Annotated in this window: 55 protein-coding genes, 2 tRNA genes and 1 other RNA gene (1 of these 58 cut by a window edge); 30 read left to right on the top strand and 28 right to left on the bottom strand. The window is 67.7% G+C overall.

The genetic code is table 11. The features are described from left to right. The 4 genes from NDR87_RS34350 to NDR87_RS34335 form a co-directional block, all read left to right on the top strand. Positions 1-1064, top strand: partial view of an MFS transporter gene (locus tag NDR87_RS34350; protein ID WP_251918077.1) — the 3' portion only. It extends 373 nt beyond the left edge of the window; 1064 of the gene's 1437 nt are visible here — the last part of the coding sequence; its start codon lies off the left edge, out of view; the stop codon is at positions 1062-1064. Between the two features lie 19 nt (positions 1065-1083). Then, positions 1084-1938 carry a helix-turn-helix transcriptional regulator gene (locus tag NDR87_RS34345; RefSeq protein ID WP_251918076.1) on the top strand — a complete coding sequence of 285 codons (855 nt, stop codon included), beginning with the start codon at positions 1084-1086 and terminating at the stop codon, positions 1936-1938. Positions 1939-1981: 43 nt separating this feature from the next. After that, positions 1982-2746, top strand: a complete 765-nt coding sequence (locus tag NDR87_RS34340; RefSeq protein ID WP_251918075.1) for a glucose 1-dehydrogenase — start codon at positions 1982-1984, stop codon at positions 2744-2746. A 99-nt stretch (positions 2747-2845) separates the two neighbouring features. Continuing rightward, complete coding sequence (locus NDR87_RS34335; RefSeq protein ID WP_251918074.1) at positions 2846-3856, top strand: alpha/beta hydrolase; 1011 nt, start codon at positions 2846-2848, stop codon at positions 3854-3856. On the opposite strand, the gene NDR87_RS34330 is transcribed toward NDR87_RS34335, so the two are convergent. Next, positions 3857-4432 carry an HhH-GPD-type base excision DNA repair protein gene (locus tag NDR87_RS34330; RefSeq protein ID WP_251918089.1) on the bottom strand — a complete coding sequence of 192 codons (576 nt, stop codon included), beginning with the start codon at positions 4430-4432 and terminating at the stop codon, positions 3857-3859. Positions 4433-4539: 107 nt separating this feature from the next. Here NDR87_RS34330 and NDR87_RS34325 point away from each other — a divergent pair, with 107 nt between their 5' ends. Beyond that, the gene (locus NDR87_RS34325) at positions 4540-5361 is read left to right on the top strand and encodes a methyltransferase domain-containing protein (RefSeq protein ID WP_251918073.1); all 822 of its coding nucleotides are present in this window, start codon (positions 4540-4542) and stop codon (positions 5359-5361) included. A gap of 41 nt (positions 5362-5402) precedes the next feature. On the opposite strand, the gene NDR87_RS34320 is transcribed toward NDR87_RS34325, so the two are convergent. Both NDR87_RS34320 and ffs read right to left on the bottom strand, forming a co-directional pair. Continuing rightward, positions 5403-6689: an aminotransferase class I/II-fold pyridoxal phosphate-dependent enzyme gene (locus tag NDR87_RS34320; protein WP_251918072.1), complete on the bottom strand. Its 1287-nt coding sequence runs from the start codon at positions 6687-6689 to the stop codon at positions 5403-5405. A 128-nt stretch (positions 6690-6817) separates the two neighbouring features. Beyond that, positions 6818-6912: signal recognition particle sRNA small type (gene ffs / locus NDR87_RS34315), an RNA gene on the bottom strand. Between the two features lie 135 nt (positions 6913-7047). On the opposite strand from ffs, the gene NDR87_RS34310 reads away from it, so the two are divergent. The 3 genes from NDR87_RS34310 (at position 7048) to NDR87_RS34300 (ending at position 8738) form a co-directional block, all read left to right on the top strand. Beyond that, positions 7048-8025: a hypothetical protein gene (locus tag NDR87_RS34310; protein WP_251918071.1), complete on the top strand. Its 978-nt coding sequence runs from the start codon at positions 7048-7050 to the stop codon at positions 8023-8025. 54 nt (positions 8026-8079) lie between these two features. Further along, positions 8080-8164 (top strand) — tRNA-Ser (locus tag NDR87_RS34305). A 202-nt stretch (positions 8165-8366) separates the two neighbouring features. After that, a complete protein-coding gene (locus NDR87_RS34300) occupies positions 8367-8738 on the top strand; it encodes a hypothetical protein (protein ID WP_251918070.1) in 372 nt (123 codons plus the stop codon). Here the strand turns inward: NDR87_RS34300 and NDR87_RS34295 are convergent. From NDR87_RS34295 to NDR87_RS34275, 5 genes are all read right to left on the bottom strand, one after another. Next, on the bottom strand, positions 8735-9499 hold the full coding sequence (locus NDR87_RS34295) for a class I SAM-dependent methyltransferase (protein ID WP_251918069.1): 765 nt from the start codon (positions 9497-9499) through the stop codon (positions 8735-8737). The two genes, NDR87_RS34300 and NDR87_RS34295, sit on opposite strands and share 4 nt — an antisense overlap. Further along, on the bottom strand, positions 9496-10389 hold the full coding sequence (locus NDR87_RS34290; protein WP_251918068.1) for a hypothetical protein: 894 nt from the start codon (positions 10387-10389) through the stop codon (positions 9496-9498). Before NDR87_RS34290 ends, NDR87_RS34295 begins: the two co-directional genes overlap by 4 nt. A 1149-nt stretch (positions 10390-11538) precedes the next feature. Continuing rightward, a complete protein-coding gene (locus tag NDR87_RS34285) occupies positions 11539-12216 on the bottom strand; it encodes a TetR/AcrR family transcriptional regulator (RefSeq protein WP_251918067.1) in 678 nt (225 codons plus the stop codon). 96 nt (positions 12217-12312) lie between these two features. Next, on the bottom strand, positions 12313-12567 hold the full coding sequence (locus NDR87_RS34280) for a hypothetical protein (protein ID WP_251918066.1): 255 nt from the start codon (positions 12565-12567) through the stop codon (positions 12313-12315). 243 nt (positions 12568-12810) lie between these two features. Then, a complete protein-coding gene (locus NDR87_RS34275; protein ID WP_251918065.1) occupies positions 12811-13200 on the bottom strand; it encodes a VOC family protein in 390 nt (129 codons plus the stop codon). 84 nt (positions 13201-13284) lie between these two features. On the opposite strand from NDR87_RS34275, the gene NDR87_RS34270 reads away from it, so the two are divergent. The 3 genes from NDR87_RS34270 (at position 13285) to NDR87_RS34260 (ending at position 17675) form a co-directional block, all read left to right on the top strand. Continuing rightward, the gene (locus NDR87_RS34270; protein ID WP_251918064.1) at positions 13285-14313 is read left to right on the top strand and encodes a Gfo/Idh/MocA family protein; all 1029 of its coding nucleotides are present in this window, start codon (positions 13285-13287) and stop codon (positions 14311-14313) included. A 107-nt stretch (positions 14314-14420) separates the two neighbouring features. Continuing rightward, the gene (locus NDR87_RS34265) at positions 14421-15851 is read left to right on the top strand and encodes a lipase family protein (RefSeq protein ID WP_251918063.1); all 1431 of its coding nucleotides are present in this window, start codon (positions 14421-14423) and stop codon (positions 15849-15851) included. 447 nt (positions 15852-16298) lie between these two features. Further along, on the top strand, positions 16299-17675 hold the full coding sequence (locus NDR87_RS34260; protein ID WP_251918062.1) for a lipase family protein: 1377 nt from the start codon (positions 16299-16301) through the stop codon (positions 17673-17675). Between the two features lie 443 nt (positions 17676-18118). Here NDR87_RS34260 and NDR87_RS34255 read toward each other — a convergent pair whose 3' ends face one another. Both NDR87_RS34255 and NDR87_RS34250 read right to left on the bottom strand, forming a co-directional pair. After that, a complete protein-coding gene (locus NDR87_RS34255) occupies positions 18119-19630 on the bottom strand; it encodes a carboxylesterase/lipase family protein (protein WP_251918061.1) in 1512 nt (503 codons plus the stop codon). 20 nt (positions 19631-19650) lie between these two features. Next, complete coding sequence (locus NDR87_RS34250) at positions 19651-20256, bottom strand: DJ-1/PfpI family protein (protein WP_251918060.1); 606 nt, start codon at positions 20254-20256, stop codon at positions 19651-19653. A 137-nt stretch (positions 20257-20393) separates the two neighbouring features. Between NDR87_RS34250 and NDR87_RS34245 the strand changes: the two genes are divergently transcribed. Next, a complete protein-coding gene (locus NDR87_RS34245; protein WP_251918059.1) occupies positions 20394-21008 on the top strand; it encodes a TetR/AcrR family transcriptional regulator in 615 nt (204 codons plus the stop codon). A 130-nt stretch (positions 21009-21138) separates the two neighbouring features. Beyond that, positions 21139-21420, top strand: coding sequence for a hypothetical protein (locus NDR87_RS34240; RefSeq protein WP_251918058.1), 282 nt, complete (start codon positions 21139-21141; stop codon positions 21418-21420). Positions 21421-21435: 15 nt separating this feature from the next. Here NDR87_RS34240 and NDR87_RS34235 read toward each other — a convergent pair whose 3' ends face one another. Beyond that, complete coding sequence (locus tag NDR87_RS34235) at positions 21436-21873, bottom strand: helix-turn-helix domain-containing protein (protein WP_251918057.1); 438 nt, start codon at positions 21871-21873, stop codon at positions 21436-21438. A gap of 242 nt (positions 21874-22115) precedes the next feature. On the opposite strand from NDR87_RS34235, the gene NDR87_RS34230 reads away from it, so the two are divergent. From NDR87_RS34230 to NDR87_RS34205, 6 genes are read left to right on the top strand one after another with little or no spacing between them, the layout of a single operon-like run. After that, positions 22116-22409, top strand: a complete 294-nt coding sequence (locus NDR87_RS34230; protein ID WP_251918056.1) for a hypothetical protein — start codon at positions 22116-22118, stop codon at positions 22407-22409. Positions 22410-22459: 50 nt separating this feature from the next. Continuing rightward, positions 22460-22666 (top strand): hypothetical protein, encoded by a 207-nt coding sequence (locus tag NDR87_RS34225; protein WP_251918055.1) that lies wholly within the window; start codon positions 22460-22462, stop codon positions 22664-22666. A 20-nt stretch (positions 22667-22686) separates the two neighbouring features. After that, a complete protein-coding gene (locus tag NDR87_RS34220) occupies positions 22687-23091 on the top strand; it encodes a hypothetical protein (protein ID WP_251918054.1) in 405 nt (134 codons plus the stop codon). Between the two features lie 54 nt (positions 23092-23145). After that, positions 23146-23718, top strand: a complete 573-nt coding sequence (locus tag NDR87_RS34215) for an ImmA/IrrE family metallo-endopeptidase (RefSeq protein ID WP_251918053.1) — start codon at positions 23146-23148, stop codon at positions 23716-23718. Continuing rightward, positions 23711-24907: an MAB_1171c family putative transporter gene (locus NDR87_RS34210; protein ID WP_251918052.1), complete on the top strand. Its 1197-nt coding sequence runs from the start codon at positions 23711-23713 to the stop codon at positions 24905-24907. Before NDR87_RS34215 ends, NDR87_RS34210 begins: the two co-directional genes overlap by 8 nt. A gap of 3 nt (positions 24908-24910) precedes the next feature. Next, the gene (locus NDR87_RS34205; RefSeq protein ID WP_251918051.1) at positions 24911-25519 is read left to right on the top strand and encodes an isoprenylcysteine carboxylmethyltransferase family protein; all 609 of its coding nucleotides are present in this window, start codon (positions 24911-24913) and stop codon (positions 25517-25519) included. A gap of 41 nt (positions 25520-25560) precedes the next feature. Here NDR87_RS34205 and NDR87_RS34200 read toward each other — a convergent pair whose 3' ends face one another. Further along, the gene (locus tag NDR87_RS34200) at positions 25561-26544 is read right to left on the bottom strand and encodes an adenosine deaminase (RefSeq protein WP_251918050.1); all 984 of its coding nucleotides are present in this window, start codon (positions 26542-26544) and stop codon (positions 25561-25563) included. 54 nt (positions 26545-26598) lie between these two features. Further along, the gene (locus NDR87_RS34195) at positions 26599-28311 is read right to left on the bottom strand and encodes a WS/DGAT domain-containing protein (RefSeq protein ID WP_251918049.1); all 1713 of its coding nucleotides are present in this window, start codon (positions 28309-28311) and stop codon (positions 26599-26601) included. 170 nt (positions 28312-28481) lie between these two features. On the opposite strand from NDR87_RS34195, the gene NDR87_RS34190 reads away from it, so the two are divergent. Beyond that, positions 28482-30104 carry a cytochrome bc complex cytochrome b subunit gene (locus NDR87_RS34190; protein WP_286014369.1) on the top strand — a complete coding sequence of 541 codons (1623 nt, stop codon included), beginning with the start codon at positions 28482-28484 and terminating at the stop codon, positions 30102-30104. A gap of 71 nt (positions 30105-30175) precedes the next feature. Here NDR87_RS34190 and NDR87_RS37800 read toward each other — a convergent pair whose 3' ends face one another. Further along, positions 30176-30607: a DUF397 domain-containing protein gene (locus NDR87_RS37800; protein ID WP_308212184.1), complete on the bottom strand. Its 432-nt coding sequence runs from the start codon at positions 30605-30607 to the stop codon at positions 30176-30178. Between the two features lie 165 nt (positions 30608-30772). Here NDR87_RS37800 and NDR87_RS34180 point away from each other — a divergent pair, with 165 nt between their 5' ends. The 3 genes from NDR87_RS34180 to NDR87_RS34170 are packed head-to-tail and all read left to right on the top strand — an operon-like array spanning position 30773 to position 32982. After that, positions 30773-31243, top strand: coding sequence for a DUF309 domain-containing protein (locus NDR87_RS34180; RefSeq protein ID WP_251918047.1), 471 nt, complete (start codon positions 30773-30775; stop codon positions 31241-31243). Between the two features lie 54 nt (positions 31244-31297). After that, a complete protein-coding gene (gluQRS, locus tag NDR87_RS34175; RefSeq protein ID WP_251918087.1) occupies positions 31298-32209 on the top strand; it encodes a tRNA glutamyl-Q(34) synthetase GluQRS in 912 nt (303 codons plus the stop codon). 47 nt (positions 32210-32256) lie between these two features. After that, positions 32257-32982 carry an RDD family protein gene (locus tag NDR87_RS34170; RefSeq protein ID WP_251918046.1) on the top strand — a complete coding sequence of 242 codons (726 nt, stop codon included), beginning with the start codon at positions 32257-32259 and terminating at the stop codon, positions 32980-32982. A gap of 65 nt (positions 32983-33047) precedes the next feature. Here the strand turns inward: NDR87_RS34170 and NDR87_RS34165 are convergent, their stop codons facing one another. Further along, positions 33048-33566, bottom strand: coding sequence for a DUF4190 domain-containing protein (locus NDR87_RS34165; RefSeq protein ID WP_251918045.1), 519 nt, complete (start codon positions 33564-33566; stop codon positions 33048-33050). A 49-nt stretch (positions 33567-33615) separates the two neighbouring features. On the opposite strand from NDR87_RS34165, the gene NDR87_RS34160 reads away from it, so the two are divergent. Continuing rightward, on the top strand, positions 33616-34389 hold the full coding sequence (locus NDR87_RS34160) for a queuosine precursor transporter (RefSeq protein ID WP_372494384.1): 774 nt from the start codon (positions 33616-33618) through the stop codon (positions 34387-34389). Here NDR87_RS34160 and tgt read toward each other — a convergent pair. From tgt to NDR87_RS34135, 5 genes are all read right to left on the bottom strand, one after another. Beyond that, positions 34380-35624 carry a tRNA guanosine(34) transglycosylase Tgt gene (gene tgt, locus NDR87_RS34155; RefSeq protein ID WP_251918044.1) on the bottom strand — a complete coding sequence of 415 codons (1245 nt, stop codon included), beginning with the start codon at positions 35622-35624 and terminating at the stop codon, positions 34380-34382. The two genes, NDR87_RS34160 and tgt, sit on opposite strands and share 10 nt — an antisense overlap. A gap of 144 nt (positions 35625-35768) precedes the next feature. Continuing rightward, on the bottom strand, positions 35769-37715 hold the full coding sequence (locus tag NDR87_RS34150) for an ABC transporter ATP-binding protein (RefSeq protein WP_251918043.1): 1947 nt from the start codon (positions 37713-37715) through the stop codon (positions 35769-35771). Then, positions 37712-39448: an ABC transporter ATP-binding protein gene (locus tag NDR87_RS34145; protein WP_251918042.1), complete on the bottom strand. Its 1737-nt coding sequence runs from the start codon at positions 39446-39448 to the stop codon at positions 37712-37714. Before NDR87_RS34145 ends, NDR87_RS34150 begins: the two co-directional genes overlap by 4 nt. A 64-nt stretch (positions 39449-39512) precedes the next feature. Next, positions 39513-39986 (bottom strand): Rrf2 family transcriptional regulator, encoded by a 474-nt coding sequence (locus tag NDR87_RS34140; RefSeq protein WP_251918041.1) that lies wholly within the window; start codon positions 39984-39986, stop codon positions 39513-39515. Then, on the bottom strand, positions 39970-40587 hold the full coding sequence (locus NDR87_RS34135; protein ID WP_251918040.1) for a TetR/AcrR family transcriptional regulator: 618 nt from the start codon (positions 40585-40587) through the stop codon (positions 39970-39972). The genes NDR87_RS34140 and NDR87_RS34135 overlap by 17 nt, the downstream gene beginning before the upstream one ends. Positions 40588-40792: 205 nt before the next feature. On the opposite strand from NDR87_RS34135, the gene NDR87_RS34130 reads away from it, so the two are divergent. Beyond that, a complete protein-coding gene (locus NDR87_RS34130; protein WP_251918039.1) occupies positions 40793-43171 on the top strand; it encodes an MMPL family transporter in 2379 nt (792 codons plus the stop codon). Positions 43172-43299: 128 nt separating this feature from the next. Continuing rightward, on the top strand, positions 43300-45600 hold the full coding sequence (locus NDR87_RS34125; RefSeq protein WP_251918038.1) for an MMPL family transporter: 2301 nt from the start codon (positions 43300-43302) through the stop codon (positions 45598-45600). 60 nt (positions 45601-45660) lie between these two features. On the opposite strand, the gene NDR87_RS34120 is transcribed toward NDR87_RS34125, so the two are convergent. Continuing rightward, positions 45661-46596, bottom strand: coding sequence for an LLM class F420-dependent oxidoreductase (locus tag NDR87_RS34120; RefSeq protein ID WP_251918037.1), 936 nt, complete (start codon positions 46594-46596; stop codon positions 45661-45663). 42 nt (positions 46597-46638) lie between these two features. After that, positions 46639-48447, bottom strand: coding sequence for an FAD-dependent oxidoreductase (locus NDR87_RS34115; protein ID WP_251918036.1), 1809 nt, complete (start codon positions 48445-48447; stop codon positions 46639-46641). Positions 48448-48564: 117 nt separating this feature from the next. On the opposite strand from NDR87_RS34115, the gene NDR87_RS34110 reads away from it, so the two are divergent. Together NDR87_RS34110 and NDR87_RS34105 are read left to right on the top strand one after the other, a co-directional pair. Next, on the top strand, positions 48565-49233 hold the full coding sequence (locus NDR87_RS34110) for a TetR/AcrR family transcriptional regulator (protein WP_251918035.1): 669 nt from the start codon (positions 48565-48567) through the stop codon (positions 49231-49233). Between the two features lie 42 nt (positions 49234-49275). Further along, positions 49276-49464: a DUF6374 family protein gene (locus NDR87_RS34105; RefSeq protein ID WP_251918034.1), complete on the top strand. Its 189-nt coding sequence runs from the start codon at positions 49276-49278 to the stop codon at positions 49462-49464. A gap of 511 nt (positions 49465-49975) precedes the next feature. On the opposite strand, the gene NDR87_RS34100 is transcribed toward NDR87_RS34105, so the two are convergent. From NDR87_RS34100 to NDR87_RS34090, 3 genes are all read right to left on the bottom strand, one after another. Further along, positions 49976-50066, bottom strand: a tRNA-Ser gene (locus NDR87_RS34100). Positions 50067-50132: 66 nt separating this feature from the next. Beyond that, a complete protein-coding gene (locus NDR87_RS34095; protein WP_251918033.1) occupies positions 50133-50588 on the bottom strand; it encodes a nucleoside deaminase in 456 nt (151 codons plus the stop codon). 4 nt (positions 50589-50592) lie between these two features. Then, complete coding sequence (locus NDR87_RS34090) at positions 50593-51129, bottom strand: tRNA adenosine deaminase-associated protein (protein ID WP_251918032.1); 537 nt, start codon at positions 51127-51129, stop codon at positions 50593-50595. Positions 51130-51187: 58 nt separating this feature from the next. On the opposite strand from NDR87_RS34090, the gene NDR87_RS34085 reads away from it, so the two are divergent. Beyond that, positions 51188-52129: a prephenate dehydrogenase gene (locus NDR87_RS34085; RefSeq protein WP_251918031.1), complete on the top strand. Its 942-nt coding sequence runs from the start codon at positions 51188-51190 to the stop codon at positions 52127-52129. Positions 52130-52334: 205 nt separating this feature from the next. Further along, positions 52335-52919, top strand: coding sequence for a hypothetical protein (locus NDR87_RS34080; RefSeq protein ID WP_251918030.1), 585 nt, complete (start codon positions 52335-52337; stop codon positions 52917-52919). Here NDR87_RS34080 and NDR87_RS34075 read toward each other — a convergent pair. The 3 genes from NDR87_RS34075 to NDR87_RS34065 form a co-directional block, all read right to left on the bottom strand. Then, entirely contained in the window at positions 52892-53407 is a 516-nt protein-coding gene (locus tag NDR87_RS34075; RefSeq protein ID WP_251918085.1) for a putative glycolipid-binding domain-containing protein, read from the bottom strand. The two genes, NDR87_RS34080 and NDR87_RS34075, sit on opposite strands and share 28 nt — an antisense overlap. Before the next feature lie 185 nt (positions 53408-53592). After that, positions 53593-55485, bottom strand: coding sequence for an ABC transporter ATP-binding protein (locus NDR87_RS34070; RefSeq protein ID WP_251918029.1), 1893 nt, complete (start codon positions 55483-55485; stop codon positions 53593-53595). Then, a partial coding sequence (locus NDR87_RS34065) for an ABC transporter ATP-binding protein (protein WP_251941293.1) occupies positions 55439-56850 on the bottom strand: 1412 nt, incomplete at its 5' end. The genes NDR87_RS34070 and NDR87_RS34065, both read right to left, overlap by 47 nt.

The raw sequence follows: 56850 nt of genomic DNA, 5'->3' as shown, positions 1-56850 counted from the left end.
TGCTGTCGGGATTGGGCTTCGCGGTGATCCGGTCCACCTATCCGACGCGGCTGTGGACGCGGGCCTCGGGCCTGGTCTCGGGGGTATGGGGGTTGGGCGCGTTCGCCGGGCCCGCACTCGGCGGCGCGGTCGCGCAGTTCGGTCCGTGGCGGCTCGCCTTCCTCGCGCTGGCGGCGGTGACGGTGCCGATCGCGGTGGCCGTTCCGTACGCACTTCCGCGCGGGCAGCGCTCCCATGCGGCCCGCCGGATTCCCGTCGGCTCATTGGTTCTGCTCGGCACGGCCGCCGCCGCGGTGAGCGTGATCGGCATCCTGCCGCGCGGCGGCTGGACCGTGGCCGCCGCGCTCGGCGCACTGGGAGCCGTACTCGCGTTCCTCGCCACCGAGCGCCGCACGGACGACGGGGTGCTGCCCGCGGCGACCTTCGCCCGCGGCTCGGCGCTGAAGTGGCTCTATCTCACGATCTTCTTCATCGCGATCGGCATCAACGTCGAGATCTTCATTCCGATGTTCGGTCAGCGGCTGGCCGGATTGGCCCCGCTGGCAGCCGGTTTCGTGGGTGCGGCGATGTCGCTGGGCTGGACGGTCGGGCAGGTCGGCAGCGCCGGGGCGAGCCGGGCACGGACGATCGGGCGGTTGCGGGTGGCGGGTCCGGCGACGGTCGCGCTCGGCCTGATCCTCACCGCCGCGATCCAGCTCCAGGGTGCGGACGGGCCGATCATCGCGATGTGGGTGGTGACCCTGTTTCTGGCGGGGACCGGAATCGGGGCGGCGTTCCCGCATCTGACTGCGGCCGTGATGGGCAGCACCGCCGATCCGGCCCGAGGCCAGCAGGCCGCCGCCGCGATCGGCACGGTGCAGTCGATCGCCAGCACCTTCGGTGCCGCCTATGCGGGCGTCCTGGTGAATCTCGGTGCGCCGTCGACGGTGCACTCCGCCAGGTATCTGCTGCTGGGCATGGGTGTCGCCGCCGCGTTCGGGGTGCCGACCGCGCTGCTGGCCCGGCGGCGCGCGATTTGCGGCACGGGATCACCCGCGCCGCAACCGATTCCCGCCGCGGGCTGACCGATTGTTACCCTGGCATATGACCGGCAGATCCGTGGCGACCGCGAGTCGTCGTGCGCAACTACGCGATTTCCTGCGAACCAGGCGCGAGCGGCTGACGCCCGAGGAGGTCGGCCTGCCCGCGGTGGGGCGGCGGCGCACGCCCGGGCTGCGGCGGGAGGAGGTCGCACTGCTCGCCGGGGTCGGGGTCTCCTGGTACACCTGGCTCGAACAGGGACGCGATATCAACACCTCCGCCGAAGTGCTCGACGCCATCGGGCGGGCGCTGCGGCTCGACGATGCCGAGCGAGCCCATTTGTACGTCCTGGCCGGGTTGAATCCGCCCGCGCTGCACGCCTCCGGCGCGGTCACGCCGGAGCTGCGGCGGCTGGTCGATTCCTGGTCGCCGCGCCCGGCCATCCTGCGCGACCGGTACTGGAATTTGCTCGCCATCAACGACGGGACGCGGGCCGCGTTCGGCTACGACGACAACGACCGGAACTGCCTGATCGCGTTCTTCACCAATTCCCGCTATCGCGGCATGCACGACGCGTGGGCCGCGGCGGCGCCGGGCATCGTGGCCGCGTTCCGCGCCGATGCGGGCCGGGCGCCCGGCGATCCGGAGTTCGCCCGGTTGATCGTCGAACTAGCCTCGCTCAGTAGCGAATTCGCCGAGCTGTGGGCCCGCCACGAGGTCGGCGTGCCGGTGCAGACAGTGAAGGCGGTGCGCCATCCGGAGGCCGGTGAGCTGGTATTCGACACCACGGCCCTGGTGGTGGCCGATCATCCGGATTGGTATCTCGATCTCTACAACCCCCGGCCCGGCACCGGCACCGCCGAGCGGCTCGACGAGTTGGTGCGCGGTCCGAGACTGGTGGTGGCGCACCCAGGTTGATCCAACCCTGGTTGCCCCGCCGCGGGCTCGGCACGCTGAGCACATGGCACACAACGCTTTTCGATTCGACGACAAGGTCGCGCTGATCACCGGCGGTTCCAGCGGTATGGGCCTGGCCGCGGCGCGCCGACTGCTGGCGGCCGGGGCGGAGGTGGTGATCACCGGGCGGGACCAGGTCCGGCTGGACGCGGCCGCTGCGGAGCTGGGCCCGCGGGTGCTCGCCGTTCCCGGCGACGCGGCGGAGCTGGCCGATCTGGCGGCGCTCACCGCGGCCATCCGGGATCGGCACGGGCGTCTGGATGTGGTGTTCGCCAATGCCGGTATAGCGTCATTTCTCCCATTCGCCCATATTTCCGAGGAGGAATACGAGCGGGTGCTGCGCGGCAACGTGAAAAGTGTCTTCTTCACGATCCAGCAGAGCCTTCCGCTGCTGAGCGACGGGGCGGCAATCGTCATCAATGCCTCCTGGACACTGCATCGCGGCATGCCGGGCGGCGCGCTGTACGCGGCCACCAAGGCGGCGGTGCACAATCTTGCCCATACCCTCGCGGCGGAATTGGCGCCCAGGCGAATTCGGGTCAATTCGGTCAGTCCCGGATATATCGAGACGCCGATGTTCCACGACAATGTGTCCGACGAGGCGGCGGCCGCGGTGGTGGCCGAGGTGGCCGCGGGGCGAATCGGCACCGCCGAGGATGTCGCGGAGGCGGTCGCATTCCTGGCCTCCGATGCCGCGTCCTATATCAACGGGCAGGACCTGGTCATCGATGGTGGCCTGGTGGCGGCCATCGTGGCGGAGCGGATGTGAGGTGTTAAGCCCGGCCTAAACATTCTGATCAAGTGTGCTGATCTTTGGATACGCTCCCAGCCGTTGTTGTGGGATTTTCCCGGGGTGATGGAGGTTTCCATGCGTCGATTCGGTCGGCGGCGTTTCATTGCGGCCGTACTCTCGATTGCCGCGCTGTTCGCCGTCGGCTGGATCGGCGCACCGGTCGCACTCGCCGATGATTTCGCCCCGGGTGATGTTCCGCTGACCGGTTACGCACCGTTCGGACCGCACCGCACGGTCAGCACCGCGGCCGTTTATCCGTGCGCGGGTCTGTACGCCGCCTGGAATGCGCTCGGCCAGGTGTCGGGCAATCACTCCCCGATGACGTGCACCCGCGAATTCCCGGGCGGGCTGGATTCACCCATCGGCGTGGATTTCTACTACCCCGAGGACATCGCCTCGATGAGTCGCGTACCCACGATCATCTGGGTGCCCGGTTTCACCTCCGAACCCGGCAACTACGACTCCACGGCCCGGTTCTGGGCCAGCCACGGCTTCGTGGTGGCGATGCCGCACGACTTCGTCAATTCGCTGTTCGAACTTCCGCTCGCGGGTGCCGCGGCCCTGTCGCACGCGAACCACGATCCGGCCAATCCGCTGCACGGCAGGCTCGATCTGAGCCGCACGGTCATCGGCGGTCACTCCGGTGGCGGCGGGGCGGCGGTGAACGGCGCCAGCATCCCGCCGAACATCTATCAGCTGGTGGATCCGGAATTTCGGGTGGTCGGCGCGATGCCCACCGAACCCGGTCCGGTGGCGGCCGCCTTCCTGGTCAATGTCCCCACCCTCTATCTGGCGGGCTCCTTCGACCTGATCGTCCCGCACTTCCTGCCCCGGCTGGTCGAATACGAGGTCAACCTCAACGCCCCCGCCTACTTCATCTGCCTCAAGGGCGTCACGCATTTCACGCCGTTCGACGACGCCACACACAACGCCACCTCCGGCATCACCCTCGCGTGGCTGAACTACCTGGTCAACGGCGACAAGACCGCCGCGAGCTACTTCGTCGGCCCGGACTGGAAGCTGCGCAACGATCCGGGCGTCGACTACGCCCTGCGCAACGTTCGCGCCGAGCACTGGGGCGCCTGATCACCCCCGCTTCGCGGCGGCCTTGGCCTGCTTCTTGAATTCCCGTACCTGGGCGAGGGTTTCGGCGTCGCGGACGTCGGCGACCGAGCGGTGCGACCCCTGTTCACCGTAGGCTCCGGCGGCCTCGCGCCACCCCTTCGGCTTGACCCCGAGCTGTTTACCCAACAGCGCCAGAAAGATCCGGGCCTTCTGATCGCCGAATCCGGGCAGCGCCTTCAGTCGCTTCAGCACCTCCCTGCCGTCGGGATCCCCCTCGGTCCACAGGTTCTCGACCTTGCCGTCGTAGTTCTCCACGACATAGCGAGCCAGCTCCTGCACCCGCCGCGCCATCGACCGCCCGTACCGATGAATCGCGGGCGGCGTGGCCCCCAACTCCTCGAACTCCTCCGGATCGGCCTCGGCGATCCGCCGAATATCGAACCCACCCATCCGATCGGCAAGCTTCTGCGGCCCCCGGAACGCATGCTCCATCGGGAACTGCTGATCGAGCAACATTCCGGTCAACAGCGCGAAGTTGTCGCCGGACAGCAGCGCGTCGGCCTGCGGGTCCTGCGCGAGGCACAGTTTGCGGCTCACCATGGCTCCGATCATCTCAGAGGGGGTTCCGCCGCCGCGACAGCGGGCAGTGACAGATCTCACACAGCTACCCACCCGTAGATATTTCTCCCGCGTAGGGTGTGGCCATGCCCGAACCTATGGCAACACTTTCCGGCCTGCGTCCGGACCGTTTCGATCGGGACGGCCGGGACCAGCTCATCGATGTTCGCGATCTGCAGGCAGCGCTACCCGGCATTCGCCGCCTGCGGCACTGGGCCCACGAGGCCCTGGCGGTCCGGCCCGGGGAGAGCGCGGTGGATATCGGCTCCGGAACCGGGTCGGAGGTGCTGGCCTTCGCCGAGGCGGTCGGCCCGGAGGGGGCGGCGGTCGGGGTGGAACCGGATCCGAATCTGCTCACCGCCGCCGAGCGACGGGCGGGCGATGTGGGATCGCACGCGCGGTTCGTGCCCGGCGATGCCTACAACCTGCCGCTGGGCACCGACAGCGTCGATGTCGCGCTGTGCGAGCGGGTGTTCCAGCATCTGACCTCCCCGGCGCGGGCCACCGCGGAGATCGCGCGGGTGTTGCGGCCCGGCGGGCGCGTGGTGGTGATGGACAGCGACTGGGGCACCGCGATCGTGCATCCGGGCGAGCGGGACGCGGTGCGTGCGGTGATCGAGACGCTGATCGCCAACACCACCAATCCGTTCTCCGGCCGCCGCTTACCCGGACTGCTCACCCAGGCCGGTCTGGTGATCGACGAGATCGGCTCGCACGCGCTGGTGCAGGATCGCAGTGTGGGCGCGGGCGCGCTGGTGGGCCGCATCTCCGCCATGGCCGTGGCCCGCGGCGCCATCACCGAGCAGCAGCGGCGGGCGCTGCTGGAGGAATTGGACGCCGGGGCGCGGAGCGGGGATATCCACCTCTCGGTGACCATGTTCGCGGTGCTGGCCCACAAGCCGAGCTGACGAGGGTCCGGGACGGGTCACACCCGTCCCGGAACATCTCACTACTTGCCCAGATACTTCTCCGTGGCCGCCAGCAGTACGCAGGTGGCCAGGCCGTTCATCGCCTTCTCCAGATCGTCGAGCTTCGGGAAGCTCGGGGCGATGCGAATGTTCTTGTCCTCCGGGTCCTTTCCGTACGGGAAGGCCGAACCCGCCGGGGTGAGCGCGATTCCGGCGTCCTTGGCGAGGGCCACGACGCGGGCCGCCGTCCCCTCCAGCACGTCCAGGCTGATGAAGTAGCCGCCCTTGGGCTCGGTCCAGGACGCGACCTTGGAGGCGCCCAGCCGCTCCTCCAGAATGCGCAGCACCAGTTTGAATTTCGGTTCCAGGATCGCGCGATGCTTCTGCATATGCGCGCGCACGCCGTCGGCGTCCTTGAAGAACCGCAGGTGCCGCAGCTGATTGATCTTGTCCGGGCCGATGCTCCGCTTCGCGGCGTGGCTCAGATACCAGTCCAGGTTGGCCTTGGACGCGCCGAGGAAACTCACGCCGCCGCCCGCGAAGGTGATCTTCGAGGTGGACGCGAAGACGAAGGGGCGGTTGGGATTTCCGGCGGCCGCGGCCATGCCGAGGATGTCCAGCACCGGATCGGCGGTGTCGGTCAGCGGATGTACCGCGTAGGCGTTGTCCCAGAACAGCCGGAAGTCCGGCGCCGCCGTCGGCATCGAGACCAGTTCGCGGGCCACCTCTTCGGAGAAGGTGACACCGGTCGGGTTGGAGTAGTTGGGCACCGCCCACAGCCCCTTGATCGCCGGATCCGACGCGACCAGTTCGGCGATGCGCCGCACGTCCGGGCCGTCGTGGTCGATCGCGATCGGGATCATCTCCACACCCAGCGACTGGGTGATGGCGAAATGCCGGTCGTAGCCGGGCGCGGGGCACAGGAATTTGATCGGCTCGTCCACCCAGCGGCGCGGCGAATCGGCCGTGCCGTGCAGCATCGAGTAGACGATCACGTCGTGCATGAGCTCGAGGCTGGCGTTGTTGCCCGCCAGCAGGTTGTCGACCGGAATGCCGAGCAGCTCACCGAAGATCGCGCGCAGCTCCGGAAGTCCGTGCAGGCCACCGTAATTGCGGCAATCGGTGCCCGAGCCGTCGCGGAAGTCGCCCGCCCCGGGCAGGGTGAGCAACTCCGCGGACAGATCGAGCTGTTCGGGTGAGGGCTTACCGCGGGTCAGGTCCAGCGTGAGCTTCTCGGTCTTCAGAGTCGCGTAGTTCGCGGTCTGCGTCTCGTGTTCGGATACGAGTTCCGCATGGCTCATCAAACCGATCTGCGATTGCCGGGGCATCCTGAGCAGCCTTTCAAGCAGCGAGGTACAGGGGTTGCGGACCGTGGCTTCTGGCGGCGATCCAGCCGCCCACGTTACTCGTCGGGGATTCGAGATGGCATGGGAGTTTCGGATCCGGACCCGGAAATGAAAGGGGACCCCGCGCACCCGGCAGAGCCCGTTGACCCTTGCTGCCTTCCGGCCCTGGGGGAGTTCACAGGATGCGCGCCGCGCGGGATCCGAGGGCCAGTGTAGCGGCTGCCGCGAGGGCGCCGCCGCGGACCCCCATCCTGACCCCGCGACGTGCGCGATTCGAATCGTTACGATCTGTCCGACATTTCGAGGGGGCCTTCCGCGCCACAACCGGAGGAATTGAACAGTGACAGGTAGCAACCCGGGTCACCCGCAGGACGGGCAGGGCAACGAAACCGTGCAGTGGTGGTCCACACCACCGGCGAGCACCAGCCCGGGTGCGCCGATCACCGGTACGGAGCCGACGATCCTGGGCGGCCAGCACGGACCGGTCACCGGTTCGGATCCGACCGTGTTGGGCGCGGGCTTCGACAGCTATCGCGGCGTGCAGCAGCCGCCGCCGCACTACGCGCAGCCGGGCTATCCGCCGCAGCAGCCCTACCCCGGCGCGCCCTACCCACCGCAGCCCGGTTACCCCGGCCCGCAGTTCCCCCCGCCACCGCCGGGCCGGAGCAGCAGCGCCGGATGGATCATCGGCGGCGTGCTCGGCCTGGTGGTGATCGTCGGCGTGGTGGTCGGTGCGGTGGTGCTCACCCAGAAGAGCGACAGCGGTGGCGGCGGCGTCGCCGGTACCGACAAGAAGAAGGTCGACGGCAGCTACTCCATGGCCAACGTCACCAACGCGTGCTCGCTGGTCGACCCGACCGTGCTACGCAAGTGGGCCCCCAACCAGAAGGGCCAGCCCGAGCACACCGAGCGCGCCCCCGACGCCAACTACGGCGGCGGCTCCCTGGACTGCCGCGCCGCCTACGACGGCGCCGGCAAGTACGGCAGCCAGGGCTCCGACCTCAAGCTCGAGGTGAGCTTCCAGTCCCAGTACGGCACTCCGCAATTCAACAGCTGGAAGGAATACGACACCAAGACCACCGGCAGCGGCCGCGACTCCGGCCCCCTCCCCGGCCTCGGCGAACAGGCCTACTGGGCCACCTACGAACAGACCTACGGCAGCTTCGTCAACCTCGACTACACCTGCGCCGTCCTGGACTCCAACCTTTCCGCGAAGCTCAAACTCTCCGTGGAAACCCCCACCGCCACCAGCAAGGACGAGGTCGGCGCCATCTGCAAGGACCAGCTGAAAAAGGCCATCACCACCCTCCACAAGTAGCCCCTGACCAGCCCGGTTTCATCTCCCCCGCCCCCACCCGGTATATTGCTCGGCGGAGGATTCGCCTAGTGGCCTATGGCGCTCGCCTGGAACGCGGGTTGGGTTAACGCCCTCAGGGGTTCAAATCCCCTATCCTCCGCTGTGGCAAACGCCCCCGACCGAGCCTCATGGCTGGTCGGGGGCGTTTTTCGTGGCATCCCTTCGCGACTACCTCATGTCGAGCCCTCGGGGTGTGAAGGGCAGTGGGATCGGGCCGAGGCTTCGCTCACCGGTACGCAGGTCGGGGGCCAAGTAGGTGGGCGCGCCGCGGCGGTAGTCGAGGGTGCGCCGGGGTGTACGCGATGACCTTCGCCGTCGGTGACACCGACATCATGATCGTGCGCGACGACGGCACTGCGGAGTGGACCGATCAGTGCATCGGCCACGAATACGCCCACCTGCTGCTCGACCACGAGCCACGCGGCGTCATCAGTGCCGAGGGATTCGCCCGCCTGTTCGGCGACGACCTGTTCACCGATCCCGAGCACATCCGTGGCCTGCTCGGGGCGCACACCCGTGCCGACCTTTCGATTCCGATCGAGCGCGAAGCCGAGGCGTTCGCCGAACTGCTCGCCTTCAGTCCCACCTACGCGCCCGGTGACCGCAGCACCCTCGCCAGAATGCGCTACGGACTCACCCCACCCGCTCGTCCCGCGCGCCCGCCAAGGCGTTAGGCGGGACGGCGACCCACCACGGTCATGATCACCTGTGGGATGTCGTAGGTCTCGGGGTCGGCGCACAGCGCCGCGAACTGATCGAGAGCAACGCGATCGAGACCGGCAGCGACCAGTTCCTCGGCCACCCGAGCGATGAGTGGTTGCCAGCGGTCCACACCCGTGCCGCCCCCCAACCGGCCCGCGGCAGCGCGCACCTCGACCACCCGCGCACCGGCCGCCTGCATCACAGCGGGTACTCGCCTGGCCCACGTCAGATCGAATCCGGTTGCCTCACAATAGCGTTCGTAAGCTCCCAGAACCTCCGCGGCCACCGGATACCGGCTGCAGGATCCCAGCGAGAACGGCTCGGTGACAACGAAATACCCGCCCGGGCGAATCCACTGCAGCGCACGGGCGCACACACGGTCACGGTCGGCCAGATGCGCCAGCACGAACCGGGCGTGCACCAGATCGAAGGAGTCCGGCTCGGGGGTGTAGTCGGCGATGTCGGCGGCCACAATAGTGCAGTTGCCCGGCACCGGCTCGGACGCCAGCAGCGCGATGTCCTTGTCCAGCGCCGTCACCCGCCCCTCGGGATAAGTGTCGGCGACCCAGCGGGCAATCGATCCGTTGCCCGCACCGATATCGAGAACCGTTGGGGCGGGCGGCAGTTCCAGCGCGGTGATCACCGCCCGCGACGGGGCGTCGGCGGCACCGCTGATCACGCGCAATCGGTCGGCGTCGTCGATCCCGCCCGCGCTCAACTTCGAATTCGTCATTGCCCTCTCTTCTCACCGGCCCTGCTGATCGCGTGATCAGCCTCGGCCACACGGACCCGATAGGCGGCCTTGGCAGGCGACAGATACCAGCCCCGCAGCGACTGCGCCCAGAACTCCTCCCGCTCGGCCCGAGACCATCCCCGCTCCGCCAAACCCCGCCAGGCACTCCGGAAATCGGCCACCGCGCGACCGTAGAACACCAGCCACGCGCCCACCGGCCACCACACTGCCCCGGTCAGAGCCATCACCGTGAGCGGATACCACCCGCTGTTCGCCACCACCGTCAGCACCGGGAAGCGGCGCTCGGTCAGCAGGACCACCACCAGGGTCAGCCAGTACGTGCCCGACGCGGTGTAACCCACCACATACCACCACACCCCGATCCTCGCCCAGCGCGACTGCGGCGCCACCATACCCAGATCACGGAACACCGCCACCAGAACCACCGCATGCGCCAGCAGATGCCAACAGATCAACAGCCACCAATAGATCGACGTCGCCGGCACGTCCAGCGACGTGACACACCCGGCCGGGGATGGCACGAACATCACCGCCATCCACCACACCCCGGCCGCCACGGCGACCGTCACCCACCCCGCGCTCACGGCCGCACGCCACCCGCGCGGAGCCACGATCGCGACGATCATCAATCCGGAAGTGATGACGTTCCACACGTTCAAGAAGATGTTGCACGGCCGATCCGAGCCCAGTAGCTCAGCGGCACGAACCGCGACCGGCGGCAGAAACAAGGTGGCGACCAGGGCGTAGGCGCCCGTGGCAAACAGGACCTCCCGATGCGGTTCGCCACGGCGCAGCACCAACTGAGCCACGATCCCCACCCACAACAGAATCGTGGACACCACCGTCGCCGCCACGATCGCCGACTGCATCAACCGCACCTTTCACTGCCCGAGAAACATCCCCGCCCACTCGACCACCATCCGAACACGGCCCTCGCCGAGCTCGCAACGCGAGCCTGACCGGCCCCACCTACCAACCCGCTTCGCCGACCCGCCAAAGTGCCGCTGGCGAACTACTACATGGCCTGGACCCTGGCCACGCCCACCTACATCGAGGCGGTCGGCGACGTCGACCGCGCAATGATCGCCCTAGTCGCCGACGAGCACCGCCACATCGAAGACTCAGACGACGCCGAATCACCAGGCAGCCATGACCATGTCAAGTCCGCCCTGGCTGTTCCCGAAAGAACACGCGTCGCCCCGCCGTCGCATCACAACACGAACCACGCCGATCACTACCCACCCGAAGAGCACATAACTAGCGACCGCCCCTGTCCTCCGACGTCTCCCGCCGTATATCGCCGCGGCGCCGAATATCAAGACTTCTCATAACCGCGGTTGGGTAGAAGCTGAACCGTGACGACTTGTCGGCGTGTAACACGCCCGTGGAGCTAACGCTGGGCTGTAGCAGACAGCTCGAGGTGGAGCCCGAGCGCTGTCTCTCACCTAAACAACTGCGCTCGTCCGGCGGCCCAACTCCAACCGACCATCAGCGGATTGCCACAATCTCTTCGAACACAGGGAGACGCTCGCGCACCGCTGTACCGGACCGGGAACGCCGCCGTTACCCGGTCACGACGATGGGAAATGCGGGACAGCGACACCAGCGACGCCACGGCCGGGCCGCCCTGGTGTCGCCGCTGGCCGCGACGTCGATAGAACCGCCATTACGGGTCATCGGAGTCCTTCCTGGCCCACCTGCACCGTGGCGCACCGACTGTCGCGGAGAGCGGTTGTCGTGACGGGCACAGCACTGCTGTACGGGACCGCGATCGCCGTAGCTGCCGACGCCGGTGCGGAGCCGACCGGCGCGACGACACCGCTTGTCCACTCGTGCCCTTCGCCGTCCCAGCCACCGGTCAGTGCGTGGGTGATCACCGCCACCCGTGACGTCGAAGCCGCCCCGGTACTCGTGCCTGGACAGCACCAGATTCCACGACAAACGAGTCGCCATACCACCTCGACCGCGCCACGGTCTGAAGCGAACGTTTGCGCTGAGAAGACGTAGGTCGGGAGGGTCTAGAGCCCCGGGCGGCTGACCGCGGCGACGAACATCTGGGACAGCTGGTCGGCCATCCATTCCGTTGGGGCGGTGGCGAATTCGTTGAACACGGGTTCGGCGTCCACCCATTCCTGGATGGCGTAGGTGACCGCGCCGATCATGGTTATGGCTGTGAAATGGAATGGGCGGGAGGGGATCTCGTCTCGTTGGGCAGCTGATTCGGCCTGGGTTACCAGCAGCCATGCCAGGCGGCGGCGGCGTTCGCGCCGCCATATCTCGACTTGGTCGGTGGCCTGGACTACTTCGATGAAGCAGACCCGGGCGGTGCGCCGGTCGGGGCAGGTGGCCGAGAGGAAGGCGCGGAAGGCGCGCTGGGCTCGGGTGGCGAGGTCGTCTTCGGCCGATTCGATCAGGACCGCGCCCACCTGCTCGGCGGCCCGCGCGTCGAACTCGTCGACCGCTGCGATCAGCAGGCGGTCCAGGGCGCCGAATTCCTCATAGAACGAGCGGCGGGAAACCCGGGCGGCGGCGCAGAGGTCGGTGATCGACACGGCGTTGAAGCCACGAGTGCCGAAGAGTTCGACCGCGGCGTCGAGCATTCTGCGTCGCCGTTCGGCGGTGCGCTGGTCGTGGCTGCGACCCTGATACGTGCGCCCCCGCGCGGCATCGTGTGCCGAACCCGCCACCTCGCTCACCGACTCGGGCCTCCTCCGCCTCGGGGGTAATCTCGCGCGGGAAACGCTATCGTGCCGAACGGCGCGAAGACCCTCGGGTGGTGGGTGCGGCGCGGATCAGACCCCCGGTGGCGCCTGTGCGGGCGCGCACGGCACCGGGTGGCTCGCCCCGGGGTCCAGTGCGTTCAGGACCAGGGCCGCCACGGTGGGGTCGACCGAGACCGAGAGGTGTCCGGACAGATTGATCGGGCAGATGTCCTCTAGCACAATGTTTTCCGCATTGCTCGCCGCTCGGATTCCGCTCGTGTACGGCTGCACCTGGGTATCGGCGGTGGTGACGATGTTGATGTAGTCCACGGTCGGTGCGTACACGCCGCTGGCCTGCAGCCGGGCGAGGAAATCGGAGTCCGACAGCAGATCGGCGCATGCCGCGCAGGCGGGCCGGACGGTGCGACCTTCTCGTCGCCGCCCCGAAATTGGATGTAGTCCGCCGCGACGAGAGTTCCTTCCGACCAACCGATCACGTCCACCCGATCCGCTCCAGTGCCACGATCAACGCTGTGATCACGGAAAGCGTTCTGCGCGTTCGGATTGCACTCATCGGAAGCCGCCCGTTCACCGGTAGGCGATGGGCTCGCCGATTTCGACGATGACGCCATTGGGGTCACGGACGGCGGCGACCTTCTGCCCCCATGGGCGAATTGTCGGGGGCAGCGCGTCCGTGGCCCCGGCCGCGAGGGCGGAATCGTAGACCGCGTCGACATCCTCGTGCTCCAACAGAACCCGGAAACCACCGGGCGAGGTGGGCCGGGCGTAGTTCTCGATCTTTCGCCAGTGCTCGATCGTCAATGCGCTCGCGGGTTGCTCCTCCGCCACCCCCGAACCCAGTACCACGAACGTTCCATCCGGATCAGCAAACACCTGGGACAGACCGAAGGCATTCGCATAGAAGGACGCCGTGGCGGCCACGTCGCTCACCATCAAAGTCACACCACCGAACCGCATCGTCGACCTCCTTCTCTGGACAACTTTTGGCTATCTGGTACCTTATCGTACCAATATCGCTCGACCGGCAACAGTTCGGAGTTGATGGTCTTGGTAGCAATCGGATGGAAAACCCCGGAGCCGCCCATCGGCGTAGGGATCGTCGGACTCAGTGCGTTCGGTGGGTGGGCCGCGGAGGCGCACGTCCCCGCCCTCGCCGAACTGGACGGATTCGAACTGCGCGGCCTCGTCGCGAGCGCCCTGCCCGCCGCCAAGGCCGCGAGCGCGAAATACGATGTGGCAGCGGCCTTTTGCGATGTCGACGAGCTTGTGCACCGCGAGGACATCGACCTGGTCGTGGTGGCGCTGCGGCCACCGGCGCAGCCGCGGGCGGTCTGGGCGGCGCTGGCCGCGGGCAAGATGGTGCTGTGTGAATGGCCGCTCGGTGGTGCGCCAGGCGAGGCCGCGAAATTCGCCGCGGCCGCGGCATTTCGCGGTAATCGCACCTTCCTCGGCCTGCAGGCGCGCTGCGCCCCCGCCCTCCGGCATCTGACCGACCTGGTCCGCGGCGGATTCGTCGGCAATGTGCTGTCCACCAGAATGATCGCCTACACCGGCGGGGGCGATGTCGACCTGCTGACCGGCCCCTTCCTGCACACGATCGACGCGGCGACCATGGTGCTCGGCGATTTCGTCCAGGTCGCCGCCGCCGAACACGATCACCTCGTCGTGCAGGGAGTACTCGAAAACGACATTCGCGCGACGCTGCACTTCCATCCCGGCCCGGTGCGCGGTGGCTGCCTGGTATGGGAAATCCACGGCACCGAGGGCGATCTCGTGCTCAGCGGGAACTCGGGACACCTCGGCCAGGCGCGCACCTATCTGCGGGGATGTCGAAACAGCCAGAACGTCTGGCGGCTGCTGCCGGTACCGTCGCGCTACGAATTGCCGCTGCGCGACGAGGCCCACCGCGGCCGGCTCGGCTCGGCCGTCACCGATCTGTATGCCCAGATCCTCATCGATATCGTCACCGACACCCGCACGGTGCCCGACTTCGCCCACGCCACGGCGTGCCACCACCTGCTCGAGCGGCTCGAGCGGTCGTGCGCGCGGCGACGATCCCGCTCTCGCTGAGCGCGTGCCGCAATTGCTCGAGAGTGTTCCACAACACAGCAGCGTGAGTTAATCTGGTACCCGTACGTACAAGATAGCTGTACGTATGCCCGTATAGAGGAGCGACCATGAGAACATCGGCAACGACGCCGAGTCGGTGGGTGGCGGGAATCGTCGGCTGCCTGCTCGTAACGGTGTCGGCGGGCATATTCGTCGGCCCGGCACAGGCGAGGACGGACGTCCCGATCCAACCGCTTCCGGTGGCGGTCCTGCCGCCGGAGCTCGACCCGTTCTACAAGGCGCCCGCGAGCGATATCGTGGCGGCTCCGCCCGGCGGAATTTTGAAGGCTCGCCAGATCACCGCGGCCTTTTTCAATGTGCTGCCGGAGAACATCGACGCATGGCAGGTCCTGTATCGGACCAACGACAGTCACGGTAACGCGATCGCGACGGTGACCACATTGATCAAACCGCGCGGCGAAGCGCCGCCGGACGGCCGGAAGCTGCTGTCGTATCAGATCGCCGAGGATTCCACCGCGATGTATTGCGCACCGTCCTACGGAATCCAGCAGGGCAGCATTCCGTGGTATTCGGATTTCGTCAACATGCTCGAAAGCAATCTCGCCATCGTCGCGGCCCTGTCCAAGGGGTACGCATTGTCGCTTCCGGACTATCAGGGACCGAATTCCGCCTACGGCGCCGCCCGCCTCGGCGGCCAGGCAACCCTAGACGCGATCCGCGCGGCAATCGATTTCGCACCGCTACAACTGACCGCGGGCGATCGGACCCGCGTCGGACTGCTGGGCTATTCCGGCGGCACCATCCCGACCGGATGGGCGGCCGAGCACGCGCAGACCTACGCGCCCGAACTGAACATCGTCGGCGTCGGCATCGGCGGCGTCGTGGAGGCCGATCTGAAGGCGGTGATCCGGCAGAACAACTCCCAGATCTCCGCCGGGTTGATCGGCGGGGCGTTCTTCGGATTCGCCGCCGAATACCCCGAGGTGCGGCACGTCCTGGACACCAAGACGGACTGGTTCACCCGATTCATGTTGACGACCAAGAGTTTTCTGTGCCATGCGCCCCTGGGGTCGGTCATCTTCCCCTTCTGGAACTACCTGGGCGGATACACCGGCACACAACCGGACGGAGTGCTCGAGGAACCGGCGATCACGCAGGCGATCGAGGAGAACCGTCTCGGCCAGCAGCGCCCCAGCATGCCGATGTACATCTACCACGCCCAGAACGACACCCTGATCCCGAACGCGGCCACCGACCGGCTGGTGGATTGGTATTGCCAGGACCCGGGCCAATCCATCACCTACACCCGTGAATTCCTGGCCGAACACATCGCCGGACTCCTGGCCTGGCTCCCGAAAGGCTACGACTTCGTCGTGGACCGCCTGGAGGGCAAGCCCTTGCCGACCGGCTGCAATATCACCAGCCCGTTCAGCGTCCTCTCCGACGCCGACCTGGCCGACATGATCGGCGAGAAATGGCCCACCATCGCCGGATTGCTCACCGGCCAGGCAATCGGCCAACTCCCCCACACGACCTAGGGAGTGCGCTCGATCGGAAAAGAGAATCACCGAACTCGCTTACAGGCAAGGAACACTCAGCACAGGAGGTAGCCATGGGCGGAACTCCGGAAGCCGCGATCGCCTGGGCGCTGATCATCGCCGGAATCGTCGCCATAGCCGTGCCGCTGGCGATCATCAGCGGCATCGGGAACCTGCTCGGAATTCCCAGCTGAAAATCCGATCCAGCCGGGCCACGACCGGCAGCAGCGCCACACCGGCCGGGGCCGACCGCGTGGGATGAGCCGACCGATCGAACCGGTCCATTAAGATCAGCGACGGCTTCACCGCACCTTCGGTGGCAATATTCCCACGCGGTTGCGGGACGGGAGCGGCCGGAATCGTCGAACGGGACCCCGCCGTCCGCCTCGCCTATCTGAATTCGAGGTGGCCATGAGATCGCTGGTTTCGAGGGTCACGAGTTGGACCATGGCAGTGGCCATTGCCGCGACCTGGTCCACGGTGCTGGCCGGGGCCGGTAGGGCGGAACCGACCCCGCTGCCGGTTCAGCCGGTGCTGCCGCCCGGGGTGCCGCCGGCCCAGCCACAGTTCGACCCCGCCTTCTACGACCCACCGGCCGACGTGATCGCGGCGAAGCAAGCCGGGGAGATCATCGCCGCCCGCGAGGTGCACCTGGGATTCGAAGCGGTCCTGCCCATCAACGTCGATGCCTGGCAGCTGTCGTTCCGATCGACCGATCATCTGGATCGCCCCATCGCGGCGGTGACGACGGTGATGAAACCGCGCGGCGGCGACGGCGGGCAACCGTGGAATCTGCTGTCCTATCAGTTCGCGACGGATACCAGCGGCCCTCGCTATTGTTCGCCGTCGTACGTACTTCAGCTGGGCGCGATACCCCCTCCGCTGATCGGCTCGCTCCTCGTGGGCACCGAGTTCCTCCTCCCGATCACGGCCGCCGGGGCCGGGTGGGTGGTGAACATGCCCGACTTCGACGGGCCGAATATGGCGTTCGGCGCGGGACCGCTCAACGGACGGATCACCCTGGACAGCATCCGCGCGGCGGAGAACTTCGTGCCGCTGGGATTGTCCGGCGTGGCTACGAAGGTGGCCCTGGCCGGCTACTCCGGCGGTGCGATCCCGTCCGGCCACGCCGCGGAACTGCATCCGTCCTACGCCCCCGAACTGGACATCGTCGGTGTCGTGGAGGGAGGCATCCCCGCCGACCTGCGGGCCATGGTGAAACTGGCCAACGGCAACCTGGCCTCCGGGCTGTTGCTCAGCGGGATATTGGGCGCCCGACGGGAATACGCCGAGTTGGCGGCCTATCTCGACCAGCACATGAGTCCCGCCCTGAAGACGCTGGACTCGGTGAAATCCGGTCTGTGCTATCTGTATTCGCTCCCGGTCCTGCCCTTCCTGCCCTACGAGCAGATGTTCGACATCGCGGACCCCTTCCACGGCCCGGTGCCCGATCGGGTCTTCGACGAGCTCCGGATGGGTCACGCTGTCCCCAGGGCTCCGATGTTCATGTTCAATGCCAACCCGGACTGGGTCGTCCCCATCGACTCCGTCAACCGGCTGGTGGACTACTACTGCAGCGATCCCGAGGCACGCGTGGTGTACACCCGTGACCACTTCAGCGAGCACATCACGGCCGAATACGTCGCCGTGGCACAGGAACTCGTCTGGCTGAAGGATCGCTTCGACGGTGTCCCGATGACCGCCGGATGCGAAATCCGCGACGAGGGCTCGATGCTGCTGGATCCGGCGAGCTGGCCCGCCTGGCTACAGAGTGCGGGCACCCTGCTCGCCGCCGCCACACAGCAGCCCATCGGCCAGCGCTGACCGAGTCATCGGCGCAAGGCCGGAGGCCGGGTCCGCACGCTCGTCCGCATACGTCGTTGGATATCGGTGACCGAACCGGCGGCATGGATGCCGGAGGGACGCCGGTATGGATCCTCGCGATCACGTCCGGGCGTCCGGGTCGGCCAAATCTCCTCGTCGATCCGCGCCCTTGGCTTCGGAAGCCCAAGTCCGGTCAGCCATTTCGCCAATGCCAGCAGGAGGGGAAAGGCGAGGGCAGTGAGTAGGTAGACCGCAAGTTCGGATGTCATCGGCAGGTCTGCTCCTGGATCTGTTCACGATCGACGGCAATCAGACAGCACGATCGCGGGCGGTGAGGCACCGCCCGCGCTCGGAACGGCAAGCAAGATCGTAGGGCCGAAATCGGTTATGCCGCAGCGATTGCGGACGTTGTTGGCCTGTAGTTTGCCTGAAATCCTTCCACGTCAGCCGTTCTCGCCGAGTGGCAGCGGTGCGCCGAGGGCATGGCGTTGCCACAGCGATTGCGATCGGGTTTCCGGATAGGTTCCGGTATGGGCGCCGTCGTTGTCGTAGAGCCGCACCTGCTGGTCGTGTTCGCGATAGACCGGCCAACCGGGATTTCCGGTGCGGGCGAAGGCCGTCCACGACGCCCGAATGTCCGCCGCCAGCGCCACCGCCCCCGCCTCGGGCGGATCGCGATGGATCGATCCCGCCGCGGCGAACGACCCGAAGACCAGGGGAAGGTCGGCGGAGTGGGCGGCCCCGACCGGCGTCCGGTCGTAGCGCAGCTCATAGAGGTGGGTGCGACCGCCAGCGGCCGAATGTGCCTGCGCCAGGTGCACCGTGGGCATTCTGAACAGGCGATCGCCGAGTACGAGCTCGTGCAGTTCCCGGTGATCGGCGTCCGGGAAGGCCGCTCGGTACTGCTCCGGGTCGCCGGGCCACAGATCCCGCAGCACCTGTTCGGTCAGCTCGGGGGTGACCGGAGGGGCGGTCGGCAGGGCGCCGAAGATTCGCCATTCGTCGCGGGTGTGACCGATCAGCAGATCGATCTCGCGGCCCACGCCGTCGGCGAGCGCCGCACGCGGGGCCCGCGGCAGTACGACACCATCGACCACCGGCCCGAACAGCAGCAGCCACGAGAAGTGCCGGGCCGACCCCCACCAATCGGCGGGCGGTGCGCCCTGGACGACCTGGGTGACCTCGACGAGTTGCCGCGGGGTGAGCCGCGCCAGAGCGTTGGTGGTCGGCTCGACACCGGCGGTCTCGGCGATGCGGGCGCAGACGGCATCGGCCAGCTCCGGGCCGAAGGGATATGCGCTCGGACTCTGCGCGATGGCCCTGGTGAACAGGCCCCGCGCGGCGGGCATCGTCATCAGCGCCAGCACCGAACCACCGCCGGAGGACTGGCCGAAGACGGTCACATTGTCCGGATCACCGCCGAAGGACGCGATATTGCGCTGGATCCACGCCAATGCGGCCGCCTGATCGAGCAGACCCCGGTTGTCGATCGCGTCCGCGATCCGAGCGAATCCCTCGAAGCCGAGGCGGTAGTTGACCGTGACGACCACGACACCGTGCCCGGCCAGCAGTGAACCGTCGTACAGCGGCAGACCCGACCATCCGATCTGGTTGGCGCCGCCGTGAATCCAGACCATCACCGGCAGACCGCCCGCCTCCGGGTCGGGAGTCCAGATATTGAGCGTCAACCACTGATCCGGATCCTCGAGGCCCTCGGTGGGTACCGGAGGAGATCCGGGCAGAGTCGGCTGCGGGGACGGCGGGCCGAACCGCACCGCCGGTCGAACTCCCGTCCAGGGCAGGGGGTGCTGCGGTGCGGCGAATCGCCATCGCCCCACGGGCGGCTGGGCGTAGGGGATTCCGCGGAAGACCGCGACGCCGTCGACGACGGTCCCACGGATCATCCCCTCGGTGGTCCGCCGCAGGGGGGTGACACGCATGGATTCGATCGACATTGATCAGTACCTCTGCGTTCTCACCGATCGAGCGCGGCGTCGGCGAACTCGGCCGGAGCGGGCTCGTGCTGAAGCATGTCGCACAGGACGCGCGCGTGATCGACACCGTGCAGCCGGGCGATGAGCCCCAACGCCATATCGATCCCGGTGCAGGCGGCCTGGGAGGTGACGAGGTTGCCGTCGACGACGTACCGCGAGCCGCGCACGACCGTGACGTCGCCGCGGGCCTCGAGCTCGTCCTCCATATCGCGATTGATACACACCCGACGGCCCCGCGCGGGCCCCGCCTCGGCCAGCAGCACGACCCCCGAACAGACGCTGGTCACCCACGTGGCCCGCGCCGAGACCGCGGCGATCCAGTCGGTCAGCACCCGATTGGACTGCTGCTCCATGGGGCCGGTGCCGCCGGGGATCAGCAGCACGTCCAGCGGCGGGTGGTCGGCGAAGGTGTGGTCGGGGATGATGCGCATCCCCTTGTGGCAGCGGACCGGATCCGGGTGTTCCGCGATGAGCACGACGGTGTCGGCGTTACCGCGTAGCAGGGAGGAGACGGTGAACACCTCCCAGGGTCCGGCCAGGTCGATCTCGTCGACGTTGTCGAAGATCAGCAATCCATATGTGGTCACGCAAATTCACTTTCATCTCCCCGCCCCTCCCGCGGAGTGGGCGGCGGCACTGTAGTTCCGCGCCGCCAATACTAGACGTAACATCTGTTACGTCAACCATTTGTTACGTGCAACTCGGCACAGTAGGATGCCCTCCGATGAGCGAGAACCAGGTCGACGGCCGCACCCTGCGCTACCAGCATCGGCGACCGGAATTGCTGCAGGCCGCGACTCGTTACGTCCTCGACCACGGCGTGGGCGATCTGACGCTGCGATCGCTGGCACCCGCCCTCGGCGTCAGTCATGTCACCGTCATGCGGCACTTCGGAACCGTGGAGGCGCTGCTCACCGAGATTCTGACCGCCATGCTCGCCGAGTTCCGCGCCTGGCTGCGGAGCCTGGACGCGAGCGAGACCGATTCCGGCGCCGAGCTACTGCGCGCGGTATGGCGGCATCTGTGCCGACCGGAAGCGCAGCGACAGTTCCTGCTCCTGTTCGAACTCGCCGCCGCCACAAGGCAAGCCACCGACCCACCGACGATCCCGCCGCAGGCCCTGGTGCACGACGGACTGGATGTGTTCGGCGAGGCGCTGGTTCACCACGGTTGGCCGCCCGACACCGCGGCGCAGGCCGCCACCCTCATCCTCGCCCAGATTCGCGGCCTGCAGATCGACCTCCTCATCACCGCGGACCGCCGACGCGTGGACCAGGCCTTCGAAATGCTGCTGACCATGCTCGTCGAGGCGGGCCTGGATCGAGCTCACGCCCGCTGATCCGGTTACCGCATCCGTCGCGACCGTGACAAGCCGGATGAATTGACGTATGGGCAACGCGCTCGGCGGCCAGCACTGTGGAGGCATGCGGGCTTCGAGGATTCTGGGTTGTGTCGCTTCGCTTTTCGCGGTGCCGGTAATCATGGCCGGGGTCGCCGGGGCCGAGGTGGAACCGCCGAGCGTGGATGTGGTCGCCGGGAAGAACTGGCTGGTCGTGAGCGTGAAACCGAACAGCTCCGATCGCCCGGAATGGTGCCGGGTGGATCCCTACGCCGGGACGCCGCAGACGGACAGCCTCGCGGTGGCCCCGTCCGGAAATCTCTTCGTCGACAATGTTCCGCCGGGCACCCACCAGGTGTGGGTCTGGTGCCCGAACGGCGGAACCACCAAGAAGGAAGTGCGCGTGGGCTGATCTCCGGCCGCGGATTCACGAACCTTCCGGCGGATCGATCGGCGGTAGGTTCTCCACCTCGCGCGCGCGGTCCACGATGGCGGCGATACCCGCGAGCGTCCGCGGGGCGAGACCGGAGGCGCGCAGCGCGAGATTGCGCACGCCCGCGTCCTTCATGGCCTGCAGCATGCTCAGCTGCGACTCGATCTCCTCGTCGGGGCCCGCATCGATGAGGTAGGACGCCGGGACGCCGAAGAACTGGGCGATCGCACGCAGATGTACGACGGTGGGATTCGACTTCAGCCCCGAGCGCAACTGCCACAGATACGCCGAACTGATCGATGTGCCGGTGGCCTGCGTAATCGCCTCGGCGGCAGCGGCATTGGACAGCGGCGGATCCGAAGGCTTGCGCATGACGTCGAACAGCCTGTTGATCTTCGCCGCCAACTCCGTCGGTGCCTCGGCGGTCGTCATGCCGTCGTCCACGATCCTCCGTCCCGAGTGAACCGTCCTCCCGATAGTACACAGTACAACGATTGACATGTACTGACGTAGATGCGAAAGTATCGGCCATATACGGAGGTATGCGGGCCGAACGGCGATATGTACTGGCGTCGAGGGGAAGTCAGCACATACCGATCGGTGACAAGCGCTTCGATCGATGATGCTCGGGCGCCCGCGCGCCCCCGCACCGGCTACACCAGGGGGCGGAGGATATGGCGAGGATCGGCGCGATCGGATATCTGCGGCGCGACATAGCGGGCCCGCGGCAACACTGGGACGAGATCCAAATGCGCAGCCTGGCAAAGCGATTGGGCTACGACCTGCGCAAGACCATCGCTTTCGGAGCGCATACCGACAACCCGGCCGCCCGATTACGGTCGATCGCGAACTCGCTCGGGGTCGCCACCGTGATCGTGCCGAGCCTCGCACACTTCGACGGTGGCGAGGTCCCCGCCTCGCTGCGGGGAGCGACCGTTATCACGGTGTCCGACAACACCTCTCCCTGATCCGCGCACTGTCCGCAGCAGCACCACCATCGCCTTTCGCAGGAGAAACCATGGCCGTCAACCCGATTCCGGCCGTCGCGGGCCACACCGCCGATCATCGCTACAGCCTGCGCGACGTCGTCGCCGCCTACGGATGCGATGCCGTGCGCACGCGCATCACCGCCCTGCACGCGGCCGGCTGCCATCGCGCCGCGCGAGTTATCGAGCGAGAACTACATCAGCTCAACATCTCTCAGCCGCGACCTGGTCTATGCTGACCACGAGGTGAGGCACGGATATGGCCGACAGTACACAGGCCCCGGCGCTGAACGACCGGTTGCGGCGGTTGTTCGACGACATCCGCCCCGCGGGGCGGCACGGCCGCAGGTACACCGACGACCAGGTCGCCGCGGCGGTCCGGGCCGCGCATCCCGAGATCCGGATCAGCGGTGCCTACCTGTCCGCGCTGCGGACCGGCGGCGCGACCGACCCGACGCCGGAGGTCCTGACCGCGCTGGCGGAGTTCTTCGGCGTGCGGCCGGGCTATTTCGCCGATCCGGCGATCGCGGACGAGACCGATGCCGAGATCGCCCTGGCCCGGATCCTCGCCGAGATGGGTGTGCGGCAGATCGCGCTGCGGGCGGCCCGGCTGCGGCCGCAGCGCGAGCCGGGGCGCGCCGCCCAGGCGGACGAACGAGGATGAGAGCCGATGCTGGTGCTCAACGTATGGCACGCAAGACCTTCGAGGAATGACGGTATGGGCCGACGAACCCAGAGACGACGCGCTGCCCGGCTGGTGGAGGACTTCGTCGCCGATCTGCGCCTACCGGTTCCGGCCGAGCCCGAGCAGGTGATGTCGGCGGTCTGCGAAGTCCTCACCCAGCGGCTCGGGCATCCGGTCAAGCGGATGCCGGTGAAATTCCCCGCCTCCCAATCGGATGTGGTCTTCGGGCTGTGGGTGCACGCCGACGACGGTCATTACATCTTCTACGAGAAGGACACCAGCCCGTGGCATCAGCTGGTGATCTTCTGTCACGAGACCGGCCACCTGATCCACGAGCACGACCAGACCCCGCTACTGGACAGCGAGGGCGCCCGACTGCTGCTGCCCAGCCTGGATCCCAGTGCGGTACAGCGCATCATGGCCAAACGCTCGCGGCAGTGTCATGGGCCCGCCGAGATCCAGGCCGAGATGTTCGCGGCCCACCTGCTGACCCACGTCAGCCGCTGGCTACCCGAAAAGCATTGGAATGTCGCGGATTCGGCCGTCGACGCCGTCCATCGAATGGAGAACACGTTCGGGCTGCCGCAGGCGAGCGATCGTGGATAGTACGGCCGCCTTCTTCTACACCGCGGCCGTCGTGAGCGTATTCGCGCTGGCCTACAAGGTGAACCAGCTCCGGCGCGATCGCAGCCTGCAGCGGTGGACCGTGCTGGTGGCAATGTCGCTGTGGACCGCGGTATGCCTCTGCGTCCCGCCGCCGAGTGTGCGATTGATCAACCGCATCACCGGGATCCCCAATATCACCGGGCTGATCGTCTACATCCTGCTGATCTTCCTGGCAGGATCCATGCAGGCGGTCATCCTGGTGTGGCAGCGCGGGCCCGCGGAGATCGGGCCGAAGATCCGGGTGCGCGCGATCGGCTACGCGGCGATCGGCCTGCTGCTCATCGCGCTGTTCTTCGCCGGGAATCCCGTGGAGGAACGCCCGGTCGACTTCGACATCTACTACGCGAAGTCGCCGTGGCTGGCCGAACTCATTGTGATCTACAACGTCGTATTCGCCGTAGCCGCAGCCGATTTCGTGTACTGCGCGCTGAGCTCGGCGCGCGTCACCGACCGCCCGTGGCTGCGGCGGGGGCTGTATCTGGTCGCCGTCTCGGGTCTGCTCGGGGTGATCTCCACCGTCACCAGGATGTCCGCGGTGGTGGCCCGGTGGTTCGACGTCACCGACCTCGACCGCCTCGACACCGAGATCGGCCCCGCCATCGCCGCGCTCGGAATCGTGGTGGCCTGCGTGGGATACACCCTGCCCGCCGCGGGGGAACGGTGTACCGATCTGATCGCCCGCCTGCGCGAATACCACGCGCTGCGGCCGCTGTGGCGTGCGATCCGCACCGCCGCACCGGGATTGAGCTCGCCCATCGATGCGCCCTGGTGGGATCTGAAGCTGCGCACCACCCGTCGCCTGGCCGAGATCCGTGACGGTCAGCTCGCCCTGCGCGCCTACACCCACCCCACCGCCGAGGACCACGCGCGACGCCTCGCCGAACAGGCCGGGTTGGACGATATCGACCGTGCCGCGGTCGTCGAGGCGGCCGGGATCAAGGCCGCCGTCCAGGCGCGGCTCGGCAATCTGCCCGCGCGGCCCGCGCCACCGCGCTCGCCCTCGCGCGGCGGCAGCGACAGCGCCGGGGAGATCGCGTGGCTGACCCGCGTCAGCAATGCCTACGCGAATTCACCGATCGTCGCCGAAACGTTGCGCGCCCTGCGGGCGCCACAGGAATCCAGGAGGTAGCGCATGGTGACGACGGTGGTCGCCCTGGTGCTGTTCGTCGTGTGGCTGGTGGTGGCATTCGGGGTGCGCATCCTGATCGCCGTGCGCCGCACCGGCGAGACCGGCATCCGCCCGCCCGCCCGCTTCAGCACGCAGTGGTGGGGCGAACGCTGCTTCCATCTCGTGGCCGTCCTCGCCTTCGCCGGTACCGCCGCCGACCTCACCGGGTTCCTGCCGCGGATCGCCCCGCTGGACCATCCGGCCCTGCGCCTGATCGGCGCGATCATCGCCGTCTGCGGCATCGCCGCCACCCTCGCTTGTCAACTGGCCATGGGCAATTCATGGCGCATCGGCGTGGACGAACACGAGCGCACCCCCCTCGTCACCACCGGCATCTTCGCCGTCATCCGCAACCCGATCTTCGCCGCGGTCCTGCTCACCGCCCTCGGCCTGACCCTCATGGTGCCCAACCCCCTGTCCCTCACCGGACTCGTACTCCTCACCGCCACAGTCGAATTGCTCGTCCGCGCCGTCGAGGAGCCCTACCTCCGCCGCGCCCACGGAGCCGCCTACCTCCACTACGCCGCCCGCGTGGGCCGCTTCCTCCCCTATATCGGCCGCCTCCAGAGCTGACCGGGACCACCGCTGCCGGTGCGCCACAGCGTCTTTCGACCTCAGAAGGAGTAGGCGTCGACCTCGGCGAGGTAGCGGTCGCGGGTGGGGATGTCGAGGAAGGCGGCCTCGAAGGAGTTGCGGGCCAGGGTGCGGAGGTGAGTTGGGGTGAGGTTCAGGGCCTTTCGGACGCCCTGGAGGTTTTCCTCGACGTAGCCGCCGAAGTAGGCGGGGTCGTCGGAGTTGACCGTGGCGAGCAGGCCCAGGTCGAGCATGCGGCGCAGGGGGTGGTCGGTGAGCTGATCGATCACGCGGAGGCGGACGTTGGAGAAGGGGCAGACGGTGAGGGGGATGCGGTCGCGGACCAGGCGTTGGACCAGGATGGGGTCCTCCAGGACGCGGACGCCGTGGTCGATGCGTTCGACGCCCAGGATGTCCAGGGCCTCGGCGATATAGGAGGGCGGGCCCTCCTCCCCGGCGTGAGCCACGGCGCGCAGACCGAGTTCGCGGGCGCGGCGGTAGACCTCGGCGAATTTGGCGGGCGGGTGGCCGACCTCGGCGGAATCGAGTCCGACCGCGACGATCCGATCCAGATAGGGTTCGGCCTCGGCGAGGGTTTCCAGGGCGGATTCGGCCGACAGGTCGCGCAGGAAGCACAGGATCAGCGAGGTGGTGATGCCGTGGCGCGCCTCGCTGTCGCGCAGGGCGGCCCAGAGCCCGTCGATCACCGTCGCGAAGGGCACGCCGCGCGAGGTGTGCGCCTGCGGGTCGAAGAAGATCTCCGCATGCCGGACGCCCTCGGCCCGCGCCCGCCGCAGATACGCCTCGGCCAGCTCGGTGAAGTCGCGCTCGGTCCGCAACACATCGGTCAGCCGGTAGTACAGGTCCAGGAACGACTGCAGATCCTCGAACCGATAAGCGTGCCGCAGCTCCTCCACCGATGCGAACGGTAGCTCCGCCCCGTTGCGCTCGGCCAGCGCGAACGCCAGCTCGGGCTCCAGGGTCCCTTCGATGTGCAGATGCAGTTCGGCCTTCGGTACGGGCATCGGGGGATCCTATCGTCCGATGCCGGACCGGCTCCGGCCGATCTGGACGTCCGACTATTCGCGCAGTGCCGCCGCGGTCCGGGTGAGCGCGGCATCGAGCAGCGCGGCGTAATGCTCGACATCGGGCAGGACCGCCGGATCGGCATGCACCGAGACCGTCACCGTGTCGCCGAGGCCGTGCACGCCGTGCGTCAGGTGCATGACCGCCCCGAGCGCCGGAAATCCGGCGGTGAAGCGGACGCGGCCACCCGCGAGGGAGAGATCGGCCGGTCCCCGGTTCACGCTGGAGACAACCGTGTGGGCCGAGAGCGCGGCCGGGGCGTGGTCCAGCGGATAGGTCGCCACATCACGGCGCAGGATCGGGGCCGGGATGGTGGCGGTGACCCGGTCCTGCGCGGCCAGCAACGGATGCTCCGCGCGGCGGCGGCGCTCGGCGAGGGTGGCGGCGATGCGTTCGGCGCGGCGGCGGGGATCGGATTCGCCGACGTGCAGTTCGACCGCCAGATCGCGATAGTTGTTGCGGATCCGCCCCCGCGGCTGGCGATGGGCCATCGAAACCTGCGCCGCGATGCGCTCGCTCGGCTCACCGCGCGCTTCCAGATATCGCGGCAGGGCCGCACCGAGCGCGGTGAGCACCACCACCGTCACGGTGTGCCCCGGCACCCGCAGATCCGACCGGACCAGCATCCGCACCGCATGTGCCCGTGGCCGCGGCCCGCGGTTGAGCGGGGTCGGCGCCAACTCGGGCGCGATCGGGGGCAGCTCGCCACGGGCGGTGCGCGCGGCCAGCTCCCGCCGGGCGCGTTCGGCGGCGAGGCCGCTAGTTGCGGTGCGGCCGAGCAATATCGGCGCGGCCGCCAGCGAAAGCAATTCGGGCGCGAGGTCTTTCAGGGCACCGGTCACCGCCCACCCCGCGAGCGCGAGACTCGGCTTCGGCCGCCGGACCCGGCCGGGGCCGCCCGGCGTCGGGCGATCGCGAGGCGCGATGGAACCGCTCGGCTTCGGAAAACCTTCGGTCGAGACATAGCCGGGCGCTGCGGAAGAGCCGTCCGGAGAAACGGAACCGCTCGGCTTCGAAGAACCCTCGAACGAGACAGAGGCGGGCGCTGCGGAAGAGTCGTTCGGGGATCCGGAACCGGTTACGGCGGGGGGATCATCCGGCGAGGCAGAAGTGACCACCGCGACGGAACCGGGCGGCAAGACGGAACCGGGCATCGCGGAGGAGTCGCTCGGGGCGGCGGATGTGGGTGCTGCGGGAGAACCATCCGGCAAGAAGGCGGGGACCGCGCGGTCGCACCCGTCCGGGGACTGCGAGAAGAGGGCGCGGGCGATGGCGGCCGCCCGCTGCCCGTCGGCCAGCGCGTGTGACAGCTGTAAGACGGCGATCAGAGCGGGACCGTCGCCCGCCGGAGCGCCGCGCACGCCGCGAAACAAATGCAGCCGCCACGCATACTCTTCCGCGCGCAGGGGGCGGGCCACCAAGTCCCCAAGCGCCGCAACGGTATTCGCCCAATCGGTCCCGGCGCCCTCGTGCTCGACCACCTGATCGGCGACGAAATCACAAGGCGTCCACTCGGGATAGGCGAAGCGCCGCTCCCGCACGCGCAGCCGCAGATCGGCGATCTCGGCGCTGCGCCGGGCCACCAGCGCACGCAGGTCGGCCGTCGGCCGATCGGTCTCCTCGAAGCAGTAGAGCAGGAACAGATCGTTACCCGTCCGGCGGGACAGCCAGTATCTGGTCGCATCCTGCGGGGTCAACGCGGGCATCCGGCGATGCTATCCACACCTTTTGGCAACCACAAGGCAAACTTCGATCTTGTGGTGCGGCAACGACTTCCGCCGCACCGATGCCGCCGATTCCCTCGATCGACTCCGGCCGAAATGCTACATTCTGTAGTAGCAGATCTACCGATCACAACCCGGGTGGGGTGACTGCCATGGCAGCAAAAGACGGTGTTCTCGGCCGCCGGATGGCGGAGCAGGCCGATGCGATGGACTCGCGCTATCAAGCCGCGGCCTTCGTCAAGAGATCCATCAACAAGGTCTTCCCGACGCACTGGTCCTTCCTGCTCGGCGAGATCGCCCTGTTCAGCTTCGTCGTGCTGCTGCTGTCCGGGGTGTACCTGACACTGTTCTTCGACCCATCGATGTCCGAGGTCGTCTACAACGGCAGCTATCAACCGCTGCGCGGCGTCACCATGTCCCGGGCCTACGAGTCGGCGCTGGACATCACCTTCGAGGTGCGCGGCGGACTGTTCGTGCGACAGGTACATCATTGGGCCGCATTGCTTTTCGCCGCCGCGATGATCGTGCATCTGTGCCGGGTCTTCTTCACCGGCGCCTTCCGCCGCCCCCGCGAGGCGAACTGGGTGATCGGCTCGATCCTGCTGATCATCGCGATGTTCGAGGGCTTCTTCGGCTACTCGCTGCCCGACGATCTGCTCTCGGGCACCGGGTTGCGGGCGGCGTTCTCCGGGATCACGCTGGGCATGCCGGTGATCGGCACCTGGTTGCACTGGCTGATGTTCGACGGTGACTTCCCCGGCAACATCATCATTCCGCGCCTGTACATCGCGCACGTGCTGCTGTTCCCCGGCATCATGCTGGCCCTGATCGGCGCGCATATCGCACTGGTCTGGTACCAGAAGCACACCCAGTTCCCAGGCCCGGCGCGCACCGAGCGCAATGTGATCGGCGACCGGATCGTGCCGGTGTTCTCGATCGACCAGACCGCCTACTTCATGTTCACCCTGGGCGTGCTGGCGATCATGGGCGGCGTCCTGCAGATCAACCCGATCTGGAATCTGGGACCCTACAACCCCTCTCAGGTCTCGGCGGGTACCCAGCCCGACTTCTATCTGATGTGGACCGACGGCTGGCTGCGCCTGTTCCCGGCCTGGGAGGGCTACATCTTCGGGCACACCATTCCGGGCGCGGTCTCGGCCGCGATCATGATGCCCATCGTCTTCGGACTGCTGATCGGCTATCCGTGGATCGAAAAGCGGCTCACCAAGGACGACGCCCATCACAACCTGCTGCAGCGGCCGCGCGACGTCCCGGTGCGAACGGCGGTGGGCGCCATGGCCTTGACGTTCTACATCGTGCTGACGCTGGCCTGCGTGAACGACATCATCGCGTTCAAGTTCGATATCTCGCTCAATGCCACCACCTGGGCCTTCCGCATCGCCCTGCTGCTCGCGCCGCCGCTGGCCTACTTCGCGGCCTACCGGCTGTGCATCGCACTGCAGCGCAGCGACCGCCAGGTGCTCGAGCACGGTATCGAAACCGGCATCGTGCGCCGTTTGCCGCACGGTGAATACATCGAGGTCCACCAGCCGCTCGGTCCGGTCGATGCGGAGGGTCATCCGATTCCGCTCGAATACGCGGGTGCCGCGGTGCCGAAAAAGTTGAACCGGCTGGGCCTTTCGGGCAAGCCGGGCAGCGGCAGCTTCCTGCGGCCGGATCCGGCGGACCAGATGCGACAGCTGCGCGAGGTGGAACGCGATCAGGAACATCGGCAGTTGGCCGCGCTGCGCGAATATCAGGACGGCAAGCAGTAGCGTGGGTGAAATGCGGAGGCCCCGAGTCCACTTCGACCCGGGGCCCTTTTTGCCCAGTTACGGCCAACCTGTCAGGCCCGCCGGAACTCCCCCTCGCTCACGCCCGCGACGAAGGCGTCCCATTCGCCCGGCGTGAACGCCAACACCGGACCAGTGCCCTGGTCCTTGGTGTCACGCACTGCGACATTGCCGTCCACGAGAAACGCCACCTCTACGCAGTTTCCATCCGGACCGCTATGTCTGCTCTTACGCCACTGGGCACCGCTGTAATCAACCTTCACGGCACTAGCTCCTTTGCTGCGTCGAGAACGAAAATTCCTGGCATCGTTCGTACTGGCAACGGGATTCTGCAGTGCTCTCGAATCCCACCCTGCGCCTGAGGCTCCGGCGCACTGTGCATTCGCTGTGCACGTCCACTTAGTGCACCTTTGGGGGATTGCCCCCAATGTGCACCCTAGCAGGTTTCCGCAATGTGGCGCTGTTGTGTTTTCGTCTTCAATCATGCAAATCACAGGCGTACCGAATCGGACAATTGATTGCGGAAATATTGCTACTGGCAAGTATTAGACCGGCGGCAAAGCCGGAGTTTTGAAAATATGACGCGCGGTCGTACTACTGCGGCGGGCGGCCTATTTCGCGCCTGCGGAACGGGTGTGGATCATGGTTACGTGGTGGAACGCGATCGAGACGACATCGGACGTGCCCGGAATGCCCGACCCCGCGACCGCCTGGGCCGCCCCCTGCCGCCCGGCAGCGTCGGGGTCGAGCGAATCCCGGACGATTTGGACCTCCCGCCGGAGGAGACCGTGGCCTACGCGCAGCGGCTGCTCGACGACGGCCTGGCCTTCCACGCCCACGAGGTGCTCGAGGCGGCGTGGAAGAACGGACCGTTCGCCGAACGGATGCTGTGGCAGGGTCTGGCCCAGTTCGCGGTCGGCATCACCCACCTGCAACGCGGCAATCCGAAGGGCGCCCGCACCCTGCTCGAGCGGGCGGTCGGCCGGTTGCGCGCGGCGAGCCCGGCGCCGTACGGCATCGATACCCCAGGTCTGGTGGGGTTCGCCGAGGCGCTGTTGGCGGATCTGGCCGCCGACCGCGAGATCGACGAGGATCGGCTCCGGCCACGTCTACGGGGCTAGACACGCCGATCGGTAGCATGGGCGGATGTGCCCCCGAAAGTTGCCCAGCCGCTCATGACCGGTGCGGGCCGCTTCGCGCCCAGCCCCTCGGGCGATCTGCATCTGGGCAATCTGCGCACCGCCCTGCTGGCATGGCTGTTCGCCCGTTCGACCGGCCGCGCCTTCGTCATCCGGGTCGAGGACCTGGATCGGGTCCGCCCCGGCGCCGCCGAACGGCAGTTGGCCGACCTGGCCGCGATCGGCCTCGACTGGGACGGACCGATCACCTGGCAGTCCCGCCGTCTCGACCGGCACCACGCCGCGATCGCCCGGCTCACCGCGGCCGGGCTGACCTACGAATGTTATTGCACCCGAAGGGAGATCCAGCAGGCCGCGACCGCACCGCACGGCCCGATGGGCGCCTATCCCGGCACCTGCCGCGAGCTGTCCGGTGCCGAGCGGGCCGCCCGCCGCGCCGAAGGACGTCCCGCCGCGCTCCGACTGCGTTCGGACACAGCGGAATTCGAGATCGCCGATGAATTGCACGGTAATTACCGGGGCCTGGTGGACGATTTCGTACTGCGCCGCGGCGACGGCATCCCGGCCTACAACCTGGCGGTCGTCGTCGACGATGCCGAGCAGGGTATCGACCAGGTGGTACGCGGCGACGACCTGCTGCCATCGACCCCGCGCCAAGCGTATCTGGCTGCCCTGCTGGGATTTTCGGTGCCGCGCTATGCGCATGTGCCGCTGGTGCTCAATGCCGAGGGCAAGCGATTGGCCAAGCGCGACGGCGCGGTCACCCTCGCCGATCGGCTGTCTCTCGGCGAAACGCCCGAACAGGTCGTCGCACTGCTGGCCGACTCGCTCGGATATCGCGCGGACTCCCCCACCGCGCTGCTGCGCCAATTCCGCCCGGAATCGTTACCCAGGCAACCATGGACTTTCGATCCCCTCGGCGTGGTGCAATTCAGCGGAAATCCGTAACGTACGCAGTCGTCGCCGAACCTACGACCATTTCACGAGGACATTAGATGACCAGTGGTGGGTACGACCCCAACCAGTATCCGCAGGGCGGGCAGCCGTACGGCCAGCCGTACCCGCCGCCCGGCCAGCCCTACGGTCAGCAGCCGTACGGCCAGCAGCCGAATCCCGCTGGCGGACAATACGGTCAGCCCGGCGGTCAGTCCTACGGCCAACAGCCTTACGGCCAGCAGCAGCCCTATGGCCAGGACGCCTACGGGCAGCAGCAGCCGTTCGGTGGCCAGCAGCCGTACCCGGGCGGGCAGGATCCCTACGGCCAGCAACCGTACGGGCAGCAGCCGGGCTTTCCGCCGGGCGCCGTGCCCGGTGATCTGGGGATGCGCTTCCTGGCCAGGCTCATCGACGGCGTGCTCGTGGGCATCCCGGTCGCGATCATCTTCATGTTCCTCGGCCGCGGCATGGGCGTGCAGCTCCTGCAGGGCATCGTCATGTTCGGCGCGTACGTGGGCTACTTCGTGCTCATGGAGACCTCACAGGGCGCCACGATCGGCAAGAAGCTGCTGAAGCTGCGGGTGCTGGCTCCGGGTGGCGGTCAGCTGGATGCGGCCACCTCGCTCAAGCGCAACCTGTGGTCGCTGGCCGGGATCGTGCCGTGCCTGGGCGGACTGGTCGCGCTGGGTCTGGGCATCTACATCGCCGTGACCATCTCCCAGGATCCCAACGGCCAGGGGTGGCACGACAAGTTCGCGGGCGGCACCCAGGTCGTCAAGGGCTGACCGACCGACCGGAAGCAACAGGGGCGCACTCGGTGTCGAGTGCGCCCCTGTTTCGTGCGGCGAAATCAGCTGGTGCCGCTGAAGGCGATGACGAAGACGAACCACAGCACGCTCAGGACGAGGGCGATGCCGCTGATCCAGATTCCGGCCAGGGCCAGGCCGCGGCCCTCCTGGCCGGTCTGCTTGATCTGGTTGAGGGCGATCGGGCCGAGGATCAGGCCGACGACGAAACCCACTCCGCAGGTGAAGAATCCGACCAGGGCTGCGATCAGCGCGCCGATGGCCATGCCATTGGTGCCCTGGGCCTGGGGATAGCCGTACGGTTGGTAGCCGGGGGCGGGCGGGTAGCCGCCGTAACCGGGCTGGCCGTAGGGAGCACCCGGGGGCTGGGGATAACTCGGATACTGCTGCTGCGGCGGCGGAGTCATCGGCTGAGCCTGGTAGTGCGGGGCCGACGTCTGGCCGGACGACGGTTGCGGCGGTGCCGGCGGCGGGGGCGCCGAAGCGTGGCCGCCGGACTCCGACGACACGCCCTCGCCGCCGTACTGCTTCCACCATTCGTCGGAATCGCCGGGATTCGTCATTCTCACAGCCTATTCGACGGGTGTCCGCTGCCGGTATCCTCCAGAGCTCGTGAGTGACACCAAGCCATCTCCGGACGTCGAAGGGTCTGGACGCCCCGCGGCCGAACACGCAGCATTCGCACGCGCCGCGGGGGGACCGTTCACGCTGATCGTGACGTTGTTCACGGCCACCCTGATGATCTCCAACATCTGCGCCACCAAGGGCGTGCAGTTCTTCCGCGGCGAACAGCTGTCGCTGGGACCGATCGACATCCTGCCGATCACCACCGATGCCGCCTTCTTCCTCTTCCCGCTCGCCTACGTCATCGGCGATGTGCTGAGCGAGGTCTACGGCTTCCGCGCCGCCCGGCGCACGATCTACTACGGCTTCGGCATGCTGGCGCTGATGGTGGTCTGCTTCTGGATCGCGATCGAATTGCCCGCGGCCGAGTTCTATCCGAATCAGGACGCCTTCCGCACGGTCGTCGGCACCACGCCGCAGCTGGTCGCCGCCGGGCTCGCGGGCTATGTCATCGGTCAGTTCCTGAACTCGATGACGCTGGTGCTGATCAAGGAGCGCACCAAGGAGAAGCATCTGTGGGCGCGGCTGCTCGGCTCCACCGTGGCCGGCGAGTTCGGGGACACGCTGGTGTTCTGCTCGATCGCGGCGACGGCCATCGGGATCGATACCTGGGGCGCGTTCGTGAATTACGTGATCGTGGGCTTCGTATGGAAGACGCTGGTCGAGGTGTTCGTGCTGCCGATCAGCTATCGCGTCATCGGCTATCTGAAGAAGCGCGAAACCAGTTACGCGCCTTTGGAGAAGCCCGCGATCTACTCCTGACGCAACCGTCCGCGCCAGCGTCCGAAGAACTCCGCCTTGAACTCGTCGAAGCGGCCGTCATCGATGCTGGCGCGGATGTCGTCGACCAGCCGCACCGTGAAGCGTTCGTTGTGGATGGTGCACAGGGTCGAGGCCAGCATCTCCTTGGCCTTGAACAGGTGATGGATGTAGGCGCGGGTGTAGTGGGCGCAGGTGTAGCAGTCGCAGGTCTCGTCGATCGGGGTGAAGTCGCGGCGGAAGCGGCTGGTGTTGATGTTGAATCGGCCCTCGGCCACGTAGAGGGCGGCGTTGCGGGCCACCCGCGACGGGTTCACGCAGTCGAAGGTGTCCGCGCCGTTCTCCACCGCGACGAAGATGTCCTCCGGTTCGCTGATGCCCAGTAGGTGGCGCGGCTTGTCCTCGGGCAGTTCGTCACAGCACCAGCCGACGATGGTGCCCAGATTATGCTTCTCCAGCGCGCCGCCGATGCCGTAGCCGTCGAATCCCGTTCCGCCCGCGCCGCGCATGGCCTCGAGGTCGCGACATGCCTTGCGGCGCAGATCCTCGTACTGCGCGCCCTGGATCACGGCGAACAGCGCTTGATAGGGCCGATGGGCGCGCTCGGCGGTGAGCCGCTCGTGCGCATCGATGCAGCGCTGCGCCCACTCGTGTGTGCGTTGTAGCGACTTCTCCTGGTAGGCGCGGGTGTTCAGCAGCGTGGTCAGCTCGTCGAAGGCGAACATGACATCGGCGCCGAGCCGATGCTGGATGCTCATCGAGACCTCGGGGGTGAACCGGTGTTTGGAGCCGTCGAGATGGGAGCGGAAGGTGACGCCGTCGTCGTCGACCACCGCGAGGCGTTCCTTGCCCTTGGCGATCACATCGTCGCTCCGCACGCCGACGGCCTCCATGGCCAGCACCTTCTTGAACCCCACCCCCAGCGACATGACCTGGAAGCCGCCGCTGTCGGTGAAGGTCGGCCCCGCCCAGTTCATGAACTTGCCCAGCCCCCCGGCCTCGTCCACGATATCCGGCCCCGGCTGCAGATACAGGTGATAGGCATTGGCCAGCACCGCCTGCGCCCCCAGCTCCTTCATGGCCTCGGGCAGCACGGCCTTGACCGTGGCCTTGGTTCCGACGGGGGTGAAGGCGGGGGTCTGGATGTCGCCGTGTGGGGTGCGAATTACGCCGGTGCGCCCATGCCGTCCTTCGAGGCGGGAGTTGACGGTGAACGAGAACGACGCTGGATCAGGCACTCAGCAATATTGCCGCCCCGGCCCCGGCGCTGGCGCGCCGGGGCCGGGGAATCGAGAGGGCCGGGCCCGAACGGGGGCCTGAGCGGAGTCGGCCGTGCCCTCAGAGGGGACCCGGACGGGCATCGATCGGGCCCCCGACGGGATCTAGACGACGTCGACCGTGTCCTCGTCGACCAGGTCCTGATCCACGGCAGCGCCCGCGAATTGGGCGTTGTACAGCCGGTAGTAGGCGCCGTGGGCGGCGAGCAGTCGCTCGTGGGTGCCGGTTTCTACGATGCGGCCGGATTCCATGACGACGATCAGGTCGGCATCGCGGATGGTCGAGAGGCGGTGGGCGATCACGAAGCTGGTGCGGTCGCGACGTAGGGCGGCCATGGCCTGTTGGACCAGGAGTTCGGTACGGGTGTCGACGGAGCTGGTGGCCTCATCGAGGATGAGGATCGACGGTTTGGCGAGGAAGGCTCGGGCGATCGTGATGAGCTGTTTCTCGCCCGCGCTGACACCCGCGCCTTCTTCGTCGATCACGGTGTCGTAGCCGTGTGGCAGCGCGTGCACGAAGCGGTCGACGTAGGCGGCGCGCGCGGCGGCGAGGATCTCCTCCTCGCTGGCGTTCGGATCGCCGTAGGCGATGTTCTCGCGAATGGTCCCGCTGAACAGCCAGGTGTCCTGCAGCACCATGCCGATGTGGGAGCGCAGGCGGTCGCGGGTGATGTGGGTGATGTCGACACCGTCGATGCGGATCGAACCGGAATCGAGCTCGTAGAACCGTTCCAGCAGGTTCACCAGTGTGGTCTTGCCCGCGCCGGTCGGGCCGACGATGGCCACCACATGTCCGGGCTCGGCCACCAGCGACAGCTCCTCGAGCACCGGCTTGTCCGGCTCGTACCGGAACGACACCGTGTCGAACTCCACCCGCCCCCGCTCGAGCGACCGTGAATCCTCGACCTTCGGATCGGCCACCTGCTCGTCGGCGTCGAGGAGCTCGAAGATCCGCTCGGCCGACGCGACCCCGGACTGCAGCAGATTGACCATCTGCCCGATCTGGGTGAGCGGCTGAGTGAATTGGCGCGAGTACTGGATGAACGCCTGCACCTCGCCCAGCGACAGGCTGCCGGAGGCCACCCGCAGCCCGCCCACCACGGCGATCAGGACGAAGTTCAGGTTCCCCACGAACATGATCACCGGCATGATCAGCCCGGAGATGAACTGCGCCTTGAAACTGGACTCGTAGAGCCGTCCGTTGCGCCGGTCGAACTCCTGGCCCATCTCGCGGCTGCGGCCGAAGGCGGTGACCACCTCGTGTCCGGTGTAGGCCTCCTCCACCTGGGCGTTCACCAGACCGGTGTACTTCCACTGATCCACGAAATGCGGTTTGGAGCGCTTGGCGATCTGCGCGGTCAGGATCACCACCACCGGCACCGTGAGCAGTGCGATGACCGCCAGCAGCCACGAGATCCAGAACATCATGGCCAGAATGCCGATCACCGAGAGCACCGAGACCACCAGCTGACTCAGCGTCTGCTGCATGCTCTGCGCCACGTTGTCGACATCGTTGGTGACCCGCGACAGCACATCACCGCGTGGGGTCGAATCGAAGTAGCTCAACGGCAGGCGATGGATCTTCTCCTCGATCTCGCTGCGCAATCGCCGCATCGCCCGGTTGATGACCGAGACCAGCAGACGGGCCTGCAACCAGCCGAACAGCGCCGCGGCCAGATACAGCACCAGCACGATCAGCAACACCCGGCCCACGGCCGAGAAGTCCACTCCCACACCGGGAATCACATGCATCCCGCCGAGCATGTCGGCGAGCTCGTCCTGCCCCTGCGCTCGCAGCTGGGCGACCGCCTGCTCCTTGCTCAGCCCGGCGGGCAGCTGTTTGCCGACGACGCCGTCGAAGATGAGATTGGTGGCCCTGCCAAGGATCTGCGGCCCGAGCACGGTCAGCACCACCGACACGGTCGCGAGCGCGAAAATGGCAATGAGATAGGGCTTTTCCGGTGCGAGCCGACCCAGCAATCGCTGCAGCGAGGGCCCGAACGAACGGGCCTTGGTGCCCGGCGCCCCCGGGCCCGGCATACCGGGCCTCATCGGGCCGCCTCCTCGGGGCTGAACTGCGAGTGGACGATTTCGCGGTATTCGGCGCAGTCGCGCAGCAATTGGTCATGCGTACCCAGCCCGACCATCGCACCGTCCTCGAGCACCACGATCTGATCCGCGTCACGAATCGTCGAAATCCGTTGCGCCACCGTGATCACAGCCGCCTGCGCGGTCTCGGGCCGCAGCGCCTCGCGCACCCGGGCGTCGGTGGCGACGTCGAGCGCGGAGAAACAGTCGTCGAACAGGTAGATCTTGGGCCTGCGCACCAGCGCCCGCGCGATCGCGAGCCGTTGCCGCTGCCCGCCGGATACCGTCGTACCGCCCTGCGCCACTTCGGTTTCCAATCCGTTCGGCATATCGCGGACGAAGTCGTCGGCCTGCGCGATCGCCAGGCACCGCCACAACTGTTCGTCGGTGGCCTCCGGGTCGCCGTAGCGCAGATTGGAGGCGATCGTGCCGGAGAACAGATAGGCCTTCTGCGGCACCAGCCCGATCTGGGCCCGCAACAGCTCCGGATCCAGTTGGCGCACATCGGTTCCGCCCACGTAGACCGCGCCGTCGGTGACGTCGATGAGCCGCGGGATCAGATTGATCAGCGTGGTCTTGCCCGAACCGGTCGAGCCGACGATCGCGGTGGTGGTGCCGGGTTCGGCGCGGAATCGGATGCCGCGCAGCACCGGCTTCTCCGCACCCGGGAACCGGAACTCCGCGAAGGCCACGTCGACCACCCCGGGATCGGTGGTGAACGGCTGCGGCGCCGGCGGCGGTACGACCGAGGATTCGGTCTCGAGCACCGCGCCGATCCGCTCGGCCGACACCGCCGCGCGTGGGGCGAGCATGGCCAGGAACGAGGCCATCATGACGGCCATCAGGATCTGCATGATGTAGGACAGCAGCGCGGTCAGCGAGCCGATCTGCATCTGGCCGGCATCGATGGCATACCCGCCGAACCAGATCACCGCGATCGTGGTCAGATTGCTGATCAGCAGCACGGCCGGGAACATCAGCGCGGTCAATCGCCCGACGAACAGCGATGCCTCGGTGAGTTCGGCATTGGCGACGCCGAAGCGCCGGATCTCCTGCCGCTCCCGCACGAACGCCCGAACCACTCGAATGCCCGTGATCTGTTCGCGCAGCACCCGATTCACCGCATCGATGCGGTCCTGCACGCGCCGGAAGCCGGGCACCATCCGCGAGATGATCAGGGCCATGGTCAGCCCCAGCACCGGCACCGCGACCAGCAGGATCCAGGACAGCCCGGCGTCCTGACGCAGCGCCATGACGATGCCGCCGACGCACATGATCGGGGCCATCACCAGGATGGTCACGCTCATCACCACCAGCAGCTGCACCTGCTGCACATCGTTGGTGTTGCGGGTGATCAACGAGGGAGCGCCGAAGATGCCGACCTCGCGAGCGGAGAACGCGCCCACCCGGTGCAGCAGCGCCGCGCGGATGTCGCGGCCCGCGCCCATGGCCGCCTGCGCGCCGAAGTAGACCGATACCGACGAGGCGAGGATCTGCACCCCCGACACCAGCAGCATCCAGCCGCCGGTGGACCAGATGTAGCCGATATCACCCTTGGTGACGCCGTAATCGATGAGGTCGGCATTCAGGCTCGGCAGGTACAACATCGCGATGACCGAGATGAGCTGCAGCACAACCACGCCCGCCAGCTGGGTGCGGTAGGGGGCGAGGAAGCTCCGCAGCAATCTGATCAACATATGCGTGCAGGCTACCGCCAAAATGTGACGTGCGCCGCCAGAATTTCCGTCCGGGCGGTCGGTCTCAGGGGCCTTCCGGAACCGGCCGCCGCGACCAGGCGCCCGGATCGGTGACCAGATCCGCGACGAAATCCGGCAGCTTGTCCCAGGCGATATCGGCGATGGACACCTGCTCGAGCACCGCGCGAATGTTCACCCGCAGCGCGATCCACACCCGCTGCAGCGGCTCGGCCGCACCCGAGTAGGTCACGTCCTCCGGCCGCTCCCCGCGCACCGAGGCGAGCGGACCCTCCACCGCGCGGATCACATCGGCGATGCTGATCTCGGCGGCGGGCCGCGCCAGCCGGTAGCCGCCGTCGGGTCCGCGGCGGCTGGTCACCAGTCCGGCCCGGCGCAGTTCGGCCGCGGCCGATTCGAGGATCTTGGGTGGTATGCCCTGAGCGCTGGCGATGGCATCGGCCTTCACCGAATTCGGCTGGGCGCGAGCGATTTCCAGCAGTACCCGGACGGCGTAGTCGACCCTAGCCGAGATGTGCACGGCGGCCCCCGACCTCGTCGCCGGTGGCCAGCACACCGAGCGCGGCATCCAGCAACACCCGCTCGATCAACTCGTCACCGGCAACGGGCACCAGCTCCTTCGACCACAGCACCGTGCCCAGCACCTCCAGAGCCGCGCTGGCTCGCAGCAGGCCCTCGTCGGAAGCGTCCGGACCGGCCAGCCACGAGCACAGCCGCCGATGCATGTCGACCATGTCCGGGTAGCGGTTGCCGATGGCGTTGATGATCGCGACCATATCCCGCACGCACATCGCGCCCGCGGTGCGATGCCGCAGCAGCGTGCGGAGCTGGCGGGTGAGTACCTCGCGCACGGCATCCGATCCGTAGGGAATCTCCTCGGCCGCGTCCACGACCGCCTGCAGATCGTCGAAGATCGGTTCGATGATCGCCAGGAGCAGATCCAGCTTCGAGGCGTAGTGATAGTAGAGCGACGCTTTTGTGATTCCTACCGCATCCGCGACCTCGCGCAGGCTCGTCTGATCGAATCCTTTACTCGAAAAGAGTTTGACCGCGGCCTCGCGTATCGCATCCTTGGTACCCCCACCTGCGGCAACGGTTCCGGAAGCACTTCGGACGCTCATTCGACGATCCTCTCATCACCCTGTCACACAACAAACCACAGCCCAAGAGCAGAGGTTGTTCCTCCGCTTACCGCTCGGTAGTCTACCTACCGCACGGTAGGCAGAAAGCGTAATTGGAGGCGGACCGCGTGCAGGGCGGCCGCGAAGTGCTGTCTGCGACGCCCGAATTCAGCACACGACCCGGCAATCGCTAGGAGATCCCCGCGTGTCCGTATACCTCTATCGGTGGGGCAGATTCGCCTTCCGCCGGAAATGGCTGGTACTACCGATCTGGCTGCTCGCGTTCCTGGTACTGGGCGGCCTCGGCGTGAGCCTGAAGAAGCCGACCACCGACGACTTCAACATGCCGAACCTGCCGTCCCAGCGTGCGACCGACATCCTGGACAAGCAGTTCCCGGGCGCCTCGGCGGCCTTCAAATTCGACGCCGTGACCGGCACATACGTGATCGGCGCACCCGCCGGGCAGAAGCTCACCGATCCGGCCAACAGGGCCGCGGTCGAGGCCCTGGTGCACAAGCTCAACGGGCTCGAGATGGTCGATCAAAGCAAGAAGCCCCCGCAGCAGCCGGGCGGGGTGGTGGTGAATCCGATCGACGCGACCGCGGCGATGGGCTGTCTCACCGGCGATCGCAACGATCCGGCCTTCCCCTCGCGCTGCAGCCTCGCGCCACTGAACGTGCTGGGCAAGGGCTCGGCCGCGCCGGACACCGTGGCCTTCGTGCAGGTGCCGTTCAAGATCGCGAAGTTCACCGATGTCACCGCCGCGCAGCGGGACGAGGCGTACGACGTCGCCGACGACGCCCGCAACGCCGGACTCACGGTCGAGCTCAGCGGCACCATCGCGATGAAGCAGATGGCCTCGAGCGGTAAGGCCGAGATGATCGGCTACGCGGTCGCCTTCATCGTGATGATGGTCGCGTTCGGTGCGCTGATCGCCGCATTCGTGCCGATCCTCACCGGCGTGGTGGGCGTGGGCGCCGCCTCCGCGCTGATCATGATGGGCACCTCGGCCATCGAAATCCCCAGCTTCACCATGATCCTGGCGTCGATGATCGGCATCGCGCTGTCGATCGACTACGCGCTGTTCATCGTCTCGCGCTACAAACACGAACTGGCCGTACAGGATTCGCCGGAGGAGGCCGCGGGCATCGCCATCGGCACCGCCGGCTCGGCCGTGGTGTTCGCGGGCATGACCGTGATCATCGCGCTGTGCGGGCTGAGCATCGTGCGGATCAACTTCCTGACCTGGATGGGTCTGGGCGGCGCGATCGCGGCGGCCTTCGCCATCCTGGTGGCGCTGACGCTGCTGCCCGCGCTGATGGGCGCGTTCGGCAAGTACCTGTTCAAGCCGAAGCTGCCGCTGGTCGCCAAGCACGATCCCGAGGACGAGAACTCGGTCACCAACGGTATGCGGTTCGGCCGCCTGATCGGCCGCTTCCCCGCGGTGACGCTGATCCTGAGCATCCTGGTCCTCGGTGCGCTGGCCGCGCCCGCGGCGAAGCTGAGCCTGGGCCTGCCCGGCGACGACAGCCAGCCCAAGACCTCGACCGTCCGCAAGGCCTACGACCTGCGCACGGCCGGATTCGGCGAGGGCAGCAACGGCATTCTGACCGTCGTCGCGGATCTGAGCAATGTCGTTCCGGCGCAACGGCAGGCGGCGGTCGACGCGCTGCGCGAGAAGCTGGGTTCCTATGACGGCATGGACTACGTCACCGCGGCGAAGACCAACAGGTCCGACCCGCAGACCATGGCGAACGACTTCGAGCACAGCACCGGCGCACAGCTGATGGCCGTGCCGAAGTCGGGTCCGAACAACACCGCCACCCAGGACCTGGTCCAGCACGCGCGCGATGCCGAGGGTGAGTTCAAGTCCAAGTACGGCATGGAATACGGCATCACCGGCACCACGGCCATCTACGCCGATGTGTCGAACGCGCTGCTCAGCAAGATCGCCCCGTATATGGCGATCGTGGCGGCCGCCGCATTCGTCCTGCTGGTGCTGGTGTTCCGCTCGATTCTGGTGCCGCTGACCGCCGCGCTGGGCTTCCTGCTCTCCATGGCGGCCACCTTCGGCGCGACCGTGCTGATCTTCCAGCAGGGCAAGCTCGGCCTGATCGAGGATCCGCATCCGCTGGTCAGCTTCCTGCCGATCATGTTGATCGGCTTGGTCTTCGGCCTGGCCATGGACTATCAGGTGTTCCTGGTGACGCGCATGCGCGAGGAGTACATGCACGGCAAATCGCCCAAGGAGGCCGTGGTCAGCGGCTATCACCACGGCGCGCGCGTGGTCACCTCGGCGGCGATCATCATGATCTCGGTATTCGGCGGCTTCATTCTCGAGGACGATGTGACCGCGAAGTCGATGGGCTTCGCACTGGCGGCCGGTGTGCTGCTGGACGCGTTCGTGGTCCGGATGGTGCTGATTCCGTCGCTGCTGGTCCTGATGGGCAAGTGGTCGTGGTGGATTCCCAAGTGGCTGGATCGGATCCTGCCCGATATCGATGTCGAGGGCAGCAAGCTGCGCGAGTTGCAGCAACGCGCCCGCGACGAGGCCGAAAAGCGCGACCCGATCCCGGTCGGCTGAGGCCGAGGTCCTCCCTTCCCGGAACCCGGGAAGGGAGGACCAGCTTTGTCTTGATCTTGTAGCAACTAACCAGCAGACTCGGACGTGATGTTCTCCAGGCTCGATTCCGCGACCGCTAGGAGACGATCGTGTCCGTCTATCTGTACCGGTGGGGGAAGTTCGCGTTCCGGCGCAAATGGATCGTGCTGCCCGTCTGGGTGCTGCTGTTCCTGATCCTGGGCGGTCTCGGCGCACAGCTGAAGAAGCCGATGACCGACGACTTCACCATTCCCAACCTGCCGTCGGAGCGGGCGACCGAGATCCTGGACCGGCACTTCCCGGGCATGTCGCAGTCGCTACAGTTCGGCGCGGTCACCGGCACCTACGTCATCGCCGCCCCGGCCGGGCAGCAGCTGACCGATCCGGGCAATCACGCGGCCGTTCAGGGGCTGATCGGCAGGCTGAACCGGCTGGACATCGTGGACCATTCGAAACCGCTGGTCGATCCCGTCGCCGCGGCCGAGGAAATGGGATGCGTGAGCGGTGACCGCGCGGCGAGCGAGTTCACCTCCCGATGCAGCAGCGCGCCGTTGAACGTGCTGAACAAGACCGATCCGGATGCGGTTGCGGTGCTGAGCGTTCCGTTCACCATCAAGGAGATCACCGCCGTCACCGCCGCCGATCGCAAGGCCGCCTACGACGTCGCCGACGAGGCCCGCCGCGCCGGGCTGACCGTCGAGCTCAGCGGCAGCGTCGCCATGGAACAGACCCAGCCCAGCGGTAAGGCCGAGCTGATCGGCATGGCGGTCGCGCTGGTGGTGATGATCGTGGCCTTCGGCGCCATCGTGGCCGCGTTCGTGCCGATCGTCACCGCGCTGGTCGGCCTGGGCGCGGCGACCTCGGTGATCTTCCTGGGCACCTCGTTCCTGTCGGTGCCCAGCTTCACCACCTTCCTGGCCTCGATGATCGGTATCGCGCTGTCGATCGACTACGCGTTGTTCATCGTCTCGCGCTACAAACACGAACTGGCCGTGCGGGATTCACCCGAGGAGGCCGCGGGGACGGCGCTGGGGACCGCGGGCTCGGCCGTCGTGTTCGCCGGGGCGACGGTGATCATCGCGCTGGTCGGATTGGCCATCGTGAACATCCGCTTCCTCACCTTCATGGGGCTGGGCGGGGCGATCGCGGCGGCGTTCGCGGTGCTGACGGCGATCACGTTGATGCCCGCGCTGCTGGGCGCCTTCGGAAAGTGGCTGTTCAAGCCGAAGCTGCCGGTGATCGCGCAGCACGATCCCGAGGACGACACGTTCGTCACCAACGGTATGCGCGTCGCGCGGGTGATCGGACGCGCCCCGGCGCTGACGCTGATTCTGAGCATCGTGGTGCTCGGGCTGCTGGCCGCGCCCGCGCTGCATCTACAACTGGGCCTGCCCGGCGAGGACAGCCAGCCCAAGACCTCGACCATCCGCAAGGCCTACGATCTGCAGACTGCGGGCTTCGGCGAGGGCGCCAACGGCAAGCTGCAGGTCGTCGCGGAGCTCGGCAAGGTGGCGCCCGACCAGCGCCCGGCGGCGGTGAATGCTCTGCGGGACGAACTCGCCGGATATTCGGGCATGGACTATGTGACCGCACCCCAGTTCAGCCAGGACGGCGAGGGCGCGCTGCTGATGGCGGTCCCCACCACCGGGCCGAACGACCAGCAGACCAAGGATCTGGTGCGCGATGCCCGCGACGCCGAGGCCGGGCTGCGGGATCGGTACGGAATCAGTTACGGCATAACGGGTCTCACCGCGATCTACGCCGACGTCGATCACGCGCTGCTGAGCAAGATCGTGCCGTATCTGGCGATCGTCGCGGGCGCGGCGTTCCTGCTGTTGATCGCGGTGTTCCGGTCGGTGCTGGTGCCGTTGACCGCGGCGCTGGGCTTTCTGCTGTCCATGGCGGCGACCTTCGGCGCGACCGTGCTGATCTTCCAGGAGGGCAAGTTCGGGCTGATCGACGAACCGCGACCGATCGTGAGCTTCCTGCCGATCATGTTGATCGGCTTGGTATTCGGACTCGCGATGGACTATCAGGTGTTCCTGGTGACGCGCATGCGCGAGGAGTTCGTGCACGGCCGGCCCCCGACCGAGGCCATGATCCGGGGTTATCACCACGGCGCACGGGTGGTCACCTCCGCGGCGATCATCATGATCTCCGTCTTCGGGTCGTTTTTGCTGGAATCCGATGCGACGGCCAAGTCCATGGGCTTCGCCCTGGCCGCCGGTGTGCTGTTCGACGCCTTCCTGGTGCGCATGGTGCTCATACCCTCGCTGCTGGTGCTGATGGGCAGAGCGGCGTGGTGGATGCCGGGGTGGTTGAGCCGGATCGTGCCGGATATCGACGTGGAGGGGGCCCGGTTGCGGGAGCTGCGTTCCCAGCGCACTGCGGAGCCGCTCTGGGTCGGCTGATCCGTGAAAGCGACTGGCCCCGCGCCCGTTCCAGGCCGCGGGGCCACTCTTCTCCCGGGCTCAGTCCAGCTTCGGCGCGACCTCGGCGGCCACCAGCTCCAGGTGGTCGAGGTCCGCCAGATCGAGCACCTGCAGGTACATGCGGGTGATTCCCGTTGCCTCGCGGTACTTTCCGATCTTCTCGACCACCTCGCCCGGCGTACCCGCCAGCCCGTTCTGCTTCAACTCGTCGACCTCGCGGCCGATCGCGGCCGCGCGGCGGGCCACCTCGGCGTCGTCGCGGCCCACGCACAGCACCTGGGCGGCCGAACGGACGATCTCGTTCGGGTCGCGGCCGATCTCGCGCGCGGCGGCGGCCACCCGCTCGAATTGCGCTGCCGCCGTGCCGGAATCGACGAAGGGCAGGTTGAACTCCTGCGCGAAGCGGGCGGCCAGCGCGGGGGTGCGCTTCTTACCGCCACCGCCGATGATCACCGGCGGGCGCGGCCGCTGCGCGGGCTTGGGCAGTCCGGGCGCGTCGACCAGCTCGAAATGCTTACCGCGGTAGGAGAAGGTCGCACCCTCCGGCGTCTCCCACAGCCCGGTGATGATCTCCAACTGCTCGGCGTAGCGATCGAACCGCTCCTTCACCTCGTACAGCGGGATGCCGTACGCGGTGTGCTCGGCGTCGAACCAGCCCGAGCCGAAGCCGAAATCGACTCGGCCACCGGACATCTGGTCGACCTGCGCCACCGAGATGGCCAGCACCGACGGATGCCGGAAGGTGGCGGCGGTGACCAGCGTGCCCAGCCGAATCCGGGAGGTCTCGCGGGCCAGGCCCGCCAGCGTCACCCAGGCGTCGGTCGGACCGGGCAGTCCGGACACGTCACCCATCTTCAGGTAGTGGTCGGAGCGGAAGAACGCATCGAATCCCGCGTCCTCGGTCGTCTTCGCGACCCGCAGGAGGTCGTCGTAGGTTGCGCCTTGCTGGGGTTCGGTGAAGATCCGTAGTTCCACATCGACCACCGTAGTCCTGGGATGATTTCGTCCGGCGTCAGGTCACCCGATATCGAACAGGTTCGGCTGACCGGCCCGATACCGGGCGGCATCGGCCCGGCGCAGGGGTTCCAGGGCCGGGATGGTCGCGCGAGTGAACAGCTGCGCCCGCGGGGCCGCGGAGCCCGAGACGTCCAGGATCGCATTGGTCGCGCGGCGGGCCGCCTCGTTGGCGCCCTCCATGGTCGCCAGGTCGAAATCGGTCTGGACATAGTCGGCGGCCAGGAAAAGATTCGGGATCCGGGTGGTCGCCGTCGGCCGCTTCTCCCACGAGCCGATGGTGTTGACCAGCAGCGGCTCGTCGTTGTGATTCTCCGCACCCGACCAGGTGATACCCGGATCGAGCATCCAGTCGGCCACGATGCCCTCTGGCAGTCGCACACCGCCGTCGTCGTTGAGCGCGGCGGTCAGCTGCGCCCAGGTCTCCTGGTAGATCTCCGCGCGGGTGCAGTATCGGGCGGGCTTGCCGTAGAGGATGCCCGGGGTATCCCAGTCGGCGATGTCGATGGTCAGGCCGTCCACGACGCTGCCGTTGCCGTACCGGGCCGAATAGTCGCCCGGCCAGAACGCCTTCTGGGTGTAGGAGGTCAGCCGCCAGGGCGAGTCGAGGTAGATGTTGTAGCCGCGGCCGAGGTCGAGGCGTTGGGTGACGAACAGCTGTAAGCCGTTCATCCAGTCCACGAACAGCCCGTCCATCGCGGCCAGCGCGGGATCCGCCTGCCGCATCTGCGCCGACCACAGGCCGCGGGCGCGGTCGGTCGGCACCGCGCACACGTACCAGTCGGCCTCGATCCGCGCGACCCCGCCGCCCGGACGGCCGATGCGCACGCCGGAGACGCTGCCGCCGTCGAGGTCGAAGCCCTGGACCTCATGACCGGTGTGGAACCGCACGCCCAGTCCGCGCAGCAGGTCGATCCACGGATCCAGCCACACCTCGTTGGTCGGGCCGTTGAGAACCTCGTAGACCTTCGGCCCGCCGGTCGCCTCGGCCAGCAGCGCGATCAGGAACGCCTCGGCCATATTCCCGATCGAGCGCACACTGGCCACGGTCTCCTTCGCGGCCACCAGGGCACGGGTGAGCCCGGTCGCGGCCAGGCTGCGGTATTCCGCGGAACGCGTTGCGGCGCCGACGAAATCCCACCACGCGATGTGCTCCCACTGGCCGAAGCGGCGTTCCTCGCTGGAGGTCAGATACGCGACGAGGCGGCTCGCCAGGTACACGGCCTCAGGTATCGGCACGGCGCGATCCCGGGTGAACATCTCCACCAGCACCCGCTGCCAGCCCTGCGGGGTGAGCAGTTCCTTGGGGTCGAAGTAGAACCCGAACATGAGCGGGAAGCCGTCGGGCAGATTGTTCGCGCGCGGATAGCGCGGATCGCCGACCGAGAACGGCGCCAGGTTGTCGTAGACGCCATTGGCATTACCCCGGAACGGGATTCGGCGCATGGTGTCGTGTACATGGTGGTAGAACGAGGTGAAACCGCGGGCGCCGTGCTCGCCCGGCAGCGGGGCGCGACCGCCGGTGGCGGTGCCGGGCAGGCCGATGGTGCGGGACTTGCCGCCGAGTTCCTTGCGATCGAAAACCGTGACGTCGAAACCACGTTCGGCCAGTTCGTGTGCGGCCGTGAGACCGCCGATGCCCGCGCCCAGCACCGCGACCCGGTTTCGCGACGGGCCGTTGCGCCGTCGCTCCCCCGACAGCGGCGCGGCCTGGGCGGTTGCGCCGCTCGTCAATCCGAGCGCTCCCGCCGCGGCCGCCCCGCGCAATAGCGTGCGCCGCGAAACCGATTGTCCCCCGAGCTCTTTCGTCACCCCGACCGCCTCTTCCAAATCTGACGATTGCGATAGTCATATTTACCAGAGGTGAGGTCCGCGCGCGCGATAATGGCGGCGACGAGTACCGATCACCGAGATCGAAGGGAGAACCGGGTGCCCGAACCCGCCGACGGCCCACGCCGCCGACCCAGCCGCCGCTACGGCGGCATCGATGCCGAAGCGCGCATGGCGGCCCGCCGCGAGCAGCTGCTGCGCGCCGGTTTCGAGCTGTTCGGCACCCGGGGCGTGCTGTCCACGGGGGTCAAGGACATCTGCCGCGCGGCCGGGCTCACCGATCGGTACTTCTACGAATCCTTCGCGGGCACAAGGGAACTGTTCGTGACGGTGTTCGACGCGGTGGTGGCCGAATTGTTCGAGGCGGTCGCGGCGGCGGTCGCGGCGGAACCGGCCGCGGGCGACCGGAAGTTGCGTGCCGGAATCGGCACCTTTCTGGAGGCCCTGGCCGCCGACCGGCGGAAACTGCGCATCGTCTTCGCCGAACCGGCGAGCGCCCAGGCCGAGGGCCATATGCGGGAATCGTTGCGCCGCTTCGCCGCATTGGTCGCCGAGACCGCCCGCCGGGCCCGCCCCGACGCCGCGCCCGCCGCCACGGTCGAGGTCTACTCCCACGCCGTGGTCGGGATGCTGCAACAGGTGATCACCGAGAAACAGGAGGGTCATCTCACCCTGCCCATGACCGACCTCGTCGAGCACTGCACCGCCCTCGCCGCCGCGGGCCTGCGTGCGCTCTACGCGGGCGAGATGACCGAAAATCGCGACTAGTCAATACTCGAACTGATGTTCGAATTCCGGTAGGGTCGACGCATGCCTCTCGACCGCCACATCCAGTTCGCGCAACTGTGGCTGGAGCAGGTCCGCGACCGCCTCGCCTCCGCCGCAGCCACCAGCGACCCCCTGAACCCCGAACAACTCAACATCCTCTCCGGCAAGGTCGCCGAGGGCCTACGAATCTTCACCGAACTCACCGAACACCGAAACTCCGAAGTCGCCTGACCCGCCGCCCACGAGCCCCGATCACCGACGGCCACACCGCAGCCCGCGTACGAGTGGATCGGAGGCTCGATGTGGAGGACCGCCCCGCCCCTCACCCGTCGAACTGCCCCACACTTCCCGAGCGGGCGAGGGGCGGGAGCGGCGGCGACAAGATCGAAGTTAACAAGTCCGGAACGGTTCCCGATCAGACAAATCGGAAAGCACAACACACCGAAAACCGTTCCAGAAAAGGCGATTTCACGATGCTCCGACTCTCCCGCCCCTCGCCGCCGCCCTCCTGACCGCCACGGCCCTCCTGACCGCCGCCCCCGCCCAGGCCGGACCGCCCATGGACGGCGCCACCGGATCGGCCAGCGGCTCGGCGGAGATTCAGAAGCAGGCCATGTGCACTGTCCTGCGCGTGATCCACCTCAACCAGGGCCCGACGTTCTGCGAGTGAGTCCAAACCGCCGGGAAGGCGGTTCCGCGGCATAGAAAAAGCCCCTCACCTGGCAATTCAGGTGAGGGGCTTTGGCGGTGGCGGAGGGATTTGAACCCTCGGTGGGGGGTTACCCCACACACGCTTTCGAGGCGTGCTCCTTAGGCCGCTCGGACACGCCACCGCAGGTGACTTTACCGGAACGACCCGTGGATCTCGAAATCGGCTGGAAGGGGGGGCGGATGGGGAGTTATGGGCGGTGGGTGCGGAAGAAGGTGTCCAGGGTTGCGGCGCAGGCGGATTCGAGGACGCCGCCGCGGACCTGAGGGCGGTGGTTGAGACGTCGGTCACGGACTACGTCCCAGAGGGAGCCTACGGCGCCGGTCTTGGGCTCCCAGGCGCCGAAGACGAGGCGGTCGACGCGGGCGAGGACGAGGGCGCCCGCACACATCGTGCAGGGTTCCAGGGTTACCGCGAGGGTGGCGCCGGTCAGGCGCCAGCCGTCGCCGTGGACCTGGGCCGCGCGGCGCAGGGCCAGGATTTCGGCGTGGGCGGTGGGGTCGCCGGTGGCCTCGCGGGCGTTGGCGGCACGCGCCAGCTCACGACCGGAGGCGTCGAAGACGACCGCGCCCACGGGTACGTCGCGGGGGTCGGCGGCCGCGGCCGCCGACAGGGCCGCGCGGATCAGATCCTCGTCGGAGAGCACCGGGTCAGCGCGGAAGCTTGTCCAGGACCGCGGCGAGTTCGTTGGCGAAGCCGAGGCGCTGGGCGATCATGCCGAGCTGCTCGTCCGGGTAGAGGTCCGTCTCGGCCAGGATCACGCTGAGCACCGGTTCGGGCAGGCCGAGGTCGGCCAGCACGCCCAGATCACCCTCCTCCCAGGGTTCGATCTCGTCGAGTTCGTCAGGGTCGATGTCCGGGATCTCGACGTTCAGCGCATCGAGCACTTCGGCGGCGATGTCGTAGTCGATGGCGGCCGTGGCGTCCGAGAGCAGCAGGCGCGAACCCGTGGGGGCGGGCCGCAGCACGATGAAGAACTCGTCGTCGACATCGAGCAGACCGAACACCGCGCCGGTGCTGCGCAGCGCGCGCAGCTCGTTTTCGGCCGCGGACAGACTGGTCAGTGCTGCTGGGCTGAGCGGAGTGCATCGCCATTTGCTTTCCTCGCGGACAACCGCCACGGCGAACCCTTCCACGTCGTCGAAATCGTCCGACGCCGCCCTGTTGGTGCTCGAGCGCTGTGCCATGGCCGCAACGGTAGTCCGCTTGGGCGGAAATGTTGAAGTCGTATGCGAATCTGGTCGGGTGAAAAAGTCGTCGGTGTGCGTGCTGGGGACCGGCTTGATCGGCGGATCGGTGCTGCGCGCCGCCGCGGCGGCCGGGTATGAGACCTGGGGGTACAACCGTTCCGAGACGGGAGCGCGGGCCGCGCGGGCCGACGGCTTCGATGTCGACGGCGATATCGCGGCCGTGCTCCGGCGCGCCGCCGCGGCGGACGCGCTGATCGTGATCGGCGTGCCGATGCCCGCGCTGGACTCGATCCTGTCGGATGTGCGGGAGTTCGCGCCCGATTGCCCGCTCACCGATGTGATCAGCGTGAAAGCGCCGGTGGCCGCGGCCGTCCGCAAACATGAGCTCGACGCCCGGTACGTGGGCGGGCATCCGATGGCGGGCACCGCCGAATCGGGTTGGGCCGCATCCACCGCGGATCTGTTCCGGGGTGCGGCCTGGGCGGTCGGCGTCGATCCGGGCAGCCACGTCGACCCGTGGACGCGGGTGGTCCGGCTGGCATTGGACTGCGGCTCGGTCGTGGTCCCGGTGGTCGCCGCCGAACACGACCGCGCGGTCGCGCGCATCTCACATCTGCCGCACGTCCTGGCCGAGGCCCTGGCGGTCGCGGGCGCGGGCGGGGGCGACCTGGCCCTCGGCCTGGCCGCGGGCTCCTTCCGCGACGGCACCCGCGTCGCCGCCACCGCCCCCGACCTGGTCCGAGCCATCTGCGAGCCGAACGCCACGGCCCTGCGCGAGGCCCTCGACGACACCCTCCGCCTACTAAGCGACGCCCGCGACCACCTCACCACCAACGGCACCCTCGGCAACCTGATCGACGCGGGCTACAGCGAACGCGTTCGCTACGACACCCTGCAACGCTGGGACATCACCGACATCCACCCCGGCGACCACGACTGGCTCGAACGACTGCGCGAGGCGGGACAACGCGGCGGAGTGATCCGCGACCTCACCTGAACGACAACGCGTTCGCGTGAGCCCCGTCCAGGCGCTGGCGCGCCTGAACGGCGAAATGAGAGGCCAGGCCAACCCGAGCGGGAAACGAGGGGCCAGCCGGGCAGGAGTTGACGGCTGGCCGGGCGAAAGAAGACAGCTCGAGGGACGGGCCGATGGGGACGGTGAACCGTGGCCCAACGGGCCCCGGTTGCCTCAGAATCGACTGGTGAATCCCGTGGTACAGCAGCTCATTACGCTGGCGGCCGTAGTCTTGGGTGGGGCCTCGACGTTTACGGTGACCACCCTGATCGAGCGGGGGAAATGGCAGCGGAGTCAGGATGTTCGGTGGGATGACAAGCGGCTGGTGGCGTATAGCGAGTATGCGAACGCGCTGAAGCAGTATGTGCAGGTGTCGTATCGGTTGGCGGCGGCACGGGGCTATCCGGCCGTGGCTCAGCCGATCGATCTCGAGGGCGGGCTGCAGGAGCTGGCCGCGGCGGAGGCGGAGAAGACCGTGAAGTGGGAGACCGTCTTGTTGCTCGGTTCTCCCGAGGCAGTCGCGGCAGCCCGCGCCTGGAACCGGGCGGCATGGGAGCTCGGTTGGGCGGCCAAGGGGCAGGTCGTCTTCGAACAGGCGGACTACCTGCGGCGGAATGCGGAGATGGGGCGTCGGCGAAACGAGTTCTATGCCTGCGCCCGTAGGGATCTCGGCGTCACAACCGGCGAGCTGCCGCCCGGAGATCAGCAATGGCTATCCCCGGGAACCGGCGAACCCGGCGGCGCTCAGATCCGCTCGGCCAGTCCTGGATAGTCGAGGACGAAACCGTCCGAGTCGACGGTGACCGTGGCGCTGGATACCGGGGACAGTACGTGGATGCCGTCGGGGCCGCTGGAGTAGGTGAGGCTGGCTTCCTGGACCAGGAGGTCGGGTAGGCGGACGTAGACGACGGGGACGTGGATGTCCTCGGTGGCGTGGGCCAGGCCGTAGCGGCGGATCGGGAGGGTGTTGAAGAAGGGGCTGAGGACGACGTCCACGTCCAGGGCGCCGCCGAAGGTGGAGCGGACGTGGGTGCCGCCCGCGTCTATCAGCCAGTAGTTTTCCTGGTCGCGGGCGATGGAGGCGTGGCGCTCGCCGGAGGCGACCGTGCTGCGCAGCGACAGGCGCTTGGTGATGCCGTTCTCGTCGGTGATCAGGTCGTAGGACGCGCTGAAGGCGGGGTGGTCCTCGCATTCGCCCGCGATCATGCGGCCGGAGGCGCGAATTCGGTTGCCGGTCAGGATGACTCGCACCGATTCCATGCGCGACGCGTTGTGCGCCCGCCAGGTGAGAATCGCCGGCCAGCGCGACGCCTCGGTCGTCGTGTCCACGCCTGCACCGCTCTCCGGGGCGGCCGCCGAATTGCCCTGGGCTGGGTTGCTCACCCCTCTACCGTAGGCGACGGCCGGCCGTCCGGAGAGCAGCGCCTTGCTCACATCCATCTCCGCTACACCAGCGATTCCCGCCACGCCGTGTGCAGGGTGGCGAAACGACCGGTGGCGGCGATCAGTTCGGCGGGACTGCCGTCCTCGACGATGCGACCGCCATCGAGCACCAGCACACGGTCGGCAATCGCCACGGTGGACAGCCGGTGCGCGATGATCACCGCGGTCCGCTCGCGCAGCACGGTCTCCAGCGCCCGCTGCACCTGCCGCTCGCCGGGGATGTCGAGGCTGGAGGTGGCCTCGTCCAGCACGATCACCGCCGGATCGGCCAGGAAGACCCGGGCGAACGCGACCAGTTGCCGCTGCCCCGCCGACAGGCGGCCACCGCGCTTGCGCACGTCGGTCTCATAACCCTCCGGCAGCGACAGGACGAATTCGTGCAGGCCGACCGCGCGGGCCGCCGACCGCACCTCGGCGTCGGTCGCCTCGGGTTTGCCGAGCCGGATGTTGTCGGCCACCGAACCGGAGAACAGATAGGCCTCCTGGGTCACCATCGCGACCGCGCGGCGCAGATCGGCATCGGAGAGCTCGCGCAGATCGATGCCGTCGAGCCGGACGGCGCCGCCGGACGGATCGTAGAACCGCGCGATCAGCTTGGCCAGCGTCGACTTACCGGCCCCGGTGGCACCGACCAGAGCCACCACCTGACCGGCCGGAATATCGAGCGAGAACAGCGGCAGCACCGGCCGTTTCGCCGATTCGCCGTCGCTTTCCCCGTCGCCCTGCGTCTTTCGCGGCGGATACTCGAAATACACATCCGCCAAACGAAGTTCGCCCCGGGCGCGCTCGAGCCGCCGCGGGTGCTCCGGCTCGGCCACGGTGGGCCGCTCCTCCAGTACCCCGGAAACGCGCTCCAGTGCCGCGGCCGCGGACTGATAGGAGTTGAACACCTGCGCGAGCTCGTCCAGCGGACCGTAGAACTGCCGCAGATACAGCAGGAACGCCGCCAGCACACCGATTTCGGTGTGACCGTGGATGACTCGCCACCCGCCGACCAGCAGGATCACCACGGTGGAGGCATTGTTGATCAACCGCACCAGACCGATGTAGTGGGCCATACCCCGCAGCGCGGCGGCATTCGCCTCCCGGAATTCGGCATCCTCACCGGACAGGATGGTCTCGTTGCGCCGCTCCCGCCGGAACGCCTGCACCGCGCGAATGCCGCCCATCGTCTCCACGAAGTGCACGACGACCTTGGCGATCGCCCCGCGGGTGCGACGATATCCGGCCCGCTGCCGCCGCTGGGCCCAGCGCGTGACATAAACCAGTGGCGCGAATCCGGCCAGCACCACCAGCGCCAGCGGAATGTCGAGCCACAGCATGATGACCGCGATGGTGCCCACCGAAAGTACCGCGCTCAGCGCGTCGTTCAGCGCCCGGTCGAGCAGATCCTCGAGCGATTCCAGATCGCTGGTCAGCCGCGCGACGATCTTGCCGGAGGTGTAGTTCTCGTGGAACGCGATCGACAGCCGCTGCACATGCGTGAACACCCGCATGCGCAGGTCGAACAGCACCTGCTGGCTGAGCCGCCCGGACACCCGGACGAACAGGAAGGTGGTGACCCCGGTGAGCAGCGCGCAGCCGGTGGCCCCGCCGACCGCCACCAGCAGCGGCATCCAATCCCCCGCCATCGCCCGGCCCACGCCCGTATCGAGTCCGTGCGCGATGAACAACGGCGCGGACACCATGGCGGCGTTGTCGATCACGATCAGCACCAGCGACCACAGCGCGGCCATCCGGTACGGGCGCACCAGCGACCACAGCAGCCGCCGCGAGCGGGCCGCCAGGGCCAGGTTCACCGCGTCGGTCGCCTCGGATTCCTCGGCGGCGACGCCGCGCCACTCCTCCTCAGCGTCGTCCTTCTGCGGCGAATTCACTTGCTGCACCTGCGTCATCGATGTCACCTCCCATCAGTTCCCGATAGCGCGAACAGGTTTCGAGCAGTTGCTCGTGCGGACCCTCGGCGATGATGCGGCCCTCGTCGAGTACGGCCACCCGGTCGGCCCAGGCGGCCGTGGAGGGCCGGTGGGCCACCAGCAGTACGGTCGCGCCCGCCAGCGCGGCATGCAGCCGGGCCTGCACCACCTCCTCGGTGGCGACATCCAGCGCCGAGAGCGGATCGTCGAGCACGACGATGTGCCCGCCCGCGTGGCGCTGCCGGTTGAGCACCGCGCGCGCCAGCGCGAGGCGCTGCCGCTGGCCGCCGGACAGGCTCAGGCCCTGCTCACCGATCCGGGTGCGCAGTCCCCACGGCAGTTCGTCGACGAATTCGGTGGCGCAGGCGACCTCGAGGGCTGCGCGCACCTGCTCGGTCGTGGCGTCCGGGAAGCCGAGGGAGATGTTCTCGCGCACGCTCGCCGAGAACAGCACCGGATCCTCGAAGGCCACCGACACCACCGTGCGCAGTTCGGCCAGCGACACCTCGCGCAGATCCACGCCATCGATGGTCACCGCGCCCGCGCTCACGTCGAACAGCCGCGGCACCAGGGCGAGCAGCGCGGATTTGCCGCTGCCGGTGGCGCCGACCACCGCGACCGTCTCCCCCGGTCGGATCCGCAGCGAAACGTCCTGCAGCAGATCGCGTTCGGCGTCCGGAAAGCGGAAACGCACGTGGTCGAACCGCAATTCGCCGCGCAATGTGCGCGGCAGCGGCACCGGCCGCTCGGGATCGGTGATGGTGACCGGGGTGTCGATGATCTCCCAGTACCGCTCGGCCGCCGTGCGGGCGTGGTTCGACTCCGCCAGTAGGAAGCCCAAACCCATGATCGGCCACTGCAGAAATGTCGCGAGGGTGATGCCCGCGACCAGCGTGCCGAGCGTCATCGCCTGATGGACCAGCAGATAGCCGCCGATCGCCAGCGCCGCTGCGATACCGAGGCCGGACAGCACGTTCAGGGCGGTCCACAGCCGCGCGGCCAACCGCACCTTGTCCATCTCGAGGTGCTGCAGTTCGAGGGCCTGGCCGCGGAATCGCCGCCCGAACCAGGGCCCGCGACCGAACGCCTTCAGCACCCGGATGCCCTGGGCCGATTCCTCGACCGTGGTGGCCAGATCGCCCGACTGGTCCTGAGCCCGCCGCGAGGCGCGGCCGTACTGCTGCTCGAACCGCAGCGACAGCAGCACCAGCGGAATCGCGATCACCGTCTGGACCAGACCGATCTGCCAGCTGAACACGAACAGCAGCCCCAGGCCGGCCAGCAGACCGCCGACCAGCGATACCAGCGACGGCGCGACGAAGGCGAAATACCTTCGCAGCGTGG

The sequence above is a fragment of the Nocardia sp. CDC159 genome, from assembly GCF_023740735.1.
Taxonomy (GTDB): domain Bacteria; phylum Actinomycetota; class Actinomycetes; order Mycobacteriales; family Mycobacteriaceae; genus Nocardia; species Nocardia pulmonis.
Note: the sequence above shows the minus strand (reverse complement) of the source record. Positions and strands in the feature narration are given on the sequence as shown.

Bases quoted from the DNA above. Each gene is read 5' to 3' on its own strand.
- NDR87_RS34345 (WP_251918076.1), top strand. From the start codon at position 1,084: ATGACCGGCAGATCCGTGGCGACCGCGAGTCGTCGTGCGCAACTACGC.
- NDR87_RS34340 (WP_251918075.1), top strand. From the start codon at position 1,982: ATGGCACACAACGCTTTTCGATTCGACGACAAGGTCGCGCTGATCACC.
- NDR87_RS34335 (WP_251918074.1), top strand. From the start codon at position 2,846: ATGCGTCGATTCGGTCGGCGGCGTTTCATTGCGGCCGTACTCTCGATT.
- NDR87_RS34325 (WP_251918073.1), top strand. From the start codon at position 4,540: ATGCCCGAACCTATGGCAACACTTTCCGGCCTGCGTCCGGACCGTTTC.
- NDR87_RS34320 (WP_251918072.1), bottom strand. From the start codon at position 6,689: ATGCCCCGGCAATCGCAGATCGGTTTGATGAGCCATGCGGAACTCGTA.
- NDR87_RS34300 (WP_251918070.1), top strand. From the start codon at position 8,367: ATGACCTTCGCCGTCGGTGACACCGACATCATGATCGTGCGCGACGAC.
- NDR87_RS34295 (WP_251918069.1), bottom strand. From the start codon at position 9,499: ATGACGAATTCGAAGTTGAGCGCGGGCGGGATCGACGACGCCGACCGA.
- NDR87_RS34290 (WP_251918068.1), bottom strand. From the start codon at position 10,389: ATGCAGTCGGCGATCGTGGCGGCGACGGTGGTGTCCACGATTCTGTTG.
- NDR87_RS34275 (WP_251918065.1), bottom strand. From the start codon at position 13,200: ATGCGGTTCGGTGGTGTGACTTTGATGGTGAGCGACGTGGCCGCCACG.
- NDR87_RS34270 (WP_251918064.1), top strand. From the start codon at position 13,285: ATGGTCTTGGTAGCAATCGGATGGAAAACCCCGGAGCCGCCCATCGGC.
- NDR87_RS34265 (WP_251918063.1), top strand. From the start codon at position 14,421: ATGAGAACATCGGCAACGACGCCGAGTCGGTGGGTGGCGGGAATCGTC.
- NDR87_RS34260 (WP_251918062.1), top strand. From the start codon at position 16,299: ATGGCAGTGGCCATTGCCGCGACCTGGTCCACGGTGCTGGCCGGGGCC.
- NDR87_RS34255 (WP_251918061.1), bottom strand. From the start codon at position 19,630: ATGTCGATCGAATCCATGCGTGTCACCCCCCTGCGGCGGACCACCGAG.
- NDR87_RS34245 (WP_251918059.1), top strand. From the start codon at position 20,394: ATGAGCGAGAACCAGGTCGACGGCCGCACCCTGCGCTACCAGCATCGG.
- NDR87_RS34235 (WP_251918057.1), bottom strand. From the start codon at position 21,873: ATGACGACCGCCGAGGCACCGACGGAGTTGGCGGCGAAGATCAACAGG.
- NDR87_RS34230 (WP_251918056.1), top strand. From the start codon at position 22,116: ATGGCGAGGATCGGCGCGATCGGATATCTGCGGCGCGACATAGCGGGC.
- NDR87_RS34225 (WP_251918055.1), top strand. From the start codon at position 22,460: ATGGCCGTCAACCCGATTCCGGCCGTCGCGGGCCACACCGCCGATCAT.
- NDR87_RS34220 (WP_251918054.1), top strand. From the start codon at position 22,687: ATGGCCGACAGTACACAGGCCCCGGCGCTGAACGACCGGTTGCGGCGG.
- NDR87_RS34215 (WP_251918053.1), top strand. From the start codon at position 23,146: ATGGGCCGACGAACCCAGAGACGACGCGCTGCCCGGCTGGTGGAGGAC.
- NDR87_RS34205 (WP_251918051.1), top strand. From the start codon at position 24,911: ATGGTGACGACGGTGGTCGCCCTGGTGCTGTTCGTCGTGTGGCTGGTG.
- NDR87_RS34200 (WP_251918050.1), bottom strand. From the start codon at position 26,544: ATGCCCGTACCGAAGGCCGAACTGCATCTGCACATCGAAGGGACCCTG.
- NDR87_RS34195 (WP_251918049.1), bottom strand. From the start codon at position 28,311: ATGCCCGCGTTGACCCCGCAGGATGCGACCAGATACTGGCTGTCCCGC.
- NDR87_RS34190 (WP_286014369.1), top strand. From the start codon at position 28,482: ATGGCAGCAAAAGACGGTGTTCTCGGCCGCCGGATGGCGGAGCAGGCC.
- NDR87_RS37800 (WP_308212184.1), bottom strand. From the start codon at position 30,607: ATGATTGAAGACGAAAACACAACAGCGCCACATTGCGGAAACCTGCTA.
- gluQRS (WP_251918087.1), top strand. From the start codon at position 31,298: ATGACCGGTGCGGGCCGCTTCGCGCCCAGCCCCTCGGGCGATCTGCAT.
- NDR87_RS34170 (WP_251918046.1), top strand. From the start codon at position 32,257: ATGACCAGTGGTGGGTACGACCCCAACCAGTATCCGCAGGGCGGGCAG.
- NDR87_RS34165 (WP_251918045.1), bottom strand. From the start codon at position 33,566: ATGACGAATCCCGGCGATTCCGACGAATGGTGGAAGCAGTACGGCGGC.
- NDR87_RS34150 (WP_251918043.1), bottom strand. From the start codon at position 37,715: ATGAGGCCCGGTATGCCGGGCCCGGGGGCGCCGGGCACCAAGGCCCGT.
- NDR87_RS34145 (WP_251918042.1), bottom strand. From the start codon at position 39,448: ATGTTGATCAGATTGCTGCGGAGCTTCCTCGCCCCCTACCGCACCCAG.
- NDR87_RS34135 (WP_251918040.1), bottom strand. From the start codon at position 40,587: ATGAGCGTCCGAAGTGCTTCCGGAACCGTTGCCGCAGGTGGGGGTACC.
- NDR87_RS34105 (WP_251918034.1), top strand. From the start codon at position 49,276: ATGCCTCTCGACCGCCACATCCAGTTCGCGCAACTGTGGCTGGAGCAG.
- NDR87_RS34090 (WP_251918032.1), bottom strand. From the start codon at position 51,129: ATGGCACAGCGCTCGAGCACCAACAGGGCGGCGTCGGACGATTTCGAC.
- NDR87_RS34075 (WP_251918085.1), bottom strand. From the start codon at position 53,407: ATGGAATCGGTGCGAGTCATCCTGACCGGCAACCGAATTCGCGCCTCC.
- NDR87_RS34070 (WP_251918029.1), bottom strand. From the start codon at position 55,485: ATGACGCAGGTGCAGCAAGTGAATTCGCCGCAGAAGGACGACGCTGAG.